Annotated in this window: 49 protein-coding genes (1 of these 49 running past the window's edge); 28 read left to right on the top strand and 21 right to left on the bottom strand. The window is 60.2% G+C overall.

All coding sequences use genetic code 11. From position 1 onward, the window contains the following. The 4 genes from moeB to NW804_RS05180 all read right to left on the bottom strand — a co-directional run. On the bottom strand, window positions 1-415 hold the beginning of the coding sequence (gene moeB, locus NW804_RS05165; protein WP_414395453.1) for a molybdopterin-synthase adenylyltransferase MoeB. Its footprint begins 746 nt before the window's first position; 415 of the gene's 1,161 nt are visible here — the first part of the coding sequence; its start codon is at window positions 413-415; its stop codon lies off the left edge, out of view. Between the two features lie 2 nt (window positions 416-417). After that, window positions 418-699 (bottom strand): MoaD/ThiS family protein, encoded by a 282-nt coding sequence (locus NW804_RS05170; protein WP_414395455.1) that lies wholly within the window; start codon window positions 697-699, stop codon window positions 418-420. 111 nt (window positions 700-810) lie between these two features. After that, the gene (locus NW804_RS05175) at window positions 811-1,284 is read right to left on the bottom strand and encodes a M67 family metallopeptidase (protein WP_414423016.1); all 474 of its coding nucleotides are present in this window, start codon (window positions 1,282-1,284) and stop codon (window positions 811-813) included. Between the two features lie 138 nt (window positions 1,285-1,422). Beyond that, window positions 1,423-1,710 carry a DUF6464 family protein gene (locus NW804_RS05180; RefSeq protein ID WP_414395459.1) on the bottom strand — a complete coding sequence of 96 codons (288 nt, stop codon included), beginning with the start codon at window positions 1,708-1,710 and terminating at the stop codon, window positions 1,423-1,425. Window positions 1,711-1,929: 219 nt separating this feature from the next. Between NW804_RS05180 and hslO the strand changes: the two genes are divergently transcribed. Both hslO and NW804_RS05190 read left to right on the top strand, forming a co-directional pair. After that, a complete protein-coding gene (gene hslO / locus NW804_RS05185) occupies window positions 1,930-2,889 on the top strand; it encodes an Hsp33 family molecular chaperone HslO (protein ID WP_414423017.1) in 960 nt (319 codons plus the stop codon). A 213-nt stretch (window positions 2,890-3,102) separates the two neighbouring features. Continuing rightward, window positions 3,103-4,110 carry a glycosyltransferase family 2 protein gene (locus tag NW804_RS05190; protein WP_414420880.1) on the top strand — a complete coding sequence of 336 codons (1,008 nt, stop codon included), beginning with the start codon at window positions 3,103-3,105 and terminating at the stop codon, window positions 4,108-4,110. A 9-nt stretch (window positions 4,111-4,119) separates the two neighbouring features. On the opposite strand, the gene NW804_RS05195 is transcribed toward NW804_RS05190, so the two are convergent. Beyond that, window positions 4,120-5,325 carry a YcjF family protein gene (locus NW804_RS05195; protein WP_414423018.1) on the bottom strand — a complete coding sequence of 402 codons (1,206 nt, stop codon included), beginning with the start codon at window positions 5,323-5,325 and terminating at the stop codon, window positions 4,120-4,122. Between the two features lie 257 nt (window positions 5,326-5,582). Here NW804_RS05195 and NW804_RS05200 point away from each other — a divergent pair, with 257 nt between their 5' ends. The 3 genes from NW804_RS05200 (at window position 5,583) to NW804_RS05210 (ending at window position 7,181) form a co-directional block, all read left to right on the top strand. Further along, window positions 5,583-6,134 (top strand): Dps family protein, encoded by a 552-nt coding sequence (locus NW804_RS05200; RefSeq protein WP_414410795.1) that lies wholly within the window; start codon window positions 5,583-5,585, stop codon window positions 6,132-6,134. Between the two features lie 140 nt (window positions 6,135-6,274). Next, window positions 6,275-6,547 (top strand): Asr1405/Asl0597 family protein, encoded by a 273-nt coding sequence (locus NW804_RS05205; protein WP_414410796.1) that lies wholly within the window; start codon window positions 6,275-6,277, stop codon window positions 6,545-6,547. Further along, on the top strand, window positions 6,531-7,181 hold the full coding sequence (locus NW804_RS05210) for a (2Fe-2S) ferredoxin domain-containing protein (RefSeq protein WP_414423019.1): 651 nt from the start codon (window positions 6,531-6,533) through the stop codon (window positions 7,179-7,181). Before NW804_RS05205 ends, NW804_RS05210 begins: the two co-directional genes overlap by 17 nt. An 86-nt stretch (window positions 7,182-7,267) precedes the next feature. Here the strand turns inward: NW804_RS05210 and thrC are convergent, their stop codons facing one another. Both thrC and NW804_RS05220 read right to left on the bottom strand, forming a co-directional pair. Beyond that, window positions 7,268-8,380, bottom strand: a complete 1,113-nt coding sequence (gene thrC / locus NW804_RS05215) for a threonine synthase (protein ID WP_414423020.1) — start codon at window positions 8,378-8,380, stop codon at window positions 7,268-7,270. 71 nt (window positions 8,381-8,451) lie between these two features. After that, window positions 8,452-9,951, bottom strand: a complete 1,500-nt coding sequence (locus NW804_RS05220; protein ID WP_414423021.1) for an isochorismate synthase — start codon at window positions 9,949-9,951, stop codon at window positions 8,452-8,454. Window positions 9,952-10,280: 329 nt separating this feature from the next. On the opposite strand from NW804_RS05220, the gene menA reads away from it, so the two are divergent. The 8 genes from menA (at window position 10,281) to gyrB (ending at window position 22,548) form a co-directional block, all read left to right on the top strand. Further along, on the top strand, window positions 10,281-11,147 hold the full coding sequence (gene menA / locus NW804_RS05225; RefSeq protein WP_414423047.1) for a 2-carboxy-1,4-naphthoquinone phytyltransferase: 867 nt from the start codon (window positions 10,281-10,283) through the stop codon (window positions 11,145-11,147). Between the two features lie 169 nt (window positions 11,148-11,316). Next, on the top strand, window positions 11,317-13,059 hold the full coding sequence (locus NW804_RS05230; protein ID WP_414423022.1) for a hypothetical protein: 1,743 nt from the start codon (window positions 11,317-11,319) through the stop codon (window positions 13,057-13,059). 81 nt (window positions 13,060-13,140) lie between these two features. After that, window positions 13,141-14,319, top strand: a complete 1,179-nt coding sequence (locus tag NW804_RS05235; protein ID WP_414423023.1) for an LptF/LptG family permease — start codon at window positions 13,141-13,143, stop codon at window positions 14,317-14,319. A 74-nt stretch (window positions 14,320-14,393) separates the two neighbouring features. Further along, a complete protein-coding gene (locus tag NW804_RS05240) occupies window positions 14,394-17,486 on the top strand; it encodes a hypothetical protein (protein WP_414423024.1) in 3,093 nt (1,030 codons plus the stop codon). Between the two features lie 71 nt (window positions 17,487-17,557). Further along, the gene (locus NW804_RS05245; protein ID WP_414395482.1) at window positions 17,558-18,793 is read left to right on the top strand and encodes an LL-diaminopimelate aminotransferase; all 1,236 of its coding nucleotides are present in this window, start codon (window positions 17,558-17,560) and stop codon (window positions 18,791-18,793) included. Between the two features lie 82 nt (window positions 18,794-18,875). Continuing rightward, window positions 18,876-19,883: a Gfo/Idh/MocA family protein gene (locus NW804_RS05250; RefSeq protein WP_414423025.1), complete on the top strand. Its 1,008-nt coding sequence runs from the start codon at window positions 18,876-18,878 to the stop codon at window positions 19,881-19,883. 33 nt (window positions 19,884-19,916) lie between these two features. Beyond that, entirely contained in the window at window positions 19,917-20,462 is a 546-nt protein-coding gene (gene rimM / locus NW804_RS05255) for a ribosome maturation factor RimM (protein ID WP_414423026.1), read from the top strand. 157 nt (window positions 20,463-20,619) lie between these two features. Further along, a complete protein-coding gene (gyrB, locus tag NW804_RS05260; protein WP_414423027.1) occupies window positions 20,620-22,548 on the top strand; it encodes a DNA topoisomerase (ATP-hydrolyzing) subunit B in 1,929 nt (642 codons plus the stop codon). Here the strand turns inward: gyrB and NW804_RS05265 are convergent. Further along, the gene (locus tag NW804_RS05265) at window positions 22,545-23,774 is read right to left on the bottom strand and encodes an ATP phosphoribosyltransferase regulatory subunit (protein ID WP_414410807.1); all 1,230 of its coding nucleotides are present in this window, start codon (window positions 23,772-23,774) and stop codon (window positions 22,545-22,547) included. The genes gyrB and NW804_RS05265 overlap by 4 nt on opposite strands. 1 nt (window position 23,775) lies before the next feature. Further along, window positions 23,776-24,849, bottom strand: a complete 1,074-nt coding sequence (locus NW804_RS05270) for an isochorismatase (RefSeq protein ID WP_414423048.1) — start codon at window positions 24,847-24,849, stop codon at window positions 23,776-23,778. Between the two features lie 110 nt (window positions 24,850-24,959). On the opposite strand from NW804_RS05270, the gene NW804_RS05275 reads away from it, so the two are divergent. From NW804_RS05275 to rpsD, 3 genes are all read left to right on the top strand, one after another. Next, window positions 24,960-26,324, top strand: coding sequence for a nicotinate phosphoribosyltransferase (locus NW804_RS05275; RefSeq protein ID WP_414423028.1), 1,365 nt, complete (start codon window positions 24,960-24,962; stop codon window positions 26,322-26,324). 103 nt (window positions 26,325-26,427) lie between these two features. Beyond that, window positions 26,428-27,564 carry a GDP-mannose 4,6-dehydratase gene (gmd, locus tag NW804_RS05280; protein ID WP_414395493.1) on the top strand — a complete coding sequence of 379 codons (1,137 nt, stop codon included), beginning with the start codon at window positions 26,428-26,430 and terminating at the stop codon, window positions 27,562-27,564. Window positions 27,565-27,673: 109 nt separating this feature from the next. Beyond that, window positions 27,674-28,285 carry a 30S ribosomal protein S4 gene (gene rpsD, locus NW804_RS05285; protein WP_414395495.1) on the top strand — a complete coding sequence of 204 codons (612 nt, stop codon included), beginning with the start codon at window positions 27,674-27,676 and terminating at the stop codon, window positions 28,283-28,285. A 6-nt stretch (window positions 28,286-28,291) separates the two neighbouring features. On the opposite strand, the gene NW804_RS05290 is transcribed toward rpsD, so the two are convergent. The 3 genes from NW804_RS05290 to NW804_RS05300 all read right to left on the bottom strand — a co-directional run bounded on the left by NW804_RS05290 (window position 28,292) and on the right by NW804_RS05300 (window position 32,064). Then, complete coding sequence (locus tag NW804_RS05290) at window positions 28,292-29,545, bottom strand: TolC family protein (RefSeq protein WP_414420871.1); 1,254 nt, start codon at window positions 29,543-29,545, stop codon at window positions 28,292-28,294. Window positions 29,546-29,969: 424 nt separating this feature from the next. Then, window positions 29,970-30,986 carry a heme o synthase gene (locus NW804_RS05295; RefSeq protein WP_414420870.1) on the bottom strand — a complete coding sequence of 339 codons (1,017 nt, stop codon included), beginning with the start codon at window positions 30,984-30,986 and terminating at the stop codon, window positions 29,970-29,972. A gap of 4 nt (window positions 30,987-30,990) precedes the next feature. Beyond that, the gene (locus tag NW804_RS05300; protein WP_414423029.1) at window positions 30,991-32,064 is read right to left on the bottom strand and encodes a COX15/CtaA family protein; all 1,074 of its coding nucleotides are present in this window, start codon (window positions 32,062-32,064) and stop codon (window positions 30,991-30,993) included. Between the two features lie 425 nt (window positions 32,065-32,489). Here NW804_RS05300 and NW804_RS05305 point away from each other — a divergent pair, with 425 nt between their 5' ends. From NW804_RS05305 to NW804_RS05315, 3 genes are all read left to right on the top strand, one after another. After that, the gene (locus NW804_RS05305; protein WP_414423030.1) at window positions 32,490-33,503 is read left to right on the top strand and encodes a cytochrome c oxidase subunit II; all 1,014 of its coding nucleotides are present in this window, start codon (window positions 32,490-32,492) and stop codon (window positions 33,501-33,503) included. A gap of 19 nt (window positions 33,504-33,522) precedes the next feature. Next, a complete protein-coding gene (gene ctaD, locus NW804_RS05310) occupies window positions 33,523-35,229 on the top strand; it encodes a cytochrome c oxidase subunit I (RefSeq protein WP_414423031.1) in 1,707 nt (568 codons plus the stop codon). Window positions 35,230-35,357: 128 nt separating this feature from the next. Then, complete coding sequence (locus tag NW804_RS05315; RefSeq protein ID WP_414410814.1) at window positions 35,358-35,969, top strand: cytochrome c oxidase subunit 3; 612 nt, start codon at window positions 35,358-35,360, stop codon at window positions 35,967-35,969. 61 nt (window positions 35,970-36,030) lie between these two features. Here the strand turns inward: NW804_RS05315 and holA are convergent, their stop codons facing one another. Next, the gene (gene holA, locus NW804_RS05320) at window positions 36,031-37,008 is read right to left on the bottom strand and encodes a DNA polymerase III subunit delta (protein WP_414423032.1); all 978 of its coding nucleotides are present in this window, start codon (window positions 37,006-37,008) and stop codon (window positions 36,031-36,033) included. 521 nt (window positions 37,009-37,529) lie between these two features. Here holA and NW804_RS05325 point away from each other — a divergent pair. From NW804_RS05325 to NW804_RS05365, 9 genes are all read left to right on the top strand, one after another. Further along, window positions 37,530-38,954: an IctB family putative bicarbonate transporter gene (locus tag NW804_RS05325; RefSeq protein ID WP_414423033.1), complete on the top strand. Its 1,425-nt coding sequence runs from the start codon at window positions 37,530-37,532 to the stop codon at window positions 38,952-38,954. 65 nt (window positions 38,955-39,019) lie between these two features. Further along, entirely contained in the window at window positions 39,020-39,358 is a 339-nt protein-coding gene (locus NW804_RS05330) for a P-II family nitrogen regulator (RefSeq protein WP_414410817.1), read from the top strand. Window positions 39,359-39,477: 119 nt separating this feature from the next. Further along, the gene (locus NW804_RS05335; RefSeq protein WP_414410818.1) at window positions 39,478-40,884 is read left to right on the top strand and encodes an ammonium transporter; all 1,407 of its coding nucleotides are present in this window, start codon (window positions 39,478-39,480) and stop codon (window positions 40,882-40,884) included. Between the two features lie 97 nt (window positions 40,885-40,981). After that, window positions 40,982-41,689: a 2-C-methyl-D-erythritol 4-phosphate cytidylyltransferase gene (gene ispD, locus NW804_RS05340; RefSeq protein ID WP_414423034.1), complete on the top strand. Its 708-nt coding sequence runs from the start codon at window positions 40,982-40,984 to the stop codon at window positions 41,687-41,689. Window positions 41,690-41,735: 46 nt separating this feature from the next. Then, window positions 41,736-42,530, top strand: a complete 795-nt coding sequence (gene cobM / locus NW804_RS05345; protein WP_414395520.1) for a precorrin-4 C(11)-methyltransferase — start codon at window positions 41,736-41,738, stop codon at window positions 42,528-42,530. Window positions 42,531-42,609: 79 nt separating this feature from the next. Further along, window positions 42,610-44,337: an ABC transporter permease gene (locus NW804_RS05350; RefSeq protein ID WP_414423035.1), complete on the top strand. Its 1,728-nt coding sequence runs from the start codon at window positions 42,610-42,612 to the stop codon at window positions 44,335-44,337. A 49-nt stretch (window positions 44,338-44,386) separates the two neighbouring features. Continuing rightward, window positions 44,387-45,691 (top strand): nitrate/sulfonate/bicarbonate ABC transporter ATP-binding protein, encoded by a 1,305-nt coding sequence (locus tag NW804_RS05355; protein WP_414423036.1) that lies wholly within the window; start codon window positions 44,387-44,389, stop codon window positions 45,689-45,691. A 160-nt stretch (window positions 45,692-45,851) separates the two neighbouring features. Next, a complete protein-coding gene (thiC, locus tag NW804_RS05360) occupies window positions 45,852-47,219 on the top strand; it encodes a phosphomethylpyrimidine synthase (RefSeq protein WP_414395526.1) in 1,368 nt (455 codons plus the stop codon). A 123-nt stretch (window positions 47,220-47,342) separates the two neighbouring features. Beyond that, entirely contained in the window at window positions 47,343-47,735 is a 393-nt protein-coding gene (locus tag NW804_RS05365) for a VOC family protein (RefSeq protein WP_414423037.1), read from the top strand. Window positions 47,736-47,799: 64 nt separating this feature from the next. Here NW804_RS05365 and NW804_RS05370 read toward each other — a convergent pair whose 3' ends face one another. The 8 genes from NW804_RS05370 to trpB all read right to left on the bottom strand — a co-directional run bounded on the left by NW804_RS05370 (window position 47,800) and on the right by trpB (window position 57,339). Further along, window positions 47,800-49,212 carry a phosphoglucomutase/phosphomannomutase family protein gene (locus NW804_RS05370; RefSeq protein ID WP_414423038.1) on the bottom strand — a complete coding sequence of 471 codons (1,413 nt, stop codon included), beginning with the start codon at window positions 49,210-49,212 and terminating at the stop codon, window positions 47,800-47,802. Between the two features lie 71 nt (window positions 49,213-49,283). Continuing rightward, window positions 49,284-50,165 carry an ACP S-malonyltransferase gene (gene fabD / locus NW804_RS05375; protein WP_414406145.1) on the bottom strand — a complete coding sequence of 294 codons (882 nt, stop codon included), beginning with the start codon at window positions 50,163-50,165 and terminating at the stop codon, window positions 49,284-49,286. 17 nt (window positions 50,166-50,182) lie between these two features. Next, entirely contained in the window at window positions 50,183-51,190 is a 1,008-nt protein-coding gene (locus NW804_RS05380) for a beta-ketoacyl-ACP synthase III (RefSeq protein ID WP_414420857.1), read from the bottom strand. Between the two features lie 5 nt (window positions 51,191-51,195). Then, a complete protein-coding gene (gene plsX, locus NW804_RS05385; protein WP_414420856.1) occupies window positions 51,196-52,266 on the bottom strand; it encodes a phosphate acyltransferase PlsX in 1,071 nt (356 codons plus the stop codon). A 374-nt stretch (window positions 52,267-52,640) separates the two neighbouring features. Then, window positions 52,641-54,077: a DNA repair protein RadA gene (radA, locus tag NW804_RS05390; RefSeq protein ID WP_414423039.1), complete on the bottom strand. Its 1,437-nt coding sequence runs from the start codon at window positions 54,075-54,077 to the stop codon at window positions 52,641-52,643. Window positions 54,078-54,089: 12 nt separating this feature from the next. After that, window positions 54,090-55,226, bottom strand: a complete 1,137-nt coding sequence (gene aroC, locus NW804_RS05395; RefSeq protein ID WP_414423040.1) for a chorismate synthase — start codon at window positions 55,224-55,226, stop codon at window positions 54,090-54,092. A 35-nt stretch (window positions 55,227-55,261) separates the two neighbouring features. Continuing rightward, the gene (locus NW804_RS05400) at window positions 55,262-56,002 is read right to left on the bottom strand and encodes a pantothenate kinase (protein ID WP_414423041.1); all 741 of its coding nucleotides are present in this window, start codon (window positions 56,000-56,002) and stop codon (window positions 55,262-55,264) included. Between the two features lie 74 nt (window positions 56,003-56,076). Next, window positions 56,077-57,339, bottom strand: a complete 1,263-nt coding sequence (gene trpB / locus NW804_RS05405; protein ID WP_414423042.1) for a tryptophan synthase subunit beta — start codon at window positions 57,337-57,339, stop codon at window positions 56,077-56,079. Window positions 57,340-57,407 lie beyond the last annotated feature (68 nt).

Here is a 57,407-nt window from a genome sequence, read left to right on the forward strand (position 1 = left end):
AATTGTCAGTGCCATCGACAATCACGTCGTAGTTGGCAAACAGCTCTAGGGCATTGTCAGCCTTCAGGGCGGTGTTGTAGACATCCACCTGGCAGTAGGGGTTGATCTCCAGGATGCGGTTTTTGGCCGATTCCACCTTGGGCTTGCCCACCCAGGAGGTGCCGTGGATGACCTGCCGCTGCAGGTTGGACACATCAACCACATCAAAGTCAACAATGCCAATCCGCCCCACGCCGGCTGCGGCCAAGTAAAGCAGCAGGGGCGAGCCAAGGCCGCCTGTGCCAATGCACAACACCTTGCCCGCCTTTAGCCGCTTCTGCCCTTCCAGGCCCACCTCCGGCAGGATCAAATGGCGGGAAAATCGCTCCATCTCCTCGCGGGAGAGCGTGACTTGGCTGGTGTCTAGGTTCAACATGGTCACCACCCTCCGGCAATGGCAGGGACGATGCTAATGACAGCCTCTTCGCCTACAGGGGTGTCATCGCCCTGGGCCAAGTTGCGCACGTCCTCGTCATTGAGGTAGACGTTGACGAAGTTGCGCAGCTTGCCATCCTCCGTGTAGAGGTGCCGCTTGAGCTCACTGTAGCGGGTAACTAGGTTGCGCATCACCTCGCCAACGCTGCTACCTTCGATTTCGACCGCTTCCAGATTGTCGGTGTAAGGCCGCAAGGGGGCAGGGATCAAGATCTTGGTTGCCATAGGGGTTCGGGAAAAGAGTCTAGCGATCTTGAGGGAACACTTGAGGCTCTGGGATCCTCTGGCCAACTCTCCAGTCCAGACTACCGCTTTGCTCCCCAGCCAAAGAGAGGCTTAGAGCAAGGCAGGGGATGCCTCCGCCCAAACCTGGATGGGCTCCCGCTGCAGTTGTTCCTGCTCGTCCAAAACCCAGCTGGCCACCTCTTCTGCCTTGCCCTCGCGCACGCTGACGATCACGCAGGAAAAGCCCCAGGGGAAGGCATGCTGCCGGTCGAACTCGGAGGGGAGGGCAGGGTGGTTGGGATGGGAATGGTAGGTGCCTAGGATCCCTAGGCCCTTGCCACGAGCATAGTCGCTGGCTCGCTTGAAGTCAGCTGGCTCGATCAAGAAACGACGGCGGCTGGACTCCCCATCCGCCAAGGGGTTTTCAGCCTGATCCCAGCTGTTGGCCACCGGCCAAAGCTCGTGGACGAGCTTGTCAGATCCGTTGAGCTCGCCAATTAAAATGCCGCAGCCCTCGTAGGGGAAGGCCTGTTCGCCGTGTTGGCGGATGGCGTGGAGGTGCTCTGCCGAAAGGTAGAGGGCCATGAATCCCGCCTTTGCCGATGGAATTATCGTCCTTTATTCTGGCACAAATGGGCCCGGGCGTATCCTCCCCCCTCTGCTTGCGCCAGCGGTGTAGAGCACGGAAAACGCCGCTTGTCGCGCCCTGGGGTTATCCTGCAGCTACTCCGAGCCGCTGTGGCGGGAGGCCGGCGCTGGAGGGATAAGAGGCAGGTAGTGGGGGCAGCCCTGACAGGGCCCCTGGGGATTGACCGCGCAGCGCAACCATGCCGATCGAGCGCTAAAGGCACAGGAGGGATCCCCTAGCGGTTGGCCAAACTCTCCAGCACGCTGGCGGCGCAGCAATACCACTTGTCGGCGCCAGTCCCGCAAAAATCGGCTATAGGCGTGTTCTTGCCAGCGGCGCTTGGCTGCATGTTGTAAGAGTTGGGCGGTGAGGTGATCCACCATAAAAGGCCAAAAGGCGAGGAGTTGTGTTGGATTGGCCTGGATCCTCAGGATGGCACACCTTAGTAAGGGGAGGGAAAAATTGCAAACTCTCTTTGCCCTGGGGATAAGCTGCCTATGATGGTATGGGGCAAGCTAGCTTTGATTTTAGGAAGTTGCAGCAAGCCCAAGCCGCTAGGAGATCCCGGCAAGCTGGCTTCTGAGAGGAGTATCGAGGTTGTGATGAAAGGCGCCTGCGGCTCAGAGCAATGGCAAAACCCAAAAGCCATCTCTGAAAGTCTTCCCCCCTCTCCTCCGGATTACCTAATCCGAGGTACGGCGGCAGAAGACAACATTCGCGTGGTGAGCGTTGTTTCCACTCAGGCAGTCCAGGAAGCGCGGGAGCGGCACCAGCTCTCCTATGTAGCAACAGTGGCGCTGGGGCGAGCCATGAGTGCAGCTCTACTGCTGGCGGCTGACCTGAAGGAACCCCAAGCCCGGATTGGCCTGCAAATTAGGGGCAATGGCCCCCTTGGTGGCATTCACGTCGATGCCGGCGTGGACGGTACAGTGCGCGGCTACGTGAGCAACCCGGCTATTGAACTTCCCCTCACCCCTGAGGGCAAGTTGGATGTGGGCCAGGCGGTTGGGCGCTACGGCTATTTGCACGTCGTGCGGGACTTAGGCTACGGCCAGCCCTACACCAGCACTGTAGAGCTGGTTTCAGGAGAAGTGGGAGATGACGTCAGCTACTACCTCACTTCCTCTGAGCAGATCCCCTCAGCGGTTCTGCTGGGGGTGAGCCTCGATTCCCAGCGAGTCCGTGCTGCCGGTGGAGTGCTGGTGCAGCTCCTGCCAGGCGCGCCGGCCAACTTGATCTCGGAGATAGAGTCTCGGCTAAGCCAGGTGGAGGAATTCACCCCCCAACTGGCCCGCGGTAAAGCTTTGCAGGAGCTGCTAGAAATTTGGCTAGGTGACTTGGATCTCAAGCTAGCGCCAGAGGTGCTCCCTGTCCGCTTCCATTGCCCTTGCAGTTCCGAGCGGGTGAAGGGGGCGCTGCGCATGCTAGAGCGGGATGAGCTCCTGGAGATGCTCCAAACCGAGAGAGGGGCGGAGGTGGTTTGCCAATTCTGCAACAAGGTCTACCGCCTTTCCGAAGACGAGCTGCGCTCGATTGTGGCTGAGATGTCGGCCAGCCAGTGAGGGTAAGGATTGAGTTTGTCGACAAATCTTGGTGGACAAGCTTTCATCCTTGTCCTAGATTACTTACCAGGCCGATGGCAAGAGCCAATCTCGTGGGCGGGTCAAAGGCTCAATTAGGTGGGAGGCCAAAAGCGGCAACAGTGGCTTAAAGTCCCCCCTGGCCCAGCGCTCAACACAAGAGTTGCTAGAGAAAGAATCCCTACTTTTTTTCCGATGTCTCCCCTTACTCCTGAGCTCTCGGTTGTCATCCCCTGCAAAAATGAGGCAGACAACCTAGAGTCCCTGTTTGAGCGCTTGCAGCTCACCTTGGATCCCCTGGGGATCCCCTACGAGGTTATCTGTGTCAACGACGGCAGCCAGGACGACACCCTAGAAAAGCTCATTGCTTTCCATCGCCGCGATCCTCGCATCAAGGTGGTCAACCTTTCCCGCTGTTTTGGCAAGGAGATTGCCCTCACGGCGGGTCTGGATTATGCCTCCGGCAGGGCTGTTGTTCCCATCGACGCTGACCTGCAAGACCCACCCGAGCTGATCCCCCAGATGCTGCAGCTATGGCGGCAAGGGTACCAGGTGGTCTACGCTGTGCGCCGCAGTCGCCAGGGGGAAAGCTGGCTGAAACGCCTAACGGCCAACGGGTTTTACTGGGTGATCGAGCAGCTGAGCCAGGTGCCGATCCCGCGCAATACGGGGGATTTTCGCCTCTTGGATCGGCAGGTGGTGGATGCTATCAAGCAACTGCGGGAGCGCACCCGCTTCATGAAGGGGATCTTCGCCTGGGTGGGCTACCGCCAGGTGGCCATTTTTTACGACCGCGCCCCCCGTTTTCGCGGCAAAAGCCAGTGGAATTACTGGCGGCTGTGGAACCTAGCCATAGAAGGCATCACTTCTTTTAGCTCCTGGCCGCTGCGGGTGTGGAGCTATCTGGGCCTGGGGATCTCGCTAGCCGCTCTGCTGTATGGCCTTTTCCTCGTCGTCCGTACCTTGCTGTTTGGATCCGATGTGCCTGGCTACGCCTCTTTGGCCGTGATGATCTTGTTTTTGGGCGGGATCCAGTTGATTAGTCTAGGCGTGATTGGAGAGTACTTGGGCCGCGTTTTTGAAGAGGTCAAGGGCCGCCCTTTGTACCTAGTCAATGGCACCTTTGGGCTGGAGAGCTCCCCCCCTTTGCCTGCAGCAGAGTCCCAATCCGTCTATAGCTCCAGCTCGCTGCCTAGCCAATAGGAGCGGCCCTCACTCTTTTAGAGCAGTGCGCCTAGAGGCCGCATATTGTCGGTACTCGCGCACAAAGATCTCCTGCACTTCCTTTTGGGAGAGCTGGATCCCTCGAATTTCAGCGCGAGCAATGGCTTTCATCAGCTCAATGTAAGCCAAGCCCAGGGAAAGGGTGAGGGTGGCTGCTGTGGTGGATTGGATAATGCCGCCTGCAAGGGATCCCGCGCCAGGAATCATCTTTAGCAAGTTGGAGACAATCGCCCGCCCAGTGACCACTGCGCCCCCAATGCCCGCCAGACTCGCTATCAGAGAGTAGTAAAAAGAAGGAGAAGCTTTGTAGCCAAAGATAAAGCTAATATTGGCAATCATGCCCACTTGTGACGCTACCAGTAGAGGGGCATCCGCAAAAGGAAGGGGTGCGGCCCCGATGAACGCTGCGCTAGCCACATAGGCCGACACATACTTAAAAGCAGCATCAGCTTTGAGATCTACCCGCAACAACTGCTGCCGGATGAAAGCAAGGCGAGCGGCTTCCGGCAGTAGCTCCGACGTACAGCCAATCAGGTGCTCCAGCCCATGGGCGGGTATGGTGAGGTGTCGGTTAATGACCTTGTCCCGGGCCAAAACAGGAACGATGTAGCGAACGGGCAGATTTTGGCGCTGCAAGTACTGGAAAAACTCGCTCTCTTCGGGATTTGGGTATTCCAGGCATTGGGTCAAGACCAGGATGACTGGCACATCTTTGAGTTCTAACTCTCTTAGCCACTCGCGCTCGGTTTCCTCCAGCCGCTTTAGCTCGTGGTGGATGCAATACCAAACAATGTGAATGTGATGTTTGGGATCCTTAAAGCGCAGCTCGTCGATGAGTTGGGCCACCTCGAGACGGATTTGGGTATTTTGTTCTCCCGCCAATTCCATGCCAGGTGTATCGTAGATGGTAATTGGGCAACCCTGCTTCGAGTACTTGCGAATGTGGCGGGTAACAGGGCTGCCAACTCCAGTGCGGGCCAGCTCGTCTTTAAACACTGCGTTCACTAAAGTGCTTTTGCCCACCCCGCTTTTGCCAATCACCAGGATGTTGCAATGGCCCATTTCGGCCTCCGCCTCTAGCAGACTCTCTTGGAGCAGGTAGCCGGCCCAACCTTCTGGGTTCCCCTCTTGCCCCCGAGCACGCGCAACAGCCCGCTGGGTCACGTGAATAAGTCTTTCAATCCAGGAGGGCATTCTCGCCTCCGTCCGCGACATGATCTTTCCCCAGTGAGGGTCGGTACGGGATCCCTAATCCAGTGTGCCATCCTCTCCCCCACAGTTTCCGCCCCTGGCGCTTGTTCAAGAAGCTTTATTGAGAGCTATTCACAAGAGCTACTGGTGTGCCCTATGCTGGGGAAAAGTCAACACCGAAAACCCCTGCGTCGACTCAATCAACTCCATTGGGTAGTCTGGGTAGATAGCTGTATCCTCACTTTGGAGAACCCTGCCCTATGTCTGAAACCTCAACCTTGCGTCAGGCCTTCAACACCGTCCGCAACAACGCTGTCCTGCTCGGCCCGGAGGTCACCCAGCCAATCTGCGAGGGGATGAACGCCCTTCTGGCCAGCTTCCAAGGGCTGTACTTGCAATACCAAAAGCACCACTTTGTGGTGGAGGGCACTGAGTTCTACCCCCTACACCAACTGTTCAAGGATCACTGCGAGCAGGTGAGGGAACACGTCCACGACCTGGGAGAGCGCCTTGCTGGTTTGGGGGGTGTGCCAGTGGCTACCTTTAGCAGCTTGGCCAAGCTCTGCTGCTTTACCCCTGAGCCCGATGGCGCTTTCGAGGCCCGGCAAATGTTGAAGAACGATCTGGCTGCGGAGCAGGCCATCATCGATCTGCTGCGGCGCCAGGCTGCTCAGGCGGAGAGCTTAGGGGATCGCGCCACCCGCTACCTCTACGAGCAGATCTTGCTGAAGACGGAGGATCGGGCCTTTCACCTCAATCACTTCCTGGCCAATGACAGCCTAGTGTTTGGCTTGATGGACGCCAGAGCCTAGCCCAGATCCAGAGCAGGCTTGCCGGTCAAGGGGGCCTGCTGCTTGCAGGCAGGCCTCATTTTTGCAACGTCTTGTTGAAAACTTATATCACTATTGCCTAGCTGCATTTAGACTTATTTGCCGAGGCTTTGCTTCTGGCCATGAACCCCCTGCCCTATGAAAGTGGCTATTGCTTGCAGATCCCGCTAGGGGAGCGCTGGCGCATTCGGCGGCGGCTGGTGGAGTTGGGGATCCCAGCAACCTGTACGGGAGAGGGCTATTTGCAGGTGCAGGTGGACTCGCCTTTGGCTGTGGTGCAGGTGCGCAGCGTGATCCGCCAATACACGGCGCGGCGGCAGGAGTTGTTGGACAGCCTAGAGGCTTGTTGGCGCCTCAACGCAGAGGCTGGCGGACAAGATGAGCAAGTTTGCTAAGCAAAGGATCCCGTTTGAGGTAGAGGGCCAGTTCCTGGGATTTCTTCCCGACAAGGATGGCAAGCTCAAGTACTTGCGCTGGCAGGCCGAAGCAGAAGTGTTTGTCGGCAAGATCCCCCAGCCGCTGCGTTCCGCCCTCTACCGTACCCTCAAGCCAGGGGATAGGGTGCAGATTGCGGGGGAGCGGGAAGTCGATCTGCTCAAGGAGCGGGAGAAATGGGTGCTCTACCGCGTGGTTCCGCTCGGGGAGAGGGCAGGGTGTATAGCTTCCGGGGCCGAGGCAGATCCTGAGCCAGGTGCTCCAAAGGCTAAAGGTAAGGTGCTGGTCTGCCAAAAATCCAACTGTTATCGGCGTGGAGCTGGAGCGGTTATGCAGGCCCTGAACTTCCACTTGGCTGCCTACTCTGGCTCAATTTGCGTGCAGGGGGTGGGCTGTCTGAAAGATTGCCAGCGGGGTCCAAACCTGGTGTTCCTGCCCGACAAAGTTTGCTACAGCGGTGTTTCTCCGCAAGCTGTCCCTGCCTTGCTAGAGCGGCACTTTCCGCTAGTTCAGCAGGCTGACCAAAGCCAGGCTGCTGCAAGCCAAGGCGTACAGCCCGAAGAGCGCAAGCGGGCCTTGGCGCTGTACTGGTAGTCCCTGTTCGCAACAGCGGCAAGTTCATTTGCCTAGGAGTACGTTGAGCGAGGAGGTCATGCTCCCGCTACCCGAATCCGGCAGCCCTAAAAGCCCATCAAGCGGGCCACAGCAGCCAAATCGGGGACAACCCCCGTGTGGATGGGAGCAGATCCCTGTTGGGCGGCCGTGTCGGGATCCTTAAGGCCGTTGCCGGTGAGCACGCACACCACCTGGGCGCCGGCAGGCACCTGATCCCGCCATTTCAACAATCCAGCCACCGCAGCGGCACTGGCCGGCTCGCAGAAGATCCCTTCCTCTCTTGCCAACAGATGATAGGCGGCCAAGATCTCCTCGTCAGTTACACTGTCCACCCGGCCACCGCTGACCTGGACGGCCGCCTTGGCCTTCGCCCAACTGGCAGGGTTGCCAATGCGGATGGCCGTGGCCACCGTTTCTGGGTGCTCCACGACACGGTTGAGGACGATGGGGGCGGCGCCAGCAGCCTCAAAGCCGTAGAGCCGTGGGCGACGGCTGGCCTTGCCTCGCTGGTAGTAGTGGCAAAAGCCCATCCAATAGGCGGTGATGTTGCCGGCGTTGCCCACCGGAATACAGAGCCAATCGGGGGCATCTCCCAAGGCATCCACCACCTCAAAGGCGGCAGTTTTCTGCCCCTCCAGCCGAAAGCGGTTGACAGAATTGACCAGTGCCACCGGGTAGGCTTCCGCCAGTTGCCGCACCATGGCCAGTGCCTGGTCAAAGTTGCCCCGAATGGCAATGATCTCCGCCCCATACATCAGGGTTTGGGCCAGCTTGCCCTTGGCCACATAGCCATCAGGGATCAGCACGTAGGCCCGCAAGCCCCCTTTGGCCGCATAGGCAGCGGCTGCTGCCGAGGTATTGCCGGTGCTGGCACAGATGATGGCCTCTGCCCCCGCCTCTTTGGCTTTGGACACCGCCAGGGTCATGCCCCGATCCTTGAAGCTGCCCGTGGGATTGAGGCCTTCCAGCTTCAGGTAAACCTGGCAGTCTCGCCCCAGCCGTTGGCTCAGCGCAGGAGCAGGGATCAAAGGGGTATTGCCCTCATGCAGCGTCACTACGGGGGTGTTGGAACTGACGGGGAGCCACTCCCGGTAATGCTCGATAACGCCGGGCCAGAGACCCACTTGGGCGCGGGATCCGGCCCTGGGCAGGGAATAGGTGGGATTGAGGGTAACCATGCTGCGGACAAGGCCAGCTCTCTAACTTTAACTGTTCGGAAGACCGTTGTAGCGGCTTGGCAAGCTCTCGGCTAAGGGCCCCGGGAATCTGGTGGCTGCAGGGCCAGGGCCTGGACCAGCGCGTGCAGCTTGAGGCGGATCTCAGCCACCTCCTGCTCGGGCTTGGAGTCGGCTACGATGCCAGCGCCGGCATACAGGCGGGCCCGCTTTCCCTCAATCAGGGCTGAGCGGATCCCGACCACCAACTCGCCATTGCCCTGTAAGTCCACCCAGCCCAAGGGGGCGGCATAGCTTGCCCGATCAAAGGGCTCTAGCTGCGCTAGCCACTGCAGCGCTGCCTGCTGGGGATAGCCTCCTACAGCGGCAGTGGGGTGGAGTTGGGCCAACAGGTCAAACAGGTGGACGTGGTCGGGAAGTTCCGCTTCGATAACAGTTTGCAGGTGCTGGATGTGGGCCAAACGGCGCAGCCGTGGCTGAGGGGAGATCCAGGGATCCATCCCCAGCCAGCCCAGAGCCTCCTGAATTGAGCGCACCACCCACTGGTGTTCGCGGCGGTTTTTGGGGCTGCGGAGCAGCTCCTCGGCCAAGCGGCAATCCTGGGGCCCGGTAGAGCCGCGGGCAACCGAGCCTGCCAAGGCATCGATCTGCACCCGGCCTTGCCACACCGAAAGCAGTCGCTCTGGGCTGGCTCCCAAAAAGACTTGGGGAGGCAAATCCCCCTTGCTTTCTGAGGCAAAGGCAAAGACGCTGCAGTCGGGATGATAGGCCTCCAGGTAGGCCAGCAGCGAAGGGATGGCGGGGGGAGAGGGCAACGCCAGGTCTACCGCTTCCGCCAGCACCACTTTCTCAAGGGATCCCGCCCGAATGACTTGCAGGGCCTTTTCAATTCGCGCCAAGAGGGCCTCTTCTGCCAGGGCCACCTCCAGAGGGGGCTGGGGCCTCCAGGCGGGCAAGGGGGCCTGGGCAAGGCGCTGCATGTGGGCAAAAAAGGTGGCGATCTGGCCAGCTAAGGCTGCCAAGTCGCTGTCGGGGCCAATTTCTAGGTTGAGCCGCGCCACCGCCACCTCCCCCTGCACCTGCAGTAGCTGCCAGCGCGGCAGAACCAGCGCTGCTCCGCCGCCACTGTGGGGGGCAAAGCCAAAACGGCAGAAGCACAATAGGCGCTCCTGGGGGCTACTTGGAGCCGGAGCGGTGTGAACATGAGGCTGCAGGGCTTGCACAAAGTCTCGCGCCACCTGGAATCGCTTCTCTCCGGCAAGATCAGCCCGCCGCAGGGATCCCCACCCCAGCACTTGCACCCGTTCCCCCTGCACCGTGTGGGCAAAGTAGCAATAGCTAGGAAGGTGCTGGAGAGGAAGCAAGCTCAACTCTTGGGCCAGGGCCGCCAGGGGATTGAGCCCGGGGAAGGGCCAGGCCAAGCTGAGAATCTGAGGAACCCCCGTTGCCCGCGCTAGCTGTTGGCAGGCTTCTAGGAGGGGCTTTTCCTTCTCTGGCCAATCAGCAGGGCTTAGCGGCGGCCGCCCGGCTCTTGCCGCGCCGTGGACATTCCAGGGGAAAAGAGAGGAAGTCATGCGCAAAAAAGAGGGGGATAATCTCACCTTGGCCGAAAACAAGACAAGCGTCGATAGAGACTTGGCAGGGCGCTTGAACCTACGGTTCGCTTCCGCGAACAAGACAAGGAGAGGAGCCAGGGGCGAAACTTGAGGAGCTTCTTCACAGATTGCAAAGTTCCTTAGATCTTTGGAGATGGGAACAGGAGCCCCCTAACCTAAAAGTACGGAACCAAGCCAATGCCACCATGCCTGCCCAGCCGCAGCCGCCTAAGACAAATCCAAAGGCTAGCCAAGGCCAGCTTGGGGAAGAGAGCAGCCGCGATTCTTCCTTGCGGCGACAGCTGTGGATGGCCGCCCTCAAGCCCCCCATCTACAGCGTGGCCATCATGCCCATTTGGGTGGGATCCGCCATTGCCTACGCCCAGGTGGGTGCAATGGACGTGGAGATTTTGCTGGTGTTTTTGGGGGCGGCCGTTTGCCTCCTGGCTTGGGTCAACCTCAGCAATGACGTGTTCGATGCCCAGACAGGAGTGGACAAAAACAAGCTCCACTCGCTAGTCAACCTGACGGGCAAGCCGGCGCAGGTGTTCTGGGTCGGCAACGCCTTTCTGGCCCTGGGGCTAGCCGGGATCCTCTGGCTGAGCTGGCGGCAGGGGGATCCCACGGTGTTGCTGTTGGTGCTGCTGGCCTGCGGGCTAGGCTACGCCTACCAGGGGCCGCCGCTGCGCCTGGGCTACCAAGGGCTTGGGGAGATCCTCTGCTTTTTGAGCTTTGGGCCACTGGCGGTTTTGGCTGCCCACTACAGCCAAAGTCGGACTTGGTCGCTGCCGGCCTTGGCAGCCTCGGTGGTGGTGGGGATAGCAACCAGCTTGATCCTGTTTTGCTCCCATTTCCATCAAGTGGAAGATGATCAGGCTGCCGGCAAGCGCTCGCCAGTGGTTCGCCTGGGCACCCGCCGCTCCGCCCGCCTCGTCCCCTGGATCTGCAGCAGTATTTTTGGCCTGCTGCTGCTGTTTGTGGGGCTGGGGATTTTCCCAGCTTGGACGCTTCTGGGTTGTGCCGGGATCCCGTCTGCCGTGCGGCTTTCCCGGCTGCTGGGCACCTATCACAATCAGCCGCAGCGGATTAGTCATTCCAAGTTCATTGCTGTTGGCCTCCACTTTTGGCTGGGGCTGTTTCTGGGGCTGGGCTTTATCCTCAGCCGCTTGGGTTAGTTAAGGGGAAGACGGGGGTTGTGATCTAGATCCTCCTGCTGCTGGCAAACTGCGCTAAGCTACAGCCTAACTGCCGGGTTGAGGAGCTGGGGATCAAAGCGGAGAAGTCGTAAGGATGCGGCAATTTTTCCATTCCAATCTAGGGGTAGCGCTCTTGGGGAGCGGGCTCTTGGCGGCTTTGGTTGCCTGGGCCTTGGCTCTTGAAATTGAAGAAGTGAAAGTGGAGCCTTTTCCCCCAGATCAGCCCCTTTCGGTCAGCCGCAAGGTGGACATTGTCGGACAGCAGGGGGGACGCCGTCGTTGGCGACTCATCGCCGAACAGGTAAAGCTGGCTGCCGGGCAACAGGTGTTCGAGCAGGGAGCGCGGGGCTACTTCTATGGAGACGGTGTCGATGCCGGGGAAGGCGCGCCGAGTCCGTTTTTTGCCAGCAGCAAGCAGGTGACTTGGCGGGCCAAGCGAGCCCGCTACGATGCCACTGCCGACGAGCTGTACCTGGAGGAAGAAGTGGAGGTTAGAAGTGACGACGGCAGCTTGCTCCTGACTAGCGCCTTGAGGATTACCCCTGCAGAGCGCATAGAAGTGCCAGCAGCGTTTACCGTCAAAGGGCAAGAAATGGTGCTGCAAGGCCGCTCCGGCTCGTTTAACTTTCCCTTTGCCCTCCTCAGGGCCGAGCAGGGCAAGCTCGTTGTCCTGCCGGGGGAGGGTCTGGACGGCGCCACCTCCACCACCATTACCGCTGACCAGCTCACCTACGACCGCACCCAGCAGGTGGCCGAGGGGAAGGGCAACCTGCGCATCCGCGAAGGGGGTCTTGAGATTCGCGCTCCCCAAGGCACTTACCTACGCCAACAGGCGCAAAGCATTCTCTCGGGTGGCGTGGTGTTGCAGGAGGTGGCTGCTGGGAGCAGCCGGGATCCCCTCCTGGCCGACCTGCGCTTGGCCCAGGCTGCTCCCGCTTCCGCGGCAACTCCAAACCCCCAGAACCAGGAAGTTACCATCATTGCCGACCGCCTCACCTACGACCGCAACACGCAAGTTGCCCGCGGGGAAGGCAACCTGGAAGTTCAACAGGGGGAAACCACCATCCAGGCAGCTCAGGGCATCTACCGCCGTCGCGAGTCCCAAAGCCTGTTGACAGGGGGAGTTACCCTGCGCGAGCCTGGGCGGGTGCTCACGGCTGCTCGTTTGGAGGGCAACCACCGCGACAAGATCTTCGTCTTTGAAGAGAATGTGCTCTACCGGCAGATGGCCACCTCCACGCCGGCTGGCGGCAGCGGATCCCTGACGGAGGAGCTGCGCCAGGCTGAAACGGAGGTGCGGGCTGCCCGCCTGGTTTACAACTCCCGCACCGGCACCTCGGAGTTCAGTGGGGCCGTCGAGTTTATCCAGCGGGGGCGGAAAGCCAAGGCCAACCAGGCCATCATCACCCCTGAGAAGGTGGAGCTGCGGGGAGAGGTGGTGATCGAGCAGATCGAGGGAGACTGGCTGGCGCGGCGCCTCCAAAACCCCCAGACTCAAGCGGATGTGGATCAACCGACGGTGATCTACGCCAACCACGTGGAAATTGAGCAAGCCAGCGGCAACGCCCGTTTCTTTGGTCAGGTGGTCATTGTGCAAGCCAACCGCGCTGTCGAAGGGGATCGGGCGGAGTACTCCGACCAAGAGCAGATTTTCAGAATTACCGCTGAGCAGGCTCCTGTTCTGCTTTGCGATCGCGGCGAGCTCAATCCAATTCCCCGCAAAACTACCGAGGGGCTGCCCGGCCGCGATGCTTTGGATCACCTGTGCCGAGGCGCCAACCGCCTCAGCGGCAAGCTGGTCACCCTGAATATAAAGCAGGATGAGTACACCGTCGAAGGGGACGGAGAGCGGCAGGGGATGGTTCAATTTCGCCTCACCGATGCCCTCTGAAGGGATCCAGCTCTTGCCTTCCGTCGTCTATGCCGGCTGGGGCGGCCAAAGTTGCACTCCAGTCTGAGGTGGTCAAGGCAAATGTCCACCCAATTGACCAAGGGTAAACGGCGCAAAGCTACTGCGGGGGAGGGGAGCTTTTGGGGATCCCTGAGGCTTGGAGGCTTTTTTTTGGAGTTTTATCTTTTTAAGGAGATGATCCGCCCCTTCTTCCTGGGAGTGGCGGGGGGCGCAGTGATGATGCTGGGCAACCAGCTTTTTATCTATGCCGATTTGCTGGTGAAAAAAGGAGCTCCTCCTCTAACAATTTTGCACATTCTCCTCCTCAACTTGCCGGCTATTTTGGTGGTTACCTTTCCCATTGCTGCCCTCTTTGCCACCCTGCTTACCCTGGGCAGGATGGGAGCTGATAGCGAGATGACGGCGCTGCGGGCGGCTGGGATCCCCTACCGCAAAGTGTTAATTCCCCTGCTCTGCATTGGCCTGCTGATTAGCGGCCTAGCGCTCTTTACCCATGAGGTGATTGTGCCCCAGACCAACCAAAAGGTGAAGACCCTCAACACCAACCTCATCCTGGCCCAGGATGCTCTTCCCTTCAACCCCGGAGAGGTGGTCCGGGTGGACAGCGACCTCTGGTTTCACGTTGGCTCGATGGACCCAAAGACAGGCTTGATGCAGGACTTGTTGATTTTGGATCGCAAGGCTGAGACGGGCCATCTGCGCTACCCGCAAGTGATCTCAGCCCAAAGGGCCCAACGGGTGGGCCAGGTGTGGCATTTGCAAGGGGTGGTGATCCGTCGCTATGACGAGCAGGGGCGCACCTACTACGAAGGCCACGTGGCAGAGATGGAGCTCAACATTGTCAACCAGTTGGTGGGCCTGGTGTATGCCGAAAAGGTGCCCCAGGAGCAACGGGCAGCAGAGCTGTGGGAGCAATGTCAGCGATACCGGAAGGAGCAACGTCCTGCTGCCGATGTGGCCCGCTGCCTGACGGAATACCACCTCAAGTTCGCCATTCCTTTGGCCAGCTTTTTTGCCATCTTGGTAGCGGCGCCCCTGGGCTTGCAGACGGTGCGGCAGACTGGCCGCTACGGCAGTGTGGCGCTAGCGATTGTTCTGGTGTTTGTTTACTATGTACTGATGAGCCTGGGACGTGCGATGGGTCGAGTTGGGTATATTGATCCCTGGCTAGCTGCCTGGCTGCCGAACATGATTTTCGGTGGGGTAAGCCTCGGTCTGCTGTGGCGGTTTTTGCGGTGAGATCTGGTAGCTTCTTGCAAGGCTTCAGCCCATGGGCAAGGTGGCTAGCCCTTTGCTGGGGCAGCTCCCTGTGGGTGGGAACGGGGAGGGCGGTCTTTGCCCAGCCGGATCCCCTGCCTACCAACCTAGAGGGCTATCAGCGCTTTTGGGCAGCGCAAACCTCGGCCCAGCAGCTACAACTGGCTCACCGAGCTCCCAATCCAGAACCGGTTGCTCCCACCGGCGCCAGCCTGTTGGGGGATCCCATCGCTCCATCCTCCCCGCCGTCTAGCACCCCTCCTGAAAAGGCCCTCACGCCAGAAGAGCTCAGCCGGCAGCGGCTACAGCGGCTCTTGGCCGAGGGGACAGCAGCCCATGCACGGCAGCAGGCGCAACAGGCCCAGGCAACACCGTCTTCCCGGCCTACTGCAGCTATTCCTACTCTGGACTCCCTTCGCTCCTTTTGGCCTATAACTTCCCGAGCTGCTGACTTGCAGGTAGAAGAGCAGCCCAACGAAGCAAGGGGCTTCTCCCCTGTCGAGGGCCTGGCCACTGCTCAAGGGCAAAAGACGGCATTGACCTCGCCAGCCGGTGGGAACTTGAATACTAGCCCTCAGAGAACAGCTCAAAGCGGGACGGAGGTATTCACCCCCACTGCCGGATCCCTCCTAGCTCCCCAGTTGTTGGAGCGGTTCCCCCTGCTGCGGGACCTAAGCCCAGAAGCTGCTCCCCCTGCCGGCCAGGGATCCCAAATTCGCCAGCAACTGGCCACCACTGTCCAACGGCAGATCCCTCTTGACCCGGATCAAGTCAATGTCAGCGGGGATGTGCTCAGCTACCTTGCTGAACAAGATGTGGGCATTGCCGAGGGGAACGCCCAGATCCAGCTGGCTGACGGCACCCGCATCAGCGGCGAGCGGCTGGTGTTTTACCGGCGGGAACGGCGCCTGCGCAGCGAGGGCCCTTTTCGCATGGAGTGGCCTCCTGGGCCGCAGGGGCGCGGGATCCGGCAAATTGAAGGGCAAAACCTGGACTTGGATATTCCCGGTCGCAGGGCTCAATTTGAAAACTCGCTGGTGATCCTGCCTGGGGAGGAGCCGGGCACCAAGATCTTTGTGCGCAGCCAAAAGACCACCGCCCTGTTGGGGGATCAGATCTTCCTTGAGAAGGCAACCCTCACCACCTCACCAGAGCCGCCCATCACCCACTACGTGCAAGGGGATCGGGTGGAGGTGTTTCCCGACAACCAGGTTATCGTTTACAATGCCCGCGTCTTTGCTGGCGGCGAGCTGAGCAAGGAGGGCGAACTGCGGGCGGGGCTGCAGATTGCCTACCTGCCCCTTTTCATTTACAGCCTGCGAGATCACCAGTGGGTGCTGCCAGGGCGGAGCAAGGCGGAAGGAGTGTTTGTCAAGTCCAGTTGGGCCTACCGCTTCAACGAGTACAACTTTGGCGGCCTGCGGCTGGATGTCTTGCAGAAGAAAGGCCTGGGCCTTGGCTTTGTCCACGACTACATCCTCCCCATCCCCGACAGCGTCAACTATGGGCGGGCCCAGTTTTACCTGGTAACCGAGGCCGACGAGCAGCGCTTTTCTAGCCGCCTCCGCCTTGACCACAATTTCGACTTCTACGCCGCCAACATCTTCGGCCAAGAAGGCCAACTGCGGGGACAGCTTAACCTCAACCTGGACAACACCTACCGCCCTGCCGGCGGGCGCAACGACAATGCCGATCTCCGCCTCAATGCCACCTTCCAGGGGGATCTCTCGACCACCACCCTCAACATCAACCGCAGCGGATCCCAGGAGAACGGCACCTACACCTTTCCCCTCACCCTCAGTCACCTGCAGCGCTATGGGGGCGTGCCCTGGCTGCAGTCGGATCTGCGCTTGGACTACAACCAGCGGGTAAGCGTCAAAGACGGGCCAGACTTTGCCGATGCGCGGCTGACGCTGGGCACCCAGCTCACCCCCCCTGGCTGGGGCGGCACCTACCGCCTGGCCTACCGCGCCTACAGCAGCTCCAACGGCGACACCGAGCCGCGCCGCAATTTCGAGCTGGCCTTCAACCCCGATCCCCTCCGCCTCAGTCCCGATATCTTCCTCAGCAGCGCCCTCACCCTGACCCAAGAGCAACAGCCGAATCGAGAAGGGGGATCTGGCCTCAACTTTTTCAATCGCTACGAGCTGCGCTCCAGCCTTCAGTTCAACGACATTCAACCTGCCCCCTGGATCACCTTCGTGCCCGGCTCCATTGACTACACTCAAGTCCTGTACTCCACTCCCAACCAGGAGTCCACCGTCAGCCTCAACCCCCGCCTTAGCTTCAAGCCTGCTGAATGGAACACCATCGACCTGCGCTACAGCCGCACCTTCTACGGCAACAATTCCGCTCCCTTTCAAACCCTTTCCGCCAGCCCCCGAGATGTGGATCGCCTCAACGCCAGCATTAGCTTCTTCACCCCGCGCAATTTCTTGCCCAACGTGCCTCCCGGCTACCTTGCCTTTGAAGATGACCTGCCCGGCGAGCTGCCCATAGCCCTGACTTTTCCCGACGACACGCCGGAGGACTTGGAAGCAATTGCCTCCCGCAACCTGCAGGAGCTGCAGGCGCAAGTGAGGAACCTGCTGCGCTTTGACACCACCCTTGGCTATGATTTCGTTGCCCAAAGGTGGGATACCCTCAACGCCAACTTTACCTGGAACACCGTGCCCGAGCTGTTCAACGTCCAGGTGCAAACTTCCTACGACCTCAACAAGGGGCAATGGCAACCCATTCGGCTGGAGTATCGGGGGCGCAGCAGCACCACCTTCAACCGGGATCAACGCTCGGGTCTAGACAGCTATGAGCCGGGGATTAGCTACGCGCTGCAGGCAGTTTACGATCCCCGGTCGGGAGGAATTTCCACCTACGGCCTTGACCTGGATGCCACCCTTGGCACGCAGTGGCAAAACCACTGGCGGCTCCGCCTGGGCCTGACGGAGGCAGGGATCCGCCGCCTTGAGGTGCGCCGCGACCTGCGGGACTTGGAGCTGCGCTTGGCCTACGATCCCCTGGCGGGCTCGCTGCGCCTGGAAGGGATCCTGGTGGCCTTCCCCAGTCGCCCGGTGGGCCTGACGCAGGAGCGGGGGGAGTTTCAACTGACTTCACCAGTGGGCGCCTTCAGCTTGGAGAGGCTGGGGCTGTGAGCTGGTAAGCAGCGGGGAATTGGCTTCGGCTACACTGGAGGGCCGACGGTTCTTTGCAGCGCTCAACTCCTATGGCCAGGATCAACGACCATTTCCTCAAGCTCAAGGCTGGCTATCTCTTTCCCGAAATTGCCCGGCGCGTGCAGGCCTTCGCCGCCGCCCATCCCGAAGCTCAGATCATCAAGATGGGCATTGGCGATGTCACCGAGCCGCTGCCGGCAGCCTGTCGAGCCGCCATGATCCGGGCCGTGGAGGAGATGGGGGATCGGGCTACCTTCCGCGGCTATGGACCGGAACAGGGCTACGAGTGGCTGCGCCAGGCCATTGCCCAGCACGACTTTCAGGCCCGCGGCTGCGACATCGACGCTTCCGAGATCTTCATCTCTGATGGCTCCAAGTGCGACTGCGGCAACATTCTGGATATTCTCGGCCACGACAACACCATTGCCATCACGGATCCTGTCTATCCGGTTTACGTGGACACCAATGTGATGGCGGGCCATACGGGGCCAGCCAACGAGCGGGGCGAATACGAGGGCCTGGTCTATCTGCCGCTGACGGCGGAAAACCACTTCACCGCCAGCCTGCCCGAGCAAAAGGTGGACGTCATCTACCTCTGCTTTCCCAACAACCCCACTGGTGCAGTCGCCACGCGGGAGCATCTGCAGGCCTGGGTGGACTATGCCCGCGCCCACAACTCGCTCATCCTCTTTGATGCCGCCTACGAGGCCTACATTACCGAGCCCGGGATCCCGCACTCCATCTACGAGATCCCAGGGGCCAGGGAATGTGCCATCGAGTTTCGCTCCTTCTCCAAAACGGCTGGCTTTACCGGCACCCGCTGCGCCTTTACGGTGGTGCCCAAGTCGCTGCGAGGCCAGGCTGCCGACGGCTCCTGGGTGGATCTGTGGAGCCTGTGGTATCGCCGCCAGTCCACCAAGTTCAACGGTGTAGCCTACATTGTGCAGCGAGGGGCTGAGGCTGTCTACTCTGAGGAGGGGCAGGCGCAGGTGCGGGCTCTGGTGCAGTTTTACCTGGAGAATGCCCGCATCATTCGTGAGCAGTTGGCCAAAGCCGGCCTCCAGGCCTACGGCGGCGTCAACGCTCCCTACGTTTGGGTAAAAGCCCCGGAGGGGCTAAGTAGTTGGGAGTTTTTCGACAAGCTGCTGCACACCTGCCATGTGGTGGGCACCCCCGGATCTGGCTTTGGCAGCGCTGGCGAGGGCTATCTGCGCCTGTCGGCTTTTAACAGCCGCGCCAACGTGGAGGAGGCGATGCGCCGCATTGTCAGCGTGTTTGGAAGCTAAGGGGCTAGAGCTTTGGCGGGGGAGCAGGGATCTTCCCGGACAAGCTGGAGAGGGCAAGATCCCTAGTGTGGGGCTCTATGGGATGCTACAGACAGAAACAGGCTACGAGAGGAGACAGACCTTGCGGGTGGGGATCATCGGCACTGGCTACGCAGCTCGCTCACGGGCAGAGGCCTTGCGCAAAGATGAGCAGGTGCAAATTGTGGCTGTTGCTGGCCGAACGCCCCAGCGAAGTGCCGCCTTTGCTGCTGAGTTTGGGGCTACTGCCTATTCCGACTGGTCTTCCCTGTTTTGCGAGCAGCGGCTGGATTTGGTGTTTGTTAGCACCATCAATCGGGATCATGCAGCCATCGCCCGTGCCGCCCTGGAAGCCGGGATCCACACCGTTGTGGAATATCCCCTGGCCTTCAGCGCTGCCGAAGCTCGTTCGCTGGTGCAATTGGCCGCGGAACGGCGGTTGCTGTTGCATGTGGAGCACATCGAGCTCCTCAGCGGCGTTCACCAGTTGCTGAGACGGGAGCTGGCAGGGCTGGGCAAGTTGTTTGCCGTTCGCTACATTACCCTCACTGCCACCCACCCTGCCCCTGACCGCTGGACTTATCGGCCCGACCTCTTCGGCTTTCCTCTCACGGGGGCTGTCTCCCGCATCCACCGCCTGGTGGACCTGTTGGGGAAAGTAGAGCGGGTGAGCTGTCAACTGCGCTACGACGGTCCAGACCTGCCCCACCGCTACAGCAGTTGCTACTGCACGGCCCAACTGAGTTTTGCCAACGGGCTGCTGGCGGTGTTGACCTACGGCAAAGGGGATTCGCTGTGGTGTTCCCAGCGCCTATTGGAGTTCCATGGCCAGCGCGGTGGCCTGTTAATCAATGGCGAAGAGGCGACGCTGTTGCGTCCCGGCGGCGCCCACCCCCTGGAGACCGGCTCCCGCCGCGGCCTGTTTGAGCAAGATACCCGCCTGGTGTTGGATCACCTACGGCAGGGCAGCCCTCTTTACGTGGATACTGAGAAAATGCTCCACGCCCTTGCTGTGGCCGAAGCTGCTGAGCAATCTGCCCAGACGCAGCAGGTCGTCTGCGTCCAGGATTAGTATTCTTGTGGCGGCCTGGCTTTGGTTAGCGCCATGTCTAGGGATCGCGCTTGGCTGCTGGTGGGACAGGTGGTGGCGGCCCACGGTCTACGGGGCTGGCTGCGAGTTAAGTGTTGGTCGGATTTTCCGGAGCGCCTCACCCAGCCAGGGCCCCGCTGGCTGCAGCGGGATAGCGACCCCGAGCCCCTCCTGCATTCTCTAGTTGAGGGGCGGTTTTTTCCGAACAAGGGCCTGTACCTGGTGCGGCTAGAAGGGATCCCGGATCGCACAGCGGCAGAGGCTTGGGTGGGCGCTAAGGTGCTGGTGCCTGCTTCCCAGCGCCCCTCCCTAGGGCCGGAGGAGTACCACTACCGCGATCTCATTGGTCTAGCCGTCTACCATCAAGGGCGGCTGCTGGGGCATGTTTCGGCCATCTGGGCTGGTGGCCAAGATGTCTTGGAGATCTCTACTCCCGACAAGCGGCAGGTGTTGCTCCCCTTCGTGAAAGCTCTGGTGCCGGTGGTGGATCTGGAAAAAGGCCAACTGCAGGTGCAGCCGCCACCGGGCCTGGTGGAGAGCTTTCTTGGCCCAGACAGCTAGCCCTCCTGCACCCCCTGGCTAAGTCGGCCCTCGAAGGCCGCTGTTTTGCCCTTCTAGGCTTTTGTGCTATCATGGCGGCAGTGTTTTGGGTAATGGCCTCTTCTCTGGCCTCAAGAGTCAATTTTTCCGGACTTGTGCTAGCGAGGCTGCGATTGCAATGACAGAAAACTACGGTGCAGAGCAGATCCAAGTTCTAGAGGGCTTGGAGGCTGTGCGCAGGCGGCCTGGTATGTACATTGGCTCCACGGGGCCAAAGGGATTGCACCACTTGGTGCATGAGGTGGTGGACAACTCGGTCGACGAGGCCCTGGCCGGCTACTGCAACGAGATCCAGGTTACCCTCTACCCCGACGGTTCGGTGGCGGTGCTGGACAATGGCCGCGGCATCCCGGTAGACATCCACCCGAAAACAGGGCAGTCGGCGCTGGTGACGGTCATGACCGTGTTGCATGCCGGCGGCAAGTTTGGGGGGGGCGGCTACAAGGTCTCCGGGGGGCTGCACGGCGTTGGCGTCTCAGTAGTAAATGCCCTCTCGGAGTGGCTAGAGGCCAGAGTCTGGCGGGATGGCAAGGTTTATTTTCAGCGCTTTGAGCGGGGGGCAGTCGTGGGATCCCTAAAGGCTGAGCCGCAGCCTCCGGGATCTCACCAGCGAGGCACAGAGGTACGCTTTAAGCCAGATGCCCTGATTTTCCCCGAGCGGGAGTTTGACTACGATCTGCTAGCCAGCCGTTTTCGGGAGCTGGCCTATCTCAATGCCGGCTTGAAGATTACCTTCAGCGATCTGCGGCGGGATCCCGTCCGCTGCGAAGTTTATCAATTTACGGGTGGCATTAGGGAATACGTGGCTTTTATTAACCACGAGAAAACCCCCCTCCACGCCGACGTTATCTACATCCACGGGGAGCGGGATGGGGTTGAGGTAGAAGCCGCCCTGCAGTGGTGTGGAGATGTCTACACCGATACGGTCATTGGCTTTGCCAACAACATCCGCACCACCGAAGGGGGCACCCACCTGGAGGGATTGAAGACTGCCCTCACCCTCACCATCAACAGCCAAGCCCGCAAGCTCAACAAACTCAAAGATTCTGATCCCAACCTGGCGGGCGAAAACGTGCGGGAGGGGTTGACGGCCATTGTCTCGGTCAAGGTGCCCAACCCCGAGTTTGAGGGGCAGACCAAAACCAAGTTGGGCAACACCGAGGTGCGGGGCATTGTCCAGACCATTGTCTCGGAGGCCCTCACGGAGTACCTCGAGTTCAACCCCAACGTGGCTAGGGGGATTGTCGACAAGGCCATCCAGTCCTTCAACGCCGCCGAGGCGGCCCGCCGGGCCCGGGAATTGGTGCGCCGCAAGTCGGCTTTGGAGTCCTCCACGCTGCCGGGGAAACTGGCCGACTGCAGTTGCCGCGATCCCGCAGAGTCGGAGGTGTATTTGGTCGAGGGCGACTCGGCAGGGGGCAGCGCCAAGCAGGGCCGGGATCGCCAGTTCCAGGCAGTGCTGCCCTTGCGCGGCAAGATCCTCAACATCGAGAAGGCCGATCCCGCCAAGATCTACAAAAACGCTGAGATTCAGGCCATGATCACGGCGCTGGGCTTGGGGGTCAAGGGGGAAGAGTTTGATCCCAGCCAGCTGCGCTACCACCGCATCATCCTCATGACCGACGCCGACGTGGACGGCAGCCACATTCGCACCCTGCTGCTTACCTTCTTTTACCGCTATCAGAAGGCGCTCTTGGAGCAGGGCTACGTCTACATTGCCTGTCCGCCCCTCTACAAGATTGAGTGGGGCCGCAACAATGTGCGCTACTGCTACAACGAGGCGGAAAAGGAGCAAGTTCTGCGCAGCCTGCCGGCCAACGCCAAGTACACCATCCAGCGCTTCAAGGGCTTGGGGGAAATGATGCCGGAGCAGCTCTGGGAAACCACCATGAACCCGGCAACGCGCGTCCTCAAGCAAATCACCATCGAGGATGCCGCCGAGGCGGATCGCATCTTCACCATCTTGATGGGCGATGCCGTCGGCCCCAGGCGGGAATTTATTGAAGCCCACAGCGGCCAGTTGGATCTGGCGGCTCTGGATATTTAGTCCACGTGGGAGATGTGGTAGCTGCCATCAGCCTGCACCCAGGCAATCTCGGGGATCCGGCACTGGCGGGCGTAGGCCTCGATCTCTTCGGGCGTCCGATCCAGCAACTCCAGCTCCACCGCCTCTGACTCCCGCCAGCGGGCAGCCAAGGCTAGGGCTGCCGGGATCCCTGCCGGCACCAGCGGCACCACCAACCGCTTGCAGGCTGCAGCCTCGGCCTGAGGATCGGGGGGCAAAAGCCGCAGCAGGGTATCCGGCAGGAGGGTAAAACCAATCCCTGGCTGCTCGAGTTGCTGCGGGCTATAGAGGGCATAGAGCCGGTCGTAGCGCCCGCCCAGGGCGATGACCTCTCCCCCCACCACTGCCTGGAAGACAATGCCGGTGTAGTAGGCTAGAGTCTGCAGCAAGCTAAGGTCTAGCACCACCCGCACCTGATGGGCCTCTAGGATCTGGCACAACTGCCGCAGATCCCGCAGCCGCTCCGACGGCACCGGAAGCTGGGCAAGCTGAGGTAGAACCTGGTCAGGCTGGCCGCGCAGCCCCAGAATCTGCAAGCCAATTTGGCGGGCTGCTTCTGGCAAAGGGGCGGACTCCAGGTAGACGTAGTCAAGCTGGGCTATGGCGCGGCGCACTGCCGCCTGGGCCTTGGGAGCAACAGGGTTGAGCAGGCTCTCGGTCAAGCCCACATCTCCCAAAAGTAACGTCCAGTTGCTGAGGCCGACAGCGCGCACGCAATCGGCCAAAAGCAGCAAGATCTCGGCATCTGCTAGCCACCCGCCTGCACCGATGAGCTCCACTCCAGACTGGAAAAACTCTTGGCTAGTGTAGGATCCCTCCTCCCGCCGGCTATTGCGGAAGACGTTGCCGTGATAGTAAAGCCGCAGGGGCAGGGGCCCGCCCGCCAGCCGAGTAGCCGCCGCCCGCACAATAGAAGCGGTAAACTCGGGGCGCAGCCCCAGCATCGTTCCTTCCCCATCCCGCAGTTGCAGCACGGCCTCGCCGCGGATGGATCCTCCAGCCAGCAGCGTCTCCAGCCGCTCCAGGGTGGGTGTGATGATGCGTTGATAGCCGTAGCGGCGAAAAACCTGAGTTAGCTGCGCCTCCAGCCTTTCCCGCCGCTGGACCTCCCGCGGTAGAAAGTCGCGAGCGCCAGTGGGGGGGCGCAGGGAACTGGCTTCGGGGCGGGGATCACCGCCGACGCGATCGTACAGGCTGTCCTGCCGCATCCTAAAGAGGCCGGGGAAAGTCAGGCCAACTCCAGAGGGGCTCGGTAGAGCGCACTCGCCGCATCCCCGCTGCAGCAAAGCGGGCAAAGGCTGCCTCCGCCTGTTCACTAAAATCGACCAAGCCAGGGATCACTACCGGCGAGGTGCAATCTTCCAGAAGGTAGACCTTCTTGGCCAGGCTGGGATCCCTAGCTTGGATCTCCTGCAGCAAGTCGCTCACCGTCCAGGCGACGCAGTGGCTTTTGGCTTGGCCAGCGACAATCAGGGCGTCAAATTCCAGGAGGTGGCGGATAAGGGATGCATTTTTCTCATCGATGGGATCCCCCTCCGGCCCTGTCAAGACCTCCGGGCTGAGGGCAGAGTAATTTTCCGTCAAAGGGTTGGATCCCTTGAGCTCTAAGCGGGGCTGGCTGCAGCGGGCAATGGCGTGGAAAAAGATTGCCTCTTCTACTGCCGGCACCAGCGCATGGCCAATCCCGCCAAGCATGGAATGGTAGGGCCAGACCACGAGGGGATATTTTCCCCCTTTCTCCAGTTGCTCAGCATAGTGGAGGACATAGGCCTGCAGCCGCCTCAGATCCCCCTGGGTGAGGTTGGCGGCCATGGCAGGGTTGACTTGCCAGCGGCCCGAGCGGATCTCATCTGCCGAGATGGCTGTAGCTGGCTCGGGGTGGGATCCCTGGGCATCCACCCAAAAGATGGGGTGGAAGATCTGCATAGCGGTGTGGGTGTCCAAGGTGGCCACGATCTGAGTGATGTGGGCCAGGTTGCGATAGATAAACTCGCACAGGCGGCGATTGTCCTCCACGGCCCCCAGGCCGCTGGGCCCCCCCACAAACAGCTCAAAGCCAGGAATGCAGAAGGTGTTTTGCACATCAATCAGCAACAGGCCCACCCGTACTCGATCTGCTGCCGCTGGTGGGATGCGGTACTCCCGGGCCCACTGCTCCGCCTCCAGCGCCCGCTGTTGGTAGAACACCCGCCAAATTTCCCCCACGCGCTCAGGATCAAAGTGGGAGGGGAGAGGCAGAGGTGGCGGCACCGGAGTTGTCAACTGCGGCGCAGAGGTGTCCATGGCGCTTCCCGTTTCTAGGGATCCCTGGCAGGCTGAACTTGCTACCATGGTAGCTCCAACTTGGGCAACCGCTTTTTGCATGCTGCCTCCCTGGCTTGCTTGAGGGTTCCATGGTCAGCCCAGACTTTTCCTCCCTACAGCCTCAAGACTATGGCCTGCTGACAGATCTCTACCAGTTCACCATGGCCGCCTGCTACGTGGGGGAGGGCCTGGAGAATCAGCCAGCGGCCTTTGAGCTATTTGTGCGGCGCTTGCCCACGGACTATGGCTACCTCATCGCCATGGGGCTAGCCCAAGCGGTGGAATACCTACAGCAGTTGCACTTTCCGCCGGAAGCCCTGCAGGCACTACGGGAGACGGGCATTTTTGCCGAGGCACCGCAACGCTTTTGGGAGCTGCTGGCTAGCTGCCGCTTTGAGGGGGATGTGTGGGCGGTACCCGAGGGAACAGCCGTCTTTGCCAACGAGCCCCTGCTGCGGGTGGAGGCTCCTCTCTGGCAAGCGCAACTGGTGGAAACCTATCTGCTGACGACCTTCAACTACCAAACCCTAATTGCCACCAAGGCGGCCCGCATGCGCGATGCTGCTGGAGATGAGGCCATTTTGCTGGAGTTTGGCACACGGCGGGCCTTCAGCCCCCAAGCAGGCCTGTGGGCAGCGCGGGCAGCTCTGGCGGCGGGGTTCAATGCCACCTCCAATGTCTTGGCAGCCCTGAAATTGAGACGCAAGCCAGCGGGCACGATGGCCCATTCTCTCGTGATGGCCATTGCCGCCCTCTCGGGGGGAGATGAGACCCGCGCCTTTCAAGCTTTCCGGCGCTACTTTCCCCAAGCGGTTCTGCTGATTGACACCTACGATCCCATCCAAGGGGCGCGCACCGCCGCCCAGCTCTTTGCAGCCACCCAGCCGGATCAACTGGGATCCCGAGGCGAAATTGGTGGCGTGCGTATCGACTCCGGAGATCTGGAAGTCCTCTCCCGCCAGGTCAAGGCCATCCTGCCCCAGGGGGCGCCGGTATTTGTCAGTGGCGATCTGGATGAATACGAGATCGAGCGGTTGCACCGCTCCCAGGCACCGATTAGCGGCTATGGGGTTGGCACCCGCCTGGTTACCGGCGAGGGGGTGAACGGAGTGTACAAATTGGTGGAGATCAACGGGATTCCCGTGGCTAAGGCCTCCTTTGCCAAAGCCACCCTGCCAGGACGTAAGCAAATCTTCCGCGGCCCAGAGGGAGACTTGCTCGGCCACGCTGACGAGACCTCACCCCCTGGCTACGAACCGCTGCTGCGCCAGATCATGCGCCGGGGCGTGCTGCTGGAGCCTCTGCCTGATCTAGAAGCCATCGCCCGCACTAGCCGCGCCTCGGTGCTGCGCTTACCGCCAGGGGTGCGGCAACTGCGCCAGCCGGATCCGTGGCCGGTGGCCCTGAGCCCAGCCCTGCAGCAGGTTAAAGAGCGTCAGCTTGGCTCTTCCTAGGCGTTAGTTCCCCTAGAGGAGGCGTGCCTTATAATTTTTGCCTTAGGAGCTGCAGCTCTAGGTTTTGAGCTGGGCAATTTGCTGTCCTACGGGTGCTAACCCCATGACCCAACGTGCCTTGATTACTGGCATTACTGGCCAGGATGGCTCCTACCTGGCCGAGCTGTTGTTGCAAAAAGGCTACGAAGTCCACGGCATTATCCGCCGGGCCAGCACCTTCAATACCGACCGTATTGACCACCTCTACGTGGACGCCCACGATCCCACGGCTAGGCTGTTTCTCCACTACGGGGATCTCACCGATGGCACCACCCTGCGCAGGATCTTGGAGCAGGTGCAGCCGACGGAGGTGTACAACCTGGGGGCCCAATCCCACGTGCGGGTGAGTTTCGATGCCCCGGAATATACTGTTGATTCAGTAGCCATGGGCACCCTACGCCTCCTGGAGGCCATCCGCGACTACCAACAGCGCACTGGGATCCGGGTGAAGTTTTACCAGGCCGGCTCCTCGGAGATGTTTGGTCTGGTGCAGGAGATCCCGCAAAAAGAGACCACCCCCTTCTATCCCCGCAGTCCCTACGCCTGTGCTAAGGTCTACGCCTACTGGCAGACGGTCAACTACCGCGAAGCCTACAACCTCTTTGCTTGCAACGGCATTTTGTTTAACCACGAAAGCCCGCGGCGAGGCGAGACCTTTGTTACCCGCAAGATCACTCGTGCCGTCAGCCGTATTGTAGCCGGCAAGCAGGACAAGCTTTATCTAGGCAACCTAGATGCCAAGCGGGACTGGGGCTACGCCAAAGACTACGTCGAGGGAATGTGGATGATGCTGCAGCAGCCCCAGCCAGACGACTACGTGCTGGCTACTGGCGAAACCCACAGCGTGCGGGAGTTTGCAGAACGGGCTTTTGCTTTGGTGGGCATGCCCATTACCTGGCGGGGATCCGGACTGGAAGAACAGGGAGTCTACAAGGATCGCGTGCTCATTGAGATCGATCCCCGCTACTACCGCCCAACGGAGGTGGATCTGCTCTTGGGGGACGCCTCCAAGGCCAAGCGGGTGCTGGGGTGGCAGCCCAAGGTAACCTTTGCCCAACTGGTGGAGCTGATGGTGCTGGCAGATCTAGAGGCCATTGGCTTGGATCCGGATCCCATCTTGGGGGAGCGGCGCACCCTCAACGGCCTGCTCAGCGAGGATCGCGCCTTCATCCGCACCCAATTGAAGCTTCGCCGCGACTGATGGCAGCGGCTCCCTTGCCCTAAAAAGGGGCTGAGAGCTTAACATAGGAGATCGCCAATTTTTTGGCGCTTCACTTAACTTTTATCTGCTGCTTTTGGAGAAAGCCTGCATGTCTCGCTACACAGGACCCCGCTTGAGGATCATTCGCCGTTTCGGAGGGCTTGACCTGCCTGGCCTGACTCGCAAGCGCCCCAAAAACACCAACCCCCCAGGTGTGCATGGGGCAGAGCGCAAGAAAAAGTCTGAATACGCCATCCGCCTAGAAGAAAAGCAAAAAGTCCGCTTTAACTACGGGGTAAGCGAGCGGCAGATGATCCGCTACATGCGCAAGGCACGCCGCTCCAAGGGATCTACGGGGCTAGCTCTGCTGCAGCTTCTAGAGATGCGTCTGGACTGCATTGTGTTTCGCCTTGGCATGGCCCCGACGATTCCGGCGGCGCGGCAGTTGGTGACCCACGGCCACATTGAAGTTAACGGCCGCAAGGTAACCATTCCCAGCTATGAGTGCAAGGTGGGCGATGTGATTACAGTTAGGAACAAGGAGTCCTCCCGCAGGCTAGTGGCTGCCTACGCCGAGTACCCAGGGCTGTTTTTGCCGGATTACCTGGAGTTTGACAAGGAGAAGCTGCGCGGCCGCATTAAGGATCTGCCTTCGCGCGAGCAAATCTGCGCGCCCGTCAACGAGCTGTTGGTAGTTGAGTACTACTCCCGCAAGCTCTAGGGATCCCTAGAGGCTGCCGATGGCCCGCCGCAGCTGGGTCAGAGCACGGTTGTAGGCAATCACCGCATTGGCAAGATTGCCCCGAGCAGTCGTGAGGGCGGCCTCGGCGTTGATCACCTCTGTCTGTGTGCCTACACCAGCCTGAAGGCGCAGCCGTGCTAGCCGCAAACTTTCTTCTGCCGAGGCGATTGCCACTTTGGCCGTCTCAATCCGTTCCCGGCTAGAGCTGAGGGTGAGGAAGGCCTCTTCTACGCTGCGTTGAATTTCATTCCGAGTGCCAACGAAATTGCTCACAGCCGCCTGCCTGTCGATCTCGGCTTGGCGAGCCTGGGCCTCCGCTCTTCCCCCATCAAACCAGGTCAAGTTAAAGTTAGCGCCAACCGAATAGCCGACATCGAAACTGTTGCGGTCGGCCCTAAAATCGTTTGCCGCGTCGAGACTGGCGAACAAACTAATTTGGGGACCGTTGCTGGCTTGGGCTAGGCGCAGCCGAGCTTGGGCTTGCTCCAGCTCTCGGCGCTGGCGCTCCAGCTCTTGACGCTTGGCAAAGGCAGCAACAATGGTTTCCTCTAGGCTCAGATCCCACTCTCCCATCGGCTCGACAGGCTCTTCAGCCAGCACATCGGTGGGACTGGGAAAGTTCAGCAGTTCGGCTAGGCGGCGACGACTCAGTTGTTGGTCGTTTTGGGCTGCCAGCAGGGCTTGTCGGTTGTTGGCCAATTCAGTCTCTGCCTGGAGGATCTCGAAGCGGGTACCCACACCGGCCCGTTCGCGGGCTTGGGCATCCCGCAGGGTGGCTTCAGAACTAGCAACCGCAGCCTGGCTAATGGCCACGCGGGCATCAGCGCTCTGCAGGTCGTAGTAGGCGTTGGCCACCGCTTGTTTCACTGTCTGCAGGGTTTGCTCGAGCTGCAGTTGGGCAACGCGCAGAGCTTCCTCAGCAAGCTTCAGGTTTTGCGCCCTGACCCCGTTGTCGAAGGCTGTGTAGTCTAGCCGCAACACGCTGGCCGAGAGGGTATGGGATGGGCGGCTGGGCCCGCTGCCGGGGGCAGGAGGTTCGCTGTACTGGTAGTTGACGCGCGTGGAGAGGGTAGGGGCAAAGGCTGCTTGCGCCAAGGCCACGCCGGCTTCAGCCCGTTTGACGGCTAGCCTTGCTTGCTGTACTGCCGGGTTTTGGGCAACGGCAATCTCCAGCGCCTCTTGGAGAGATAGGCCCTCCCTCCGCTCAATACGCACCTCCAAAGGGGATTGAGGCGCCACTAATTCTTCCGCTCTGGTGGCCCCCTGCGGGACTGGGGGGGGAGTAGCAGGGCGGGCTCCGGGAGGAACAGAGAGGGTGGGAGGCAGGTTGGGAGTGCGGATGGCTCGGCTATCTAAGAGGAGGGAGGGGGCAGGGTCAGGCACTTCCGCTTGGGCAAGGGCAGGCAGAGCCCAGAGCAAGTTGACTAGGAGGCCCCAGGAGAGGCGGAACCCTGCTAAGCTTGGCTGGCCTCGAAGACGTTGAGGCCGCCCTTTGACCAGAGGCTGCATCGCTATCGTGCTGTTGCTCTCAAACATACCCACCCGTAGCAAGCAGTATCGCAAAACAAGGGTGGGCAATAGAACAGTTTTTCGCAAGCCCCGCAATGCTGCCGGCTGAGCCAACTAGGGTAATCGGTGAGTTGTCAACCCAGGGATCCCCCTTCTACAAGCTGGCCGGCCAGCGCACTAGAGGGGCATAGATCCCCTGGAGGGAGGCAAGGGCTTGCTCCCAGAGGGCGTGGGTCAACGACCACCTGTCCAAGCCCATGGCGCCGCACAACAGCAGCAAGTAGAGGTTGGCAAAGGTGAAGAGAGAGGCTGCCCGCTCCCGATCCTGCGGCCTCCGCAACAGCTGCATGGCTTTCCAAACCAAAAGGGATCCCAGCAGCACTGCCGCGCTTAGGTACAAGGATCCCAGTACGTGCAAGGGGTAGACCAACAACAAACTAACCGGAACCACCAGCAGCGCGTAGAGAAGAATTTGAGCGGCAGTTGGCCCTTCTCCTGCTACCACCGGCAGCATGGGCACGCCGGCGCGGGCATAGTCTTCTCGCTTTAAAATCGCCAAAGCCCAGAAGTGGGGCGGGGTCCACAGAAAGATGATGGCAAACATCACCCAGGCGGCCCAGCTCAGCTTGCCCGTAGCTGCTGCCCACCCCACCAAAGGTGGGATCGCCCCCGCAGCTCCGCCGATCACGATGTTCTGGGGGCTGGAGCGCTTCAGCCAGTGGGTATAGACCCCTACGTACACTAGGATCCCTGCCATGGCCAGACCAGCGGCTAGGAGGTTGGTGAAATAGGCCAGTAAGCTGAAGGAGACCAGAGCAAGGATCCCGGCAAACACCAGAGCGTGGCGCGCCTGAATGCGGCCAGCAGGCAGAGGACGGTGGCAGGTTCGCTCCATCAGCCGGTCGATATCGGCGTCGTACACCATGTTGAGGACATTGGCTGCTGCTGCCGCCATCCCACCCCCTAGGAGGGTGACGCCAAACTTGAACGGATCCGTATTGCCTGCCATCCACATGGCGCCAGCCGTGGTCACCAACAGCAAGGCGATGATCTTCGGCTTCACCAACTGGCTATAGCTGCGCAAAAGTTGGCCTAGGCTTGGGCACTGACTAGCCCCTGGCGTGGCGTTTTGGCAAGCGGCTGGGCGGTAGCTTTGAAGGATCTCTGCCATGGAACTACTCACCAGTCATTGCTACAGCCGCGGCCCCTGGCTGAGTGCCAGCCCTGTCTTCTCCCTGCCTAGGGGCACTGTTGCGCAGGCGCCAGGCCAGCACCGTAAAGCCCAGCAAACACCCCAGCAAAGCTGCCCCAACCATCTGGTGGGCTACTGTCAAGGGCTCCACCTGCAGCCGGTAGCGATAGGTGAGAACACCAACCCCCACCTGGGCGAGCAAAAGCCCCACCGACCCATAGCCCAGCAGCTTGAGAATCTTTGGGACCCGCCGCCGACCTGTGGCCGCCGCCACCCCCACCACCGCTAGCGTGGCTGGAGCTACTCCCAGCAAGTGGCTGTTCATGACCCCACACAACTCGCCCGCAGCCAAGCACTGGTGCAAAGCCCATCGCGAGGCCACCAAGGCCCCCAGCAGACTCTGGACATACACCAGCAACACCGCCACCAAACCCAGCCAAGGCAAATAGCCAACTGCAGCTCTCCCCTCCAAGGCCTCCGGCCGAGTAGCGCGTTCGCGGTAGCGGCGCGGAGCGCGTATGGAAGAAGCAAAGCGCGGCAAAACGAGCAACCCGAGGGTGAGCAGCGTGGCAAAAAATAGCAGGCCCGTGCCCAGGTGGGCTGTCACAATGTCAAAACGCAACAGCTCCGTCACTGTCAGCCCGCCCAGGATCCCTTGGGCCACGACCAAGACAAAAGCCCAGCTCAGACCCCAGGGCAGCCAATTGGGCAAGGCCTTGCGCTTCAGCCAGGCAAACCCCACTAGCACCAGCGTGGCCAAGCCCACACCGGCAGCCACCAGGCGGTGAAACCACTCCAGAAACACCTGCAGGTTCATCTGCTCGGTGGGCAGCAGCTCTCCATAGCAGAGAGGCCAGTCTGGACAGGCAAGTCCAGCATTCATAACTCGAGTCGCACTGCCTAGCCCCATCAACAGCCAAGTGGCCGCTGCTAGACCCAGCAAAGCTCGCCCCATGCGCAGGGAAATCTCCCTCCCTGGCAAGGGAAAGGCCTCCGGCCCGCTGGCGCGAACGGGACAAGAAGAGAGGAGGTGAGATCGAGGAATTGAGGGGTCCATTGCAGCTGAAAAAATACTTCAATCAGATCTGCCTCTAGAGAGAGGTCAACACTCTGCACTAAAAAGTCAAGACCAACAGCCAATGGTAATTTCAGTTACCGAATTCAGCCTATCTAGCTGCCCACTAGCTGGGTTAGTAGCCACTCAGAGGCAGAGGGGAGGTCTTTCTGCAACGGATTCTAAATGCGGCTTTGCGGTTGGCGAAGGCTTTTTAAGAATTTCTTTGTGCTGAGCTACGCTTCCTCAGTAGATGGCCGCTGCAAAGCTAGGGATCCAGCGCTTCGACCGAGATCCCGAAAAGATCCCTAAGGACAGGCACTTCTCTCCAGCTCCTGCAAGTTGAATGGAAATGAGTACGAGCCTGCTCTGGCTCTGTTGGCAGAATCTGCTGGAGTGGGCAGGCAGTAGCAGGGGGAAAAGCAGCTGTGAGTGCCCTCAAAAATATCCTTTTGGTGGGGATTGGGGTTCTGTTAGCCCTAGCCAGCCTCTGGTATGGCCAGAATCACCATCTCCTCCCCGAAGCGGCAGCCAACTCAGCTCCCCTCTTCGATAGCCTCTTCAACAGCACCATCACCATCGCCACCGGCATCTTTCTAGTGGTGGAAGGGGTGCTCCTCTACTGTGTCATCCGCTACCGCAAGCGACGGGGGGAGCACGGCGACGGGGATCCCAGTCACGGCAATGTGCTGTTGGAGATCGTGTGGACAGCAGTGCCGGCTCTGATCATCCTTTGGTTGGGCCTAGCCAGCATAGATGTCTACCAGGCTATTTACGGAGGCACCAATGTGGGCGGGCATATGCACACGGCCATGGGGATGGGCTCTTCCGAGGAAGCCAAGGCAGGGGAGCCGGGCTATGCCTATACCCCTGTGGTGCTACCTGGGAAAGAGATGGGCCAGCCGGATCTGGTCGTTCAGGTGCAGGGCATGCAATACGGTTGGCTGTTTACCTATGAATCGGGCTTGGTGACTAGTGAGCTGCACCTTCCCCTCAACAGGCGGGTGCGCTTGAATATGACGGCCCTTGATGTCAACCATGCCTTCTGGGTGCCGCAATTTCGCCTAAAGCAGGATCTCATTCCAGGCCGAGAGACCCACCTGGAGTTTGTGCCTACCCAGTTGGGGACTTACCCCATCATCTGCGCGGAGCTGTGCGGCCCCTACCACGGGGTGATGGCTACGCAATTGATTGTGGAAAGACCAGAAGACTTCGAGCACTGGCAGCAGGAGCAACTTTTAGCTGCTCGTGGCAACAGCAGTGCCCTAGCTCTTGCTGCAGATTCTCCCCCCACTCACCATCACCCTCCGGCTGATTCCCCTGCGGCTGCTTCGGCTTTTGCCCAAGTCCACCACCAGCGTTTGGGGGTCTCGCCTGCGGATTTGACCTCTCTCAAACTCCACAAAGACTCCGTCCCGCTGACGCGAACGGGAACAGGCTGAAACTAGGAGCTTTTTTGCCATGACTCAGCTACAGGACAATCCTAGCCTCGTTGCTGCCCCCAGGAGCAGCCTGGATCCGCCTGCAGAACCTTGGTGGCGCTTCTTTACCTTCTCCACGGATCACAAGGTCATCGGGATCCAGTATTTGGTGACCACCTTTTTCTTCTACTTGGTGGGGGGAGCGCTGGCTGTAGCAGTACGAGCCGAGCTGGCTACCCCAGAGGCGGACTTTCTTGGCTTTGAGCGGTACAATGGCGCCTTTACCCTGCACGCCACGATCATGATCTTTTTGTGGATTGTGCCGGCTTTGGTGGGGGGCTTCGGCAATTACCTCGTGCCGCTGATGATTGGGGCGCGGGACATGGCCTTTCCCAAGCTCAATGCAGTGGCCTTTTGGCTGGTTCCGCCTACTGGGATCTTGCTCTTGGCTAGCTTGTTTCTAGAACCCCCATCTGCTGGCTGGACTTCCTACCCGCCTCTGAGTTTAGTTAGCGGCAAGGTGGGGGAAGAGCTCTGGATCCTGAGTATCTTGCTGGCGGGGACGTCTTCAATCCTAGGCGCAGTTAACTTCATCACCACCATCCTGAAAATGCGCATGCCCGGCATGAGGATGCAGGACATGCCGCTGTTTTGCTGGGCCATGCTAGCAGCGTCTGTTCTCACCCTCATTGCAACACCAGTTTTGGCCGGCGCGTTGATCTTGCTGAGTTTTGACCTGTTGGCGGGCACGTCCTTTTTTAACCCCAGCGGTGGCGGGGATCCGGTGGTGTACCAGCACATGTTCTGGTTTTACTCCCACCCGGCGGTTTACATCATGATCTTGCCGGTCTTCGGCATCATCTCCGAGATTTTGCCGGTGCATGCCCGCAGACCTATCTTTGCCTACAAGGCCATCGCCTATTCCAGCTTGGCTATTTGCTTTTTGGGGTTGATCGTCTGGGCGCACCACATGTTTACCAGCGGCACGCCAGACTGGATGCGAGTGTTCTTCATGATTGCTACTATGTCTGTTGCTGTTCCCACGGGGATCAAGGTGTTTAGCTGGCTAGCCACTCTGTGGGGCGGCAAAATCCACTTCCGGTCGGCCATGCTGTTTGGCCTTGGCTTTATCTCGATGTTTGTCATCGGGGGGTTGAGCGGCATTATCCTCGCTTCAGTGCCCCTGGATATTCACGTCCACGATACCTACTTTGTGGTGGCCCACCTGCACTACGTGTTGTTTGGTGGCAGCGTGTTCGGGATCTATGCCGGCATCTACCACTGGTTCCCCAAGATGACCGGGCGGCTGCTGAACGAGTTTTGGGGGCGGGTGCATTTTGCGCTAACCTTTGTCGGCTTCAACATGTGCTTTTTGCCAATGCACAAGCTGGGCCTGATGGGGATGCCCCGCCGCGTGGCCCAGTACGATCCCCAATTTGCCGACCTCAACTGGATTAGCTCCGTGGGGGCCTTTATTCTTGCCATTTCCACGCTGCCCTTCTTGGTTAACGCCATCTACTCCTGGGTGGCCGGTCCCAAGGCCGGAGACAACCCCTGGCAGGCCTTGACGCTGGAGTGGACGACCTCTTCCCCACCGCCCCCCCACAACTTCTACGGGGATCCCATTCTGCTGACTGGTCCCTACGACTACGGCCTGCACAGCAAGGAAACCTTGGATTACTTTGCTGCCCAGTTGAAGAGCTTGCGGGAGCTGGCGTTGGCAGAAGCGGAGACTACCTCTTCTTAGCCAGTGGCTTGCTGGGTGGGTATCCCTATTCCTGTCTTGATCTCGGCCGGCCTGCCCACATGGTCTTGGGAGGAATTCAAGAAAAGGACTACGTCCCGCTAACGCGAACGGTTTGATTGGGCAAGAATATGCAAGGATCCCTCAGTTCTGATGCTGTGATGCTCGGTCACCCTCAGGCTCACGCCGCTCATGCTGAGCACCCAGATCATCGCGTTTTTGGTCTATTGATGTTCCTGGTAGCGGAAGGCTGTCTATTCTTGGGCCTGTTCATGGCCTACTTGGCCTACAGCCTTACCGCCCCAGTCTGGCCACCGGAAGGGACGCCGGAGTTGGAGTTGCTTTTGCCCAGCATCAACACGGTGATTTTGCTATCCAGCAGCTTGGTTATTCACAAAGCCGGGTTGGCCATCAAGGCCGATGATGTCAAGGGCCTGAGACTGTGGTTTACTCTCACTGCCCTGATGGGTGCCATCTTCCTGGCTGGGCAGCTCTACGAGTACAGCCACCTGGAGTTTGGCCTCACCACCAATTTGTTTGCCAGCACCTTCTATGTCTTGACCGGGTTTCACGGGCTGCACGTGGCAGCAGGGTTGCTGTTTATTTTGGCGGTGCTTTGGCGATCCCTGAAGCCAGGGCACTACAGTGCCCAACATCACTTTGGCGTCGAGGCCGCTGAGATCTATTGGCACTTTGTGGATGGGGTGTGGATTGTGCTATTTATCCTGCTCTATCTGCTTTGAGTACCGAAGCTCAGAGAATTGTCAGAACTGTCCCTAGACTGAGCAACAAGGGCGGAGAAGTTCAAGATTTCTGGAGAATAGCCACGATCTGAATCAGAGCCTCTTGAAACACTTCTCGCTCTGGCTGACCTTGCTTGAGCTGATATTCCAGTTGTAAAAGTTGCTCCATCACCCCCAGCAGCGCCGAGCTTTTTAGGGATCCCACCTCTTTCTGTAAGAAGTAAACCCGGTTGGGATTGGCGATCTCTGCTTTTTGGGCGATGACTTTGGGATCCCGTTCTCCTTCTTCAAGCAGCAGCCGCACCCACAGCCAGGTGCGGAATTGGCCCACCAAAACCGCTAGAATCTTCAGGGCTGGCTCGTTGGAATCCAGCAGATGGGTCAGGATCTGCAGGGCCCGATCCAAGTTGCCCTGGCGCAGGGAGGCGGCCAGTTGAAAGCTGTTGTAGGCGCTAGCAGGAACCAGGGCCTCGATTTGCTCAGGGGAGATGGGATCCCGTTGGCCTGCCGTAAACAAAGCCAGCTTTTCCAATTCCATTGCCAATCGGCGACTATCGTTGCCCACCGCCTCAGCTAACTTCTGGGCTGCCTCTGGGCTGAGCTTGAGATCCCGCTGCTGGGCCTCGCTGTGTACCTGCTTGAGAATGCCCTCTTCATCCCAGGGGGCCAGTTGGGAAAACTCGCGGACAATGGCCACTTTTTTTAGGAGCTGGGTAGATTTGAGCCGCCCATCCGGCTTGCTGCTAGTGGTCAAGAGCAAATGGGTGGTGGGAGGCAAATAGGCTAACGTCCGCTCCAGTTCTTTGGATAGCTCTTCCGGGCAATGCTGGGTAAGCGTTGTCTCTTCCAGCCAAACCAAGCGGGCATTGGATCCCAGAGGCGGCGTCATGGCTTGGTTGAGACCAGCAAGCGTGGCTTCCGGCGGCAGGCGATCGTAGTTAAAAGCTGACCAGTTGGGATCCAGCACTTGATCGCGCAGCTCTTGCACCGCCTGCATCAAGCGATAGCTGTCATCCCCCCAGTAAAGGTAAACGGGCATACTGCCCTTTTCCGTAGTTTCTCTAGGCGTTATTTTACCTAAATCATGCTTTGTCCGAAACCTCCCAGAGAAAGCCTGGCCAAGTTCAAGCTTCTTCCCTCTCTGGAACAAGGTGTCAGCTTTGCAGATCTTTACCTTTTCCCTAGGTGGGCAAATTCTGTATTCCCACTGAAGAACCGTCATCAATCTTTTCCTAAATTAATCCTGAGAGATGGGATCCGAGGGAGGATTGCAAGCAATGGACAGCAGGGGCGAACTGGAGTTCAAAGTCCAAGTTTTGGCCCGCTGCCTGGGATCCGCTCTGGCTTTAGGACGGCCCACCCGCGTGCAAATTCACTACTGCAATTCCCAAGCCTTCAACGCAGGTCAGTCGGGAGCGGCGCCCCTAAACTCTGAAGAGGTGGAGAGATCCCAACCAAGCACAAGAAGCTAGCCTTTGGCCTTTGGTTTCCTGCCCCTGGCCGTTGGGGATATAGACTTTGGAAAAGAAGAGGAGGTGCCTAGCGGGCAGGAGAGGCGCTGTGGAACAAGCAAGGCAACTGTGGCAAGCTCTGCTGCTGCGGGATTTTCCCATCGAGTCCTGGTGGCAGGGCAGCTTTCTGGGCGGCCTGTTGGGATCCTTAAGAAACTGGGGCCAAGGTAGCTTACTTGTCCAAGCTGGCGACTGGCTTGGCTTGGGGCTGGTGTTGCTCTACTGGGTCTTTTCTGCGCAGAGCTCCACTGGCATCCTGGGGCTAATTTTGCTGGCCATGGCCGCTCTGGTGGGCCTGGGCGCTTTGGTGGAAATGCCGATGGGTCTGCCGCTGCACCTGCCCCTGGGCCTTTTCTGGGGAATTGCCACCTTGGCAACCATTCTCTCCCCGGTTTCCTACGCAGCACTGAAGGGCTGGCTGAAACTGACACTTTACCTAGCCGGCTATTTGTTGTTGCATCGTCTGCTGCGCAAGCCCCAGTTCCGGGATTGGATTGTCGGATCCCTGCTTTTGGTCAGCTTGGCGATGGGGGTCTATGGCCTGCGGCAGTACTTTTACGGGGCAGCAGAACTGGCCACCTGGGTAGATCCGGAGTCAGGCTTGGCGGGCCTGACGCGGGTGTACAGCTATCTGCGCAACCCCAATCTGTATGGGGGCTACCTGGTTCCGCTTGTTCCTCTAGGTCTGGCCGCAGTTTTCCTCTGGCCAGGCTGGGGAGTAAAGCTCCTAGTTGGTTTTACAACAGCCGTCAACCTCCTCTGCTTGGTCCTGACCTACAGTCGCGGCGCCTGGATTGGCGGCCTAGCAGCGCTGGGAATGATGGCGGTGCTGCTGGCGCAATGGCACACCCCCCGCCTGCCGGCCCGCTGGCGACGATGGACAGTGCCGACCTTGTTGGGAGGGGGCGCAGCTGCGCTGCTGCTTGCGATCTTGACGGTACGCCCCCTGCGGCTAAGGGTTCGGAGTCTCTTTTGGGGAAGGCTGGATACCAGCAACAATTTTCGTCTCAACGTCTGGGCGGCAGTGTTGGACATGATCCGCGACTTTCCCATCTTGGGGATCGGCCCGGGCAATGTTGCCTTTAGCCGCGTCTATCCCCTTTACCAGCGGGGCAACTTCAGCGCCCTCGGGGCCTATTCCGTGCCGCTGCAACTTACCGTGGAGACCGGCTTTCTTGGATCCCTGGCTTTTGCCTGGTTTTTGCTGGTGCTCTGGGATCACGGCTGGAGATGCTGGAACAGGTTGCTTAGCTCCCGGGATCCCGAGGGCCTGTGGGTGGCCGCAGGCTTAGCGGCTTGCACTGGCATGATGGCCCACGGGCTGGTGGACACCATCTGGTACCGCCCTCAGGTGCAGATGCTGTGGTGGCTGGCGGTGGCTCTCGTTACAGCCAAGCTGGCTGCCTCCAGGACTCAGCCTTCGTCTAATAGTCCCAGAGGGAAGCTCCTCTCGCCGTCCCAAGACTGTATCTGAAGTTACAACTTGCGGGGGATAGCGATGCTAGAAGTGAGCCGAGCTATCTGGGGCAGAGAAAGCAAATGAAGAAGATTGAAGCTATCATTCGGCCCTTCAAGCTTGATGAGGTGAAGATAGCCCTGGTTAATGCCGGAATTGTCGGCATGACCGTAACCGAGGTGCGGGGGTTTGGTCGGCAGAAAGGACAGACTGAGCGCTATCGGGGATCCGAGTACACCGTCGAGTTCCTGCAGAAGCTAAAGGTGGAGATCGTGGTCGATGATGACCTGGTGGATACGGTGGTGGAGAAGCTAATTGCAGCAGCTCGCACGGGCGAAATTGGGGACGGCAAGATTTTCATCAGCCCCGTCGAGAAAACCATCCGCATCCGCACCGGTGAAATGAACCAAGACGCCCTGTGAAGGAGCTGTTTTTGCAGTCTCTCACCTCAGCCTCATCTTGGCTTGGGAGGTGGCAGGGCGTATCTTTTTGTTGTAATGGCGTTGCCAAAAGTACCGTCTTGCTAGGTGAGTCGAAAAACATGTCTACAATGATGATCCAAAGGCTCAAAGGCCAAGTAGTGCAGCGGCTCTGGCGACCAGCCCAGTGGGGCTTAGCTGCTGCGCTGACGATTTCCCTGGTTTTTCTACTTGGTCAGGAGAGCGCCTTCGCTCAGGATGCCGAAGCTGTCCAGAAAAACGCCAACACCATCTGGACACTGGTGGGGGCAGCCTTAGTGTTCTTCATGCAAGCTGGCTTTGCCATGGTGGAGACGGGCTTTACCCGCTCCAAAAATGCTGCCAACATCATGATGAAAAACCTAATGGACTTCTGCATGGGCTGCTGCGCCTTCTGGTTCATTGGGTTTGGCCTGATGTTTGGCCAGAGTGGCGGCTTCTTCGGCAGGAGCTGGTTTGCTTTTAGCTGGCAGCAAGCCCACGAAGCAGGGGACTGGCCTTTTACGTTCTTCGTCTTTCAGATGGTCTTTGCCGCCACCTCTGCCACCATCGTTTCCGGGGCCATGGCGGAGCGCACCAAGTTCGTGGCCTACCTCATCTACTCTGTCGTCATCTCTGGGCTGATCTACCCCATCTCGGGGAGCTGGGCCTGGAATGGCCTGTTCGGCGACTACAACGGCGGCACCAAGGGCTGGTTGGAAAACCTGGGCTTTATCGACTTTGCCGGGTCAGGGGTGGTGCACCTGGTGGGAGGCGCTGCCGCATTGGCCGGGGCAATGGTGGTTGGCCCTCGCATTGGCAAGTATGGCCCTGACGGGGAGCCGCGGGCAATTCCTGGGCACAACCTGCCCCTGGGGATGCTGGGGGTGTTCATCCTCACCTTGGGTTGGATTGGATTCAACGCTGGCTCGACCACCGCTGCCAGCCCTGATGTTGGCTGGATTGCTATGAACACGCTGCTGGCAGCTTCGGCAGGAGCCATTGGCGCGATGATCACCTGCTGGGTGCATTTTGGCAAGCCAGACATGACCTTTGCCGCTAACGGCGTGCTGGCTGGCTTGGTAGGGATCACCGCTCCTTGCAACACCGTCCACCCGCTGGGAGCTTTGATCATTGGGTCGGTTGCCGGGATTCTGGTGGTGATCTCGGTGGTGATCTTGGATACGGTGCTGAAAGTTGACGACCCGGTGGGCGCCATTTCAGTACACGCTACCTGTGGCCTCTGGGGGCTGTTGGCGGCAGGGATCCCTTGGTTTGCCCATGCCGAGTCAGGAGTGACCTGGGAGCAATTTGGGGTGCAGGTCGTGGGGGCTCTAGCCTATTTCTTCTGGCCCTTTATCACCTGCTTGATCCTGTTTTTGATCCTCAAGGCAACCGTTGGCCTGCGCACCAGTGCCGAAGAGGAGCTGGCCGGCTTGGATGTGGGCGAGCACGGTAACGTGGCCTACCCGGATTTTGTAAGCGCTGCAGCCAATTTGGAGCAGCCTTGAGGCGGGGCCGAGGGTTGCTGTGCCGGCAATCCTGAAGGGGGCCAAGCGGGCCCCCCTTGCTTTAAACTGGAAGGCGGCTCGATGTTCTTGCAACTTCATGCACCTCTTGATCCCGGCGGCCGGCAGTGGCAAGCGGATGGGGGCGGCGGTCAACAAGCTGCTGTTGCCGCTTTTGGGGCGGCCAATTTTGGCTTGGACGCTGGAAGCTGCAGCTCGGGCCTGCTCCATTGAGTGGATTGGCATTCTCTGCCAGCCCCACGACTGGCCAGCCATCGAGGCCATCGTAGCGGCAGTTGCTCCGGCCAAGCCAGTACAGCTTCTGGTGGGAGGGGCCACGCGGCAGGAGTCGGTTTACAGGGGAGTTGAGTATCTCTATAGCCTGGGAACGGTAGAACGGCTGCTGATCCACGATGGAGCCCGCTGCCTGGCTACGCCGGCGCTCTTTGATCGCTGCAGCGCTGCCCTACAGCAGGTGGATGGCTTGGTTGCGGCGATCCCTGTCAAAGACACGATTAAAGTGACCGAGAGCGGCCCCAAGGGGATCCAAATCCAAGCGACGCCAGAGCGCAGCCGACTGTGGGCAGCGCAAACGCCCCAGGGCTTTCGCCTGCCGTTGCTGTGGCAAGCCCATCGGGAGGCCCTGGCCCAAGGTTGGCAGGTAACTGATGATGCGGCTCTATTCGAGAAGCTGGGTTGGCCGGTTTACATCGTGGAAGGGGAGGAGTCCAATCTCAAGCTGACCACTCCCTTGGATATGCTGCTGGCAGCCCAAATCCTCCAGCAGCGTCTCGTCCCAGCCCCCTAGCTCCTACTGTTAGGAGGCACGCTGCGAGAGTAAAGAAAGAGAGTCAATGCCCAAGTCACCTTCGCCCTACTGGCCTGTTTACATTGTTGGCGCTGGCCCCGGGGATCCAGAGCTCATAACCCTGCGCGGCCAGAGAGTCCTCTCGCAAGCGGATGTAGTCTTCTACGCCGGATCTTTGGTGCCAGAGGGAATGCTAGCCCACTGTCGCCCTGGGGTTGAGGCCATCGACACGCGCTCCCTTACCCTAGAGACGTTGCTGCCGCAAATTGTGGAACGGGTCAAGGCAGGGCTGCGGGTGGTGCGGCTGCAGGATGGGGATCCCTGTCTTTACGGCGCTCTACACGAGCTGCTGGTTCGGTTGGCTGAGGCAGGGATCCCCTTTGAGATCGTGCCGGGGGTGAGCGCCTTTCAGCTAGCAGCGGCTCGTTTAGGGGTAGAGCTGACGGTGCCGGAAGTGGTGCAGACCATCATCCTCACCCGTGCCAGCGGTCGAACGCGCGTGCCGGAAGCAGAAGCTTTAGCCAGTCTAGCGGCTCACCGCGCCTCTTTGTGTCTGTACCTGAGCGCCCGCCACGTGGAACAGGCCCAGGCGGATCTCCTAGCCCACTATCCCGCCGATACCCCCGTTGCCATTTGCTACCGTTTGGGGTGGCCGGACGAGCAGATCTGGCTGGGATCCCTGGCGGAGATGGCTGCCCTTAGCCGGCAAGCTGGCCTAGAGCGCACGGTGCTCTATCTCATCAGCCCAGTGCTGCGGGGTCTGGCAGGAGGTGGCTTGGCTCGCTCGCGGCTCTACAGCCCTGACCACGCCCACCTCTTCCGCCCCAAGCTTCGCCACTAGACTCCCAGTCAGGTAGCTTCCCGCTCTGGCTAGGCGGGAAGGTGTACACTGGGTGCGGGCGTAGGCTGCCTCGAGGGAGATGCGGACTTTTCCTTCGCCGGAGGTGCTTCGACGGCTGCCAGCAGGGGCTGCCGATGGAGCCATCATTCTCGGCACGTTGGTTCTCCTGGCGGTAGTGGCCCAGGTGGGGGCAGGGGCTTTTGAGCAGTTTCAGCCGCCAGCTGTGGTGCCCCGAATCGACTTGGATCCGCGCAAGCTGCCCTACTATGCCGCCCGCTCCACCTTGCGCATGTTCATTGCCCTCGCCTTCTCCACTCTTTTCACCCTGATCTACGGGTACGTAGCTGCGAAAAGTCGCTGGGCAGAGCGAATTTTGATCCCCTTGCTAGACATCCTGCAATCAGTGCCGGTGTTGGGGTTCCTCTCCATTACTGTCACTGGCTTCATTGCCCTTTTTCCTGGCAGCTTGCTGGGACTGGAGGCGGCTTCTATCTTTGCCATCTTCACCAGCCAGGTCTGGAACATGACCTTTTCCTTCTACCAGTCCCTGCGCACTTTGCCGCAAGAGCTCGTGGAAGCTGCTACCCTGTATCGCCTCTCAGGCTGGCAGCGCTTTACCCAGTTGGAGCTGCCGGCGGCAATGGTCGGTCTCATCTGGAACGCCATGATGAGCTTTGGCGGGGGGTGGTTCTTTGTGGCCGCCAGCGAGGCCATCAGCGTGCTCAACCAGGAGTATACGCTGCCGGGCCTGGGATCCTACGTGGAAGCCGCCATTCAAGCCGAGGACTTGCCCAAGCTGGGGTGGGCGATCCTAACCATGGCAGTGGTGATCCTGCTGGTGGATCAGCTCTTCTGGCGGCCTCTGGTTGCTTGGTCAGACAAGTTTCGCCTGGAACAGAGCGCCGGGGCGGCTGTGCCGGAGTCCTGGCTGTATGATCTGCTCACCACCGCCCGGATCCCGCGGCTAATTGGCAGGGGGTTTTCCCCTTTGGCAGAGGGGGTGGATCGGCTGTTGGCCTACCTGACCCGCCCCCGCTGGGGAGATCCCCTCAGCCCCGAGGCTGAGCGGCGCCGTGAGCGGCTATTGACCCGGCTCTCCTGGTTGGCTATTGGCGGCCTTGGGGTTTGGATTGTCTATTTCGTATCCACCACCGTCGGCTTTGGGGAGGTGATGCTAGTCTTTGGCCTGGGGATCCTCACGCTGCTGCGGGTTAGCGTGCTCTTGGCTTTAGCCACTGTGGTCTGGACGCCAATTGGGGTGGCCATTGGCTTTAATCCACGCCTAGCGAAGCTGCTGCAGCCAGTGGTGCAGTTTCTAGCAGCTTTTCCGGCCAATTTTCTTTTTCCCTTTGTCACATTGCTTTTCATCCGCGCCCAGATCAGCATTGAGTGGGGCAGCATTTTGCTGATGTCTCTGGGAGCGCAGTGGTACATTCTCTTTAACTCCATTGCCGGCGCCCAGAGCATCCCCACCGATTTGCGAGAAATGGCTATGAATTTGGGTCTGCAGGGATGGAAGCTCTGGCAAAAGCTGATCATCCCAGGGATCTTCTCCGCCTGGGTCACTGGAGGAATAACAGCTAGCGGCGGTGCTTGGAATGCCAGCATTGTCTCCGAGATTGTAACCTGGGGAGCGACAACTCTAAAAGCTACGGGCCTAGGCACCTACATTGCCGAAGCAACCGCAGGGGGAGATTGGCCCCGCATTACCTTGGGCATTGGCATGATGAGTCTGTTTGTGGTAGGCATCAATCGCCTCTTCTGGCGGCGGTTGTATCAATTGGCAGAGGAAAAATATCACCTTTAGTCTTTATCAATCTCTTTATCAATCTATGAGCTCGGCAACTTCCCCTGTTTTGATTAAGGTTGAGAACGTCTACAAGCGCTTTCCTTTGCCCGAGGGCAAGGGAGAGTTTACAGTCTTAAGCCAGATTGATTTGGAGGTGCGGGCAGGGGAAGTCTTGGCTCTGCTGGGCCGCAGCGGCAGCGGCAAGAGTACCCTGCTGCGCATCATGGCAGGCTTGATCCCCCCTAGCCAAGGGCAGGTGTGGAGCAATGGCCGACCCCTGCGCGGCCCCAACCCCGACGTGGCCATGGTGTTTCAAAGCTTTGCCCTTCTGCCGTGGCTGACAGTACAAGAAAATGTGGAGCTGGGGCTAAAAGCGCAAGGGATCCCACGCGAGATCCGGCGGCAAAAGGCTCTCAAGGCCATCGACCTGGTGGGGCTGGATGGATTTGAGAATGCCTACCCCAAGGAACTCTCGGGGGGCATGAAGCAGCGAGTGGGCTTTGCCCGCGCCTTTGTCTTGGAGCCGAAGGTGCTTTTCATGGACGAGCCCTTCAGCGCCCTGGACGTGCTGACAGCGGAGAACCTGCGGGGGGAGATCGACGAGCTGTGGAACACCCACGCCTTCCCTTCCCAGAGCATTCTCATCGTGACCCACAACATCGAAGAGGCGGTGTTTTTGGCGGATCGGGTAGTGATCCTGGGCTCCAAACCAGGGCGGATCCGGGGAGAGGTGAAAATCGACCTGCCGCGACCCCATGAACGTACGGATCCCCGATTTAAGTCCCTGGTGGACTACATCTACGAGATCATGACCAATCCGGAGATCCCGGTAACCAGTGAGGTGGCTGTCCCCAGGGCCCCCTCCCCCTACGCCTTGCCTCTACCCCACGCGCGGGTGGGCGGCATCAGCGGTCTGCTGGAGCTCATTGTGGAATGGCCGCAGGCAAGAGTGGAAATTGCCGAGCTGGCTGAACGGCTGCAACTGGCAGTAGACGACCTGCTGCCGATTCTGGATGCAGCAGTGCTGTTGGGCTTTGCCGAGGTAACCGGCAGGGTGGTCCAACTCACCGAGATTGGCCAAGACTTTGCCAACACCACCATCCTGCGCAGCAAGGATCTCTTCCGGCAACAGCTACTGGCACGGGTGCCCGTGTTCCGCAGCATCCTGCAGACTCTGGAAGAAAAAAACAGCCGCTCCATGCGGGCGGACTTCTTCTTGGATCTCTGGGACGAGCATTTCCCGCATGAGGAGGCCGAGCGGCAGTTTGCCACTGCCATTGACTGGGGCCGCTATGCAGAGCTCTTTGAATACGATGCCTCAGAAGACCGACTCTACCTGCCGGAGCCAAGCGAGAGTTCCTCTGCGCAATAGCCCGTTGGCCTCAACGTTCCCTCTGAGCCCTTGTTAGATTTCGGAAAGTCCCAAAATTCGGTGATAGGATCACAGCACGCTAGAGGTATCTGGGGGCTCCCCTCCTCAGAACCTGATCTGATTCGTACCAGCGTAGGCAAGCAAGCACCGGAGTTAGGCCATGCGCAGCGAATGGGTGGCCCGCCGTCGTGGGCAAGCAAACGTTACTCAGATGCACTATGCCCGCCAGGGCATCATTACCGAAGAGATGGAGTATGTGGCTCGCCGGGAGCAGCTGCCCCCGGAACTCATCCGCTCGGAAGTAGCTCGGGGTCGCATGATCATCCCCGCCAACATCAACCACACCAACCTCGAGCCGATGTGCATTGGGATTGCTTCCCGCTGCAAAGTCAACGTCAACATCGGCGCTTCCCCCACCTCTTCCAGCTTGGCTGAGGAACTGGAAAAGCTAAAGTTGGCCATCAAATACGGCGCCGACACGGTTATGGATCTGTCTACCGGCGGCGGCAATTTGGATGAAATTCGCACGGCCATTATCCAAGCCTCGCCGATTCCTGTCGGCACGGTACCCATCTACCAAGCTCTAGAAAGCGTCCATGGCAATGTCGAAAAGCTTTCAGAAGAGGATATTTTGCACATTATCGAAAAGCAGGCTCAGCAAGGGGTGGACTACATGACCATCCATGCTGGGATCCTCATTCAACATTTGCCGCTGGTGCGCAACCGGCTAACGGGCATTGTTTCTCGCGGCGGCGGGATCCTAGCCCGTTGGATGTTGGTCCACCACAAGCAAAATCCGCTTTATACCCGCTTCCGCGACATCATCGAGATCTTCAAGAAATACGACGTTTCCTTTAGCCTGGGCGATGCCTTGCGACCAGGATGCTTGCACGATGCCTCTGACGAGGCCCAGATGGCCGAGCTAAAAACCCTGGGCCAGTTGACCCGCATGGCCTGGGAGCACGATGTGCAGGTGATGGTGGAAGGGCCAGGGCACGTGCCGATGGATCAAATTGAGTTTAACGTGCGCAAGCAAATGGAGGAATGCGACGAGGCTCCCTTCTACGTCTTGGGACCTTTGGTTACTGATATTGCTGCCGGCTACGACCACATCAGCTCTGCTATTGGGGCGGCCTTGGCCGGTTGGTATGGGGCGGCAATGCTTTGCTACGTCACCCCCAAAGAACACTTGGGTTTACCCAATGCAGAGGACGTGCGCAATGGCCTCATTGCCTACAAGATTGCCGCCCACGCTGCGGATATTGCCCGCCATCGGCCTGGGGCCAGGGATCGCGACGATGAGATGGCTAGAGCCCGCTATAACTTTGATTGGAATCGACAATTTGAGTTGTCCCTAGATCCAGAGCGAGCTCGCGAATACCACGACGAGACCTTGCCGGCAGATATCTACAAAACGGCAGAGTTTTGCTCGATGTGCGGGCCTAAGTTCTGCCCCATGCAAACCAAAATGGATGCAGAGGCCTTAGACGAACTAGAGCGCTTCTTGGCCAAGCAGCCAATGGGATAAGCGCCGGTTATCTGCATAGGAGCAAGGTTAGCTCTGTATCAAACAGAGTTCCCCGTTCCTGGGGAGAAGGGGATCCCCTGCGCAGGCTATGCTGGGCTATAGGGATTGAGCAGGGAGGAGGATATGGCACTTAGGCAACTGGGACATGTTGCCATCCGTGTCGGAGACGTCTCCAAAGCGGTAGAGTTCTACGAAAAGTTGGGGATGGTCAATGTCTGGAAGGATCCCGACTGGGCCTACATGAAAGCTGGGGACGACGGGCTGGCGCTGTTGGGTCCAGGCTACCGGGCGGCAGGGCCCCACTTTGGCTTTGTCTTCAGCACTAGGGAAGAGCTGGAGGAGCACCATCGGCGCCTGCAATCCCAGGGGATCCCGGTGGGCGAGATCCACACCCACCGAGATGGCACCGCCTCCTTCTATGGCAAGGATCCCGATGGCAACCTGTTTGAATTTGTCTACGAGCCGCCAGGCACTTTTGACCGAGCCAAAGCCAAGACAACAGAAGCAACTTCTTAAATTCTTAAAACAGTGGCGCGAACTCTGAGCCACTATTGCGCAGAAGTAGAGATGGTGGGAGGCCTCAGTTTTCTCCCACCTTTTTGCTGAGCAGCCCAGCCGCCCAATCCAAAAGATGGTTCACTGCTTCTGCAGTTCTGGCTTCCGCATACAGCCGCAGCAGAGGCTCAGTGCCGCTGCCGCGGATCATCACCCAACTGCCGTCGACAAGCGTAAACTTGTGGCCGTCTTTGTCGAAATGCTTGATCACCTTCTGTCCCAAAATCTCAGAGGGGGGATCCCTCTGCAGCCGTTGGAATAGCTGGGTTTGTTGACTTTGATCCCCTAGGGGCAGGTCGCGGCGCTGGTAAACCGAGCTAAACCCCTCTCGTTCCTGCAAAGCTCTGTAGAGGGCGCTCAGGTCTTGCCCGGTTTCGGTAACGGCTTCGATCAAGTACAGCGCCGAAAGCAGGGCATCCCGCTCGGGGATGTGGCCCAGGTAGCCAATGCCACCCGATTCCTCTCCCCCCAGCAACACCTGGGTGCTCAGCATGCGCTCGGCAATGTACTTGAAGCCCACGGGTGTTTCCGTAACCGGCAGGCCATAGCGCCCGGCCACCTTGACAAACAGCTCCGAGCCACTGAGGGTTTTGACGACTTCCCCCCGCAGCCCGCGCCGCCCCGCCAAGTGGTCGATGAGGATGGGGATGAGTACCTGGGGGCTGAGAAAATGGCCTTGTCCGTCGAGGGCAGCAATGCGGTCGGCGTCGCCATCGAAGACCAAGCCGATTTTCAAGGGGGCAGGATCGGCGGCAATGAGCTGGGCAGAAGCCTGCAGGTTTTGCGGCAGCGGCTCCGGTGAGACTCCGCCAAACAAGGGATCCCGCCGCGCCTGCAATTCAATCACCTTCTCCCCCAACAGCCGCTTGAGGCCACCGGCGCCGGAACCAAACATGACATCCACCCAGATCTTGGCTGGGGAGCTTCTAAGCTTTTCTAGATCCACAAAGCGACTAAGCTGAGCCAGGTAGCCGGGCCAGGGATCCCAGGTGTGAATAGGGGCGCGGGTGGATCCCAGGGGCTGCAGGCTACTCAGCTCCCGCTCAATGGCAGCGGTGACCTCCGGGGGCACAGAGCCGCCAAAGCCACCTTTGACCTTAAGGCCGGAATAGTGGGGCGGGTTGTGGCTGGCGGTAATTACCAGGGCGCCATGGCAGCCCTGCTCTTTGGCTCCCCAACTAAAGGCCGGCGTTGGGGCCGCACAGGCGGAGAGGTAGACGGGGATCCCCAGTCGAGCCACCACCTCAGCTGCGTGGGCCGCAAAGCGTTCAGAGAGAAAACGGTTGTCGTAGCCAATGAGGATCCCTTCCCCAGGATAGGTGCGGGCCAACACCTGGGCGCTGGCTTGGGCGGCAAGGGCCAAGTTCTGAAACGTAAAGCCCTCGGCAATGACTGCTCGCCAGCCGTCGGTGCCAAAGCGAATGGAGTTGCCTGCCATGGTTGCCCCTAACGTCCCCCTCGACTACACATAGCACAGAAGTAGCCGCCTCTATCCCAACGCTTTGGGCTCTAGCTGCCCGCTGGGTAGTCGCTGAGGCTGCTGATGTTGCGCCGTCGCAAGCTGGGCGCTGTCCGCCTCACCAAGCCCGTCAGCACGTTGCCAGGGCCAATTTCCCACACCTCTTGAACGCCGTCGGCAGCCATCTGCAGCACCGTTTCTCGCCACCGCACAGGGGCTGTCATCTGGGCCAGCAGCGCCTGTTTGAGGGCTTGGGGATCGCGGCTGGCCGTGGCGGTGCAATTGCTATAGACCGGCACCCGGGGTGTCTGAAACTCAACTTCCCGCAACCGGTGGGCAAACTCTTCTGCTGCTGCCTGCATAAAAGGGGAGTGGAAGGCGCCGCTGACTTTGAGGGGAACGGTGCGCTTGGCCTGCAACTGCTCACAGACAGCCTGCACCCCCTCCACCGAGCCGCTGATTACCACCTGCTCTGGGCTGTTGTCGTTGGCAATGGTAACGTTGGGGGTCATCTGGCAGAGGTGCTCCAGCTTGGTGCGATCAAACCCAATCACCGCTGCCATGCTGCCAGGGGGATCCCCTGCCCGCTCCATCAGTTGGCCTCGTAGGCTCACCAGCCGCAGGCCGGTTTCAAAATCAAACACTCCAGCGGCATAGAGGGCACTGTACTCCCCCAGGCTGTGGCCAGCAGTGCAGCCAGGCGTCTGGCCCTGGGCATAGAGGTAGTCACTCAAGAGGGCCGACACGGTAAACAAGGCCGGCTGCGTATAGCGGGTCTGGTGGATCTGCTCTTCGGAAAGGGCCAAGGGATCCCACCCCAGCACCTCCCGCGCCAAAGCCAACTTCTGGGCAGCTCCTGGCCAGTCTTGGAGATCCCTTCCCATGCCCACCACTTGGGATCCCTGACCAGGATAGATCCAGGCAATGGTCATCACCACCCCTCCCGAGCTCATCGGCCCCAGCGAAAGACAATGGCTCCCCAGGTGAGGCCGGCGCCAAAGCCCGCCATCACCCCCAGATCTCCATGGCCAAACCGCCCTTGACCAATCCATTCGGCTAGAGCAATGGGGATCGAGGCGCCTGAGGTGTTGCCGTAGCGCTCCAGGACGCTGGCCACCTGCTGGGTCTGCAGCTGCAAGCGCTTGGCCACGGCATCGAGGATGCGCTGGTTGGCCTGGTGGATGAAGTAGCCCTGGACTGCCTCGGCTGGAATCCCAGCCTGAAGGAGGGCTTTCTCGATAATCTCCGGCACCGCCTGGACGGCAAACTTATAGACCTCGCGGCCGTTCATGACGATGGGGCAACAGCGGTACTGCCCCACCCGCAGGGATCCCACCAGGGGCTTAGCTTCAGTGGCCATGGCCAAGCTAAGTAGCTCGCTGCCCTTGCCATCGCTGCGCAGCTCAATGCTGAGGATCCCATCGGCTCCCACCTCTCCCGCTTCCAGCACCACTGCCCCTGCTCCATCCCCAAACAAAACGCAGGTGGCGCGGTCTGTCCAGTCGACGGCGCGAGAGAGCACATCGGCTGCCACCACCAGCGCCCGCCGGTACAGCCCAGTTTGCAGAAACTGGGCCGCCGTGGCCACCGCAAACACAAACCCCGTACAAGCTGCCGTTAGGTCAAAGGCCACTGCCCGACTTGCCCCCAGGGCTGCCTGCACCCGCGGGGCCGAGCCAAAGCGATCGACAGCGGTGGAAGTGGCTAGCAGAAGTAAGTCGAGCTCCTGCGGCAGGATCCCAGCTTGATCCAGAGCAGCTCTTGCCGCCTGGGCCGCCAGATCCACTACACTCAGCTCCGGGGGCAGAATGCGCCGCTGGCGAATGCCGGTGCGAGGCCAAATCCACTCATCAGAAGTGGCAACAATCTGGCTCAGGTCATCGTTGCTCAGGCAGGGATCCGGAAGAGCAGCCCCTACCCCCACTAGGCGTACGCTGGGGAGGCGGTTGTTGGGCATGGGCACTACCCTTCCCCTCGCTCTAGGGATCCCAACGGCAAGGGACCGGAGGTGTTCCCAGGGCGCTGCTCGGTGCTGGCTTCAGGTTCGCGAGGGTCAACCATTTCCGCCTGCAGTCGCTGCAAGACTTTCTGCTCTGCCGCCTCTTTGGCTAGACGAATGGCGTGGTACACCATTGGCGCCTTGGAGCTGCCGTGGGTAATGACGCAGATGCCGTTAACCCCCAGGAGCAAGGCGCCCCCATACTCCACGTAGTCCATGCGCCGCTTTACCTGCTGGAGGTTAGGCTGGAGCAGCCAGCAACCCAGCTTGCCGCGCCAGCCCCGGGGCAGCTCTTCCCGCAGCACCTGAGTGATCACCTGGCCGACGCTTTCAGCAAACTTGAGCAGGGCGTTGCCGACAAAGCCGTCGCAGACCACCACGTCAAAGTCCCCGGTCAACACGTCTCGCCCCTCCGCATTGCCGGCAAAGTGGATCCCTGGCAACTGGGCCAGGCGCTGGTGGGTGGCTAGGGCTAGATCGTTGCCCTTGTTGGGTTCCTCGCCGATGTTGAGCAGGCCGACCCGCGGCTTCTCAATCCCCAGGACGCACTGGCAGTAGAGGGATCCCATGCGGGCAAACTGTTCCAAAAAGCGTGGCCGGCAATCCACGTTGGCACCCACATCCAGCAACAGCACCGGCTTTCCCTTGAGGGTAGGCAAAAGGGCGGCGATGGCTGGGCGGTCAATCCCTGCCAAGCGACCCAAGTGGAGATAAGCGGCCGCCATTGCCGCACCCGTGTTGCCGGCAGCCACCACTGCATCCGCCTGCCCAGCGCGCACCTGCTGCATGCAAATGTTGATGGAGGCTTTCGGCTTTCTGCGCACCGCCAGAGGCTCTTCGGCCATGCCCACCTCTTCCTCAGCAGGCACGAGGGCAACTTTAGGCGGCAGGGGCCGGGGTAAAAAAGGCTCGAGGGCCTCTAGCCGACCTACCAGTGCAATCTCCACTTGCAGCTGCTGTTGGGCCAGTAGGGCGCCCTTGACAATCTCCGCGGGAGCGTAGTCGCCCCCCATGGCATCAACCGCAATTCGCACGAGTTGACCTCACCCTGCAACCCTTTTAGTCAGCCGACCTTGCGGATCGCCGCTCTCTAGATCCCGTCAGCCGCAAGGGGCTACCGAATTCTACCAAAAAACTGGATCCAAAGCCCTGCCCCCTGGCCACCTGCCCCAGGGCGGCTTTGCCCCCTACAGCGATAGGGCAGTCACCTACAGGCTGCTAACTCGGAGCCTCTTGGTCAGATTTCCTAGGAAGAGCAGCTATCGCTCTGCCTAGGCGTTCACGCTGGAGACGATGAGGTACACCACGAAGAGAAACAGGGCTACCAGCGCTATAGCTCGATCCCTCGCCAACGCTAATCGTGTGCCCACCTGCCCAGGGATCTGGTTGCCGTTCGTAAACCTCCATTCTAGGACGTTCTCCCATAGCTGGCTTCAGCAACAAGGCAAGGTGGGGCTTCGGACTCGGAGCTAGGCAGAGCCACCAGCAGAGCCTCCAGCAGCCGCTGCACTCGGCTCAGGCGCAGGCCCGCATCGGCCAAGACGGGGCTGTTGGGGATGATGGCGTGGCGGAAGCCCAGCTTGCTCGCTTCCTTGAGGCGCTGCTCCACCTGGGCCACCGGGCGCACCTGTCCTCCCAGGCCCACTTCGCCAATCACGACGGTGAAGGGATCCACCTGGCGATCCCGGAAGCTAGCGGCCACCGCCACGGCCACCCCCAAGTCGGCAGCGGGCTCGGCCACCTGGATGCCCCCGGCGGAGGCGACGTAGGCATCGTACTTGGAAAGCGGGATCCCTACCCGTTTTTCTAGCACTGCCAAGATCTGTAGGAAGCGGTTGAGCTCGATGCCCGTAGCAGTGCGGCGGGGGGAGCTGTAGCTGGTGGGGCTGACTAGGGCTTGCACCTCTACCACCAAGGGGCGAGTGCCCTCCCAGGCGACGATAGTAGCTGTTCCCGGCGTAACCTGATCCCGACTGCTTAAAAAAAGCTGCGAGGGATTGTCCACCTCCACCAAGCCAGAGGCAGTCATCTCGAAAACGCCAATTTCCTGGGCTGCCCCAAAGCGATTTTTGACGGCGCGCAACAGGCGGTGGCTCTGGAAGCGATCCCCCTCAAAGTACAAAACTGTATCCACCAGGTGCTCCAACACCTTGGGCCCGGCCAGGGATCCATCCTTGGTTACATGGCCAACGATGAGCAGGGCCACCCCCAGCTTCTTGGCCACTCGCATCAACAGGCCGGCGCATTCCCGCACCTGGGAAACGGATCCCGGTGCTGAGCTGAGCTGCCCCCAGAAGATGGCCTGAATGCTGTCGATGATCGCCACCTGCGGCTGTAGGGCCTGGATCTCGGCCACAATGGCCTCCAGCTCGGTCTCGGCCAAGAGGTAGAGCTGCTCGCTTTCTACCCCCAGCCGCTCGGCGCGCAGCTTAATCTGCTGGGCTGACTCCTCCCCCGACACATACAGGGTGGGCTTGTGCTTGGCTAGATGCGCGGCAGTCTGCAGCAGGAGGGTGCTCTTGCCAATGCCTGGCTCCCCGCCGATGAGCACCAGGGATCCCGGCACAATGCCGCCCCCCAGCACCCGATCAAATTCGCCAAAGCCGGAGGAAAGGCGAGGGTGGCGATCCGAGCACACCTGGGTGATGGGGAGAGCTAACTGGGGGATCCCGTTGGTGCGGCTAGGCGGGGGAACAAGACGCTGCAGGGGCCTAGACTTGGGGGAGGGGGTGACGACTACCTCCGTCAGCGTGTTCCAGGCGCCACAGTTGTCGCAGCGGCCAAAAAACCTAGGATAGCGCTCGCCGCACTGGCTGCACTCCCAGACGGTTTTGGTCTTGGCCATGGCTGGCAACTCCTAGCCTTGGGAAGCGGCGGTGACAGGAAGGGGCACCTCCGGCAAGACCAGGGATCCACACTGGGCGTGGTGGCGCAGCAGATGGTCGCAGAGAACTATGGCTACCATCGCCTCCACCATCGGCACTGCCCGCGGCAAGACACAGGGATCGTGGCGTCCCCGCGCCGCCAAGACAGTCTCCCGGCCGTCGAGGGTAACGGTGTTTTGGGGCTGGCGAATGGTGGCAGTGGGCTTGAAGGCCACCCGCAGGACGATGTCTTCGCCATTGCTGATGCCCCCTTGGATGCCGCCGGAGCGGTTGCTGCGGGTGCGCCAGCCGCTGGGAGTCATGTAAAACTCGTCGTTGTGCTGCTTGCCGGTCAGGTAGGTGCCGGCAAATCCCGACCCAATCTCAAACCCCTTGCTGGCGGGCAGGGACATCACCGCCTTGGCCAGGTCGGCTTCCAATTTGTCAAACACCGGGCAGCCCAGGCCGCGGGGCACATGGCGGGCCACGCACTCCACCACTCCCCCCAGGGAATCCCCTTCCCGTGCTGCTGCTTCAATTTTCTGGATCATGGCCGCCGCTGCTTCTGGGTCGGGGCAGCGGACAATGTTGGCTTCCACCTGCTCGGCTGTTACTGAGCTGGGATCCACCTGGGCCTCCACGTCTTTGACCCGTTGCACGTAGGCCAGGATCTCCACCCCTGCCGCCAGGCGCAGGATCTTCTTGGCAATGGCTCCGGCAGCCACCCGGCCAATGGTCTCCCGCGCTGAGGCCCGTCCTCCCCCCTGCCAGTTGCGGATGCCGTACTTGGCCTGGTAGGTGGCATCGGCATGGGAAGGGCGAAAGGTGGTGGCCATTTCGCTGTAGTCCTGGGGGCGGGCGTCCTGGTTGCGCACCAGGATGTGGATGGGCGTGCCCAGGGTAAAGCCCTGAAAAACGCCAGAGAGGATCTCGCAGCGATCGGCTTCCTGGCGGGGAGTTGTGATGTGGCTCTGGCCGGGACGGCGCCGATCCAGCTCTGCCTGAATGTCGGCCTCGCTCAGGGGCAGCCGCGGTGGGCAGCCGTCCACCACCACCCCCACCGCCCCACCGTGGGACTCCCCGTAGGTGGTGACAGAAAACAGGACGCCGAAGGTGTTGCCGTTGGCCATGGGATCCCGTTGAAAATCCCCCTGTGCTGATAGCTTTATTCTGCCCTAGGCAACTGCTGGGCGGCGCGGTGCAACTGACGGCAGCTGGCAATTCCCCACAACACCAGGTGAGGATCCCAGCGCAGCTCTGGGTCGAGGGGGCGCAGGTGGGGATAGAGCAGCTTGCCATCGCCGCCAGTTAGCAGCAGCGGGCCTTGGGGAAAGCGGCGGCGCCAGTCGGCAAGGAACTCCCGCAATCCCGCTAGCAGCGTATGAAGGATGCCGCTGTGGATGGCGGCCACGGTGTCCCTGGCCCAGCGGGGGGGCAAGGGATCTGCCGGATCCCACTGCACTTTGGGCAGTCGGGCGGTGTGGTCGGCTAGGGCTTGCGCCTGCAGCCCTAGGCCAGGCAGGATTGCCCCTCCCACCAGGGATCCCTCAGGGTCAGCTCCCGTCAGGGTTAAAGCAGTGCCGGCGTCGATGACCAAACAGGGCCAGCCGTAGCGGATCCCAGCGGCCCACAGAGCTAGTGCCCGATCCAGCCCCAGGCTTGGGTAGGGATCCCGCAGCGGCACCTGCGACAACTCCAGGCAATGCACCCAGGGAGATCTCGGCGGCAAAGGGGCAGAGCCGACAGCAGCTAGCCACAGCTCCGTCTCTTCTGGCCAGGCCAAGGGCTGGTGGGTGGGAAACTGCTCTACCTTGATTAGGTTCTCTCCGGCAAACCAGCCCCAGCGCACATGGGTGTTGCCCAGCACGGCGGCTAGCCACAAGTCTGCTTGGGCCTTAGAACTCATGCAACGGCTCTGCTTCCATTTGCCCGGCAAGCTGCCATTTTCGGTAGGCGCCTTGAGTCCCTCTAGGCGAGACCCTAGGCTAGGCTGCGCCCCCGCTGCTGCAAGTACTTGAAAACGGTGTTCAAATCTTTGTCGCCCCGCCCAGAGCAATTGACCACTACCCGCTGCTGGGGGCCAAGTTGAGGGGCTAGGGTCTTCAGGTAGGCCAGGGCGTGGGCCGTCTCTAAGGCGGGGATGATTCCCTCCAGGCGCGACAGCAATAGCAGCGCCTCCACCGCCTCGTCGTCGGTAACTGCGTAGTACTCAGCCCGCCCAATCTCCTTTAAGTAGCTGTGCTCCGGCCCCACACCGGGGTAATCCAAGCCAGCGCTGATGGAATGGGCCTCCTGCACCTGGCCCTCTTCATCTTGCAGCAGGTAGCTCATGGCCCCGTGCAAGACCCCAATGCGACCGCGGCTGAGGGTCGCGGCATGGCGGGAGGTGTGCAAGCCCTCCCCGGCAGCCTCGATGCCGATAAGCCGCACCTGGGGATCCTGAACAAACTCGTTGAACAACCCCAGGGCGTTGGAGCCGCCGCCTACACAGGCCAGCAGCACGTCCGGCAGGCCTCCCCATTTCTCTTGACACTGCTGTCGCGTCTCCTGGCCGATGACATCGTGAAAGGTCCGCACCAGCTTCGGGTAGGGGTGGGGTCCGGCCACCGTGCCGATGACGTAGTGGGTGGTCTCCACGTTGGTTACCCAGTCGCGGATGGCCTCGGAGAGGGCGTCTTTGAGGGTGGCTGTGCCTGATTCGACCCCCCTTACCTCAGCGCCCAGCAGGCGCATCCGCTGCACATTGGGGGCCTGCCGCTCCATGTCCACTGCCCCCATGTAGATGACGCATTCCAACCCAAAACGAGCACACACCGTTGCCGTGGCCACCCCATGCTGGCCAGCGCCAGTCTCGGCAATGATCCTTCGCTTGCCCATGCGCACCGCCAGCAGCACTTGGCCAAGGGCGTTGTTGATCTTGTGGGCGCCGGTGTGGTTGAGATCCTCCCGCTTCAGGTAGATCTGGGGGCCGCCGTAGTGCTCGGTAAGCCGCTGGGCAAAGTAAAGGGGACTGGGCCGCCCGACAAAGTCCCGCAGTAGGCTGTGAAACTCGGCGCGAAAGTCGGGATCCCGCCAATGCCGCTCAAAGGCTTCCTCCAGCTCTGTGAGGGCACTCATCAGGGTTTCCGGCACAAACCGGCCCCCAAACGGCCCAAACCGGCCCTGCGGATCCGGACGCACCCTCGGGTCAAGGGGATCCAAAGCAGCAGGATGGGCAGCAGTAGCTGGGGAAGTCGGGGTCATGGCAGAGGGTTAGCAGGAGTTTGGCAGCCGGCAATAGGAGATAAACTTCCCCAATTCTACAGAACTCT

The sequence above is a fragment of the Synechococcus sp. WC10meta genome, from assembly GCF_047461475.1.

What these genes read in the sequence shown, in the direction of transcription:
- NW804_RS05170 (WP_414395455.1), bottom strand. Translation starts at nt 699, where the DNA reads ATGGCAACCAAGATCTTGATCCCTGCCCCCTTGCGGCCTTACACCGAC.
- NW804_RS05175 (WP_414423016.1), bottom strand. Translation starts at nt 1,284, where the DNA reads ATGGCCCTCTACCTTTCGGCAGAGCACCTCCACGCCATCCGCCAACAC.
- NW804_RS05180 (WP_414395459.1), bottom strand. Translation starts at nt 1,710, where the DNA reads ATGGTGGATCACCTCACCGCCCAACTCTTACAACATGCAGCCAAGCGC.
- hslO (WP_414423017.1), top strand. Translation starts at nt 1,930, where the DNA reads ATGAAAGGCGCCTGCGGCTCAGAGCAATGGCAAAACCCAAAAGCCATC.
- NW804_RS05190 (WP_414420880.1), top strand. Translation starts at nt 3,103, where the DNA reads ATGTCTCCCCTTACTCCTGAGCTCTCGGTTGTCATCCCCTGCAAAAAT.
- NW804_RS05195 (WP_414423018.1), bottom strand. Translation starts at nt 5,325, where the DNA reads ATGCCCTCCTGGATTGAAAGACTTATTCACGTGACCCAGCGGGCTGTT.
- NW804_RS05200 (WP_414410795.1), top strand. Translation starts at nt 5,583, where the DNA reads ATGTCTGAAACCTCAACCTTGCGTCAGGCCTTCAACACCGTCCGCAAC.
- NW804_RS05205 (WP_414410796.1), top strand. Translation starts at nt 6,275, where the DNA reads ATGAACCCCCTGCCCTATGAAAGTGGCTATTGCTTGCAGATCCCGCTA.
- NW804_RS05210 (WP_414423019.1), top strand. Translation starts at nt 6,531, where the DNA reads ATGAGCAAGTTTGCTAAGCAAAGGATCCCGTTTGAGGTAGAGGGCCAG.
- thrC (WP_414423020.1), bottom strand. Translation starts at nt 8,380, where the DNA reads ATGGTTACCCTCAATCCCACCTATTCCCTGCCCAGGGCCGGATCCCGC.
- NW804_RS05220 (WP_414423021.1), bottom strand. Translation starts at nt 9,951, where the DNA reads ATGACTTCCTCTCTTTTCCCCTGGAATGTCCACGGCGCGGCAAGAGCC.
- menA (WP_414423047.1), top strand. Translation starts at nt 10,281, where the DNA reads ATGGCCGCCCTCAAGCCCCCCATCTACAGCGTGGCCATCATGCCCATT.
- NW804_RS05235 (WP_414423023.1), top strand. Translation starts at nt 13,141, where the DNA reads ATGTCCACCCAATTGACCAAGGGTAAACGGCGCAAAGCTACTGCGGGG.
- NW804_RS05245 (WP_414395482.1), top strand. Translation starts at nt 17,558, where the DNA reads ATGGCCAGGATCAACGACCATTTCCTCAAGCTCAAGGCTGGCTATCTC.
- NW804_RS05250 (WP_414423025.1), top strand. Translation starts at nt 18,876, where the DNA reads ATGCTACAGACAGAAACAGGCTACGAGAGGAGACAGACCTTGCGGGTG.
- rimM (WP_414423026.1), top strand. Translation starts at nt 19,917, where the DNA reads ATGTCTAGGGATCGCGCTTGGCTGCTGGTGGGACAGGTGGTGGCGGCC.
- gyrB (WP_414423027.1), top strand. Translation starts at nt 20,620, where the DNA reads ATGACAGAAAACTACGGTGCAGAGCAGATCCAAGTTCTAGAGGGCTTG.
- NW804_RS05265 (WP_414410807.1), bottom strand. Translation starts at nt 23,774, where the DNA reads ATGCGGCAGGACAGCCTGTACGATCGCGTCGGCGGTGATCCCCGCCCC.
- NW804_RS05270 (WP_414423048.1), bottom strand. Translation starts at nt 24,849, where the DNA reads ATGGACACCTCTGCGCCGCAGTTGACAACTCCGGTGCCGCCACCTCTG.
- NW804_RS05275 (WP_414423028.1), top strand. Translation starts at nt 24,960, where the DNA reads ATGGTCAGCCCAGACTTTTCCTCCCTACAGCCTCAAGACTATGGCCTG.
- gmd (WP_414395493.1), top strand. Translation starts at nt 26,428, where the DNA reads ATGACCCAACGTGCCTTGATTACTGGCATTACTGGCCAGGATGGCTCC.
- rpsD (WP_414395495.1), top strand. Translation starts at nt 27,674, where the DNA reads ATGTCTCGCTACACAGGACCCCGCTTGAGGATCATTCGCCGTTTCGGA.
- NW804_RS05295 (WP_414420870.1), bottom strand. Translation starts at nt 30,986, where the DNA reads ATGGCAGAGATCCTTCAAAGCTACCGCCCAGCCGCTTGCCAAAACGCC.
- NW804_RS05300 (WP_414423029.1), bottom strand. Translation starts at nt 32,064, where the DNA reads ATGGACCCCTCAATTCCTCGATCTCACCTCCTCTCTTCTTGTCCCGTT.
- ctaD (WP_414423031.1), top strand. Translation starts at nt 33,523, where the DNA reads ATGACTCAGCTACAGGACAATCCTAGCCTCGTTGCTGCCCCCAGGAGC.
- NW804_RS05315 (WP_414410814.1), top strand. Translation starts at nt 35,358, where the DNA reads ATGCAAGGATCCCTCAGTTCTGATGCTGTGATGCTCGGTCACCCTCAG.
- holA (WP_414423032.1), bottom strand. Translation starts at nt 37,008, where the DNA reads ATGCCCGTTTACCTTTACTGGGGGGATGACAGCTATCGCTTGATGCAG.
- NW804_RS05330 (WP_414410817.1), top strand. Translation starts at nt 39,020, where the DNA reads ATGAAGAAGATTGAAGCTATCATTCGGCCCTTCAAGCTTGATGAGGTG.
- NW804_RS05335 (WP_414410818.1), top strand. Translation starts at nt 39,478, where the DNA reads ATGTCTACAATGATGATCCAAAGGCTCAAAGGCCAAGTAGTGCAGCGG.
- ispD (WP_414423034.1), top strand. Translation starts at nt 40,982, where the DNA reads ATGCACCTCTTGATCCCGGCGGCCGGCAGTGGCAAGCGGATGGGGGCG.
- cobM (WP_414395520.1), top strand. Translation starts at nt 41,736, where the DNA reads ATGCCCAAGTCACCTTCGCCCTACTGGCCTGTTTACATTGTTGGCGCT.
- NW804_RS05350 (WP_414423035.1), top strand. Translation starts at nt 42,610, where the DNA reads ATGCGGACTTTTCCTTCGCCGGAGGTGCTTCGACGGCTGCCAGCAGGG.
- thiC (WP_414395526.1), top strand. Translation starts at nt 45,852, where the DNA reads ATGCGCAGCGAATGGGTGGCCCGCCGTCGTGGGCAAGCAAACGTTACT.
- NW804_RS05365 (WP_414423037.1), top strand. Translation starts at nt 47,343, where the DNA reads ATGGCACTTAGGCAACTGGGACATGTTGCCATCCGTGTCGGAGACGTC.
- NW804_RS05370 (WP_414423038.1), bottom strand. Translation starts at nt 49,212, where the DNA reads ATGGCAGGCAACTCCATTCGCTTTGGCACCGACGGCTGGCGAGCAGTC.
- fabD (WP_414406145.1), bottom strand. Translation starts at nt 50,165, where the DNA reads ATGACCATTGCCTGGATCTATCCTGGTCAGGGATCCCAAGTGGTGGGC.
- NW804_RS05380 (WP_414420857.1), bottom strand. Translation starts at nt 51,190, where the DNA reads ATGCCCAACAACCGCCTCCCCAGCGTACGCCTAGTGGGGGTAGGGGCT.
- radA (WP_414423039.1), bottom strand. Translation starts at nt 54,077, where the DNA reads ATGGCCAAGACCAAAACCGTCTGGGAGTGCAGCCAGTGCGGCGAGCGC.
- aroC (WP_414423040.1), bottom strand. Translation starts at nt 55,226, where the DNA reads ATGGCCAACGGCAACACCTTCGGCGTCCTGTTTTCTGTCACCACCTAC.
- NW804_RS05400 (WP_414423041.1), bottom strand. Translation starts at nt 56,002, where the DNA reads ATGAGTTCTAAGGCCCAAGCAGACTTGTGGCTAGCCGCCGTGCTGGGC.
- trpB (WP_414423042.1), bottom strand. Translation starts at nt 57,339, where the DNA reads ATGACCCCGACTTCCCCAGCTACTGCTGCCCATCCTGCTGCTTTGGAT.